Genomic DNA, 56873 nt, shown 5'->3' with positions numbered 1-56873 from the left:
CCTGCGCGGACGAGGAATCGGCGTGGGCAGGTTCGGTCGAGCGGGCGCGATGGGTCTACGTGCGGGCGCTGGTCGAGGTCGCAACGGTCAAGACGGCGTCCTACGACCGCCGGCTCGCGAGCGCAGATCCCGCCGCCGACCCCGAGGTGACCCTGGCGACTGCCGACGAGACGATGCAGGTGGTTCCCCGGTACGTGATGATCCACCGCAGCGGAAAGCTGCGTCTCGGTGGGCCGTACGCCGATACCGCGGACTGGGACAGCCACGTCGACCCCTGGACGGACTACGGGTACGTCGACTGCCTGCGGCTCGACGACGTCCTGGGCACCAGCGGCGACCTCGACATCGACGTAATGCGGTCACTCACCTCACGTGCCGCCGCCGCGGAACTCCTCGAGTCCTTGGGCTGGGACAAGGTCATCCGCCGATTCGTCGACGCCCACACCCCTGCGACGTAGTTCACCGGATGCTCAATTTTCGCCAGAAACATCCGTTGACCTGCCGTGCTGACACGTCCCTCCGTACATCTGGGGTCCAGACGACGCAGCTGACGCGATCCTCGCCCACCACACGACGAAACCCCAGCCCTGGGAGGGCTGGGGTTTCGTTATTCCAGGTCAGGCCTTGCGCAGTTCCCTGTACGCAACCGTCCGGGTGGTGATCGTCTCGCTGAGGTCGGTGACCGCCGTGGCCGGCGTCGTCGAGGAGGCGGCCTGTGCGGTGACTAGACGCTCAATTCGCCCTGCGGACTGTTCTGCTCGCTCGGCACGCTCGGCGCCCTGCTGTGCGACGGCATCTGCGGCGGCGAGTTCGGCCGACAGCTGCATTACTGCGGCGGCCGCGTCCCGCAACGCCTGAACTGCATCGGCGATTCGGGCGCACGACAGCACGTAGGTCTGGTCGTCCTCGGGCGCAAGCGCGCCGCTACCGGATTCGCCCGCCGCGGTGATGGCGTCATGCAGCTCTGTGGCCGCGAGAACCCGGGAGCCTATGTCCCAGATAGCCCCCCGCAGGTCCACATCGGTGAACAGCCCTTCTCGCCACGCGCGGGAATCCTTAATCGTTTCGACGGTAAGGACAGCGTCACTCACGAGGGCGCGCACCTCGTGAGGAGCCGCGGCCAATTGGTTGCCGGTGATCTCGTTGGGCTTTCGCTTGTTCCTCACCGCACCGAGTGCTGTCACGCCGCCCACTGCAGCAACCCCAACGAGGAATGTCGCCGTGGTTGCGCCGGCCAGTGTCCAGAGAGCGTCAGAGTGCTCGCTAAGGAAGCTCACCTCGACGCCCGCGAAGGCTGCCAGCGCAACCGTTGCCCCCGCAAACAGCAGCGGGATCGCCGTCAGAATGGTTCCGCCGATCGAGAGCAGGACGACCCCGAGCAAGACGCTCAGTAACCCGTCTTCCGCTGGGCGGGCCGGCGGCGGCTCGGATTCCTTCAGAACCACCGTGGACCAGTCCAGGGAGGTCGCCGCGATGCTGTCGTCTTCATTCATCCTCTTCCGCCTCCGTGTCCTCGCTGCGACATCACGCGGTCAGATACCTGCAGTCGGCTCTCTTCTCGGTCCAGCCGCCATTTCTGGGTGCCCGCAGCACCAGCCGCTATCACCATGACAGCAGCCATGAACACAATCGCAACGGTCACGCCGAGGTCGTCCGTCGTGGTCTCAGCCGAGCGTTCCCCAACACTCAGGCTGGCCACCAGTAGCAGAACGCCGAACTGGGCAATGAATCCGCCCATGAGCCACACGAGTCCAACCAACAGAGGCGGCATCCAATGACGGCGGCCGGGGCGGCCGGACGCGGCCCGCAGCTCGTTGTCCAACGACCATGCGCGACGTTTCGAGTACAAGCTCGCCACCGCGAAGACCGTACCGACCAACACAGTTACCGCAAAGAAGGAGAGGATGGTTATGGCGGACAGCCGCGCGCCGAAAAGCCCTGCCACCCCCGAATAGAGGAACAGCAGGCCGTAAAGGGCCACGAGCGACATGGCTGCGACCATCGCCTGATTCTTGGATCGATCCCCATCACTCCAGCTCCGCACGACCCCCAGCAGCGGATACAGCGCCCCGCCCAGAAACGCCACCCCTAGAGCGAGCATTGCAACGATCAGCATTCTTGTCTCCTCCCTACCAAGACCGGGCATGAGTTGCCCGGTGGGCAATGTAGCGCGGCATACCCACATTTCTCGGTCATGCCGACTTCTGATGCAGGCCAATGTGGTCGAGACCTCCACCGGCGGCGATTCCTGCGAGGCGCTGCAGCTGCTCGCCCATGCTGCGGCTGCCGGCCAGCGGAGTGCGGGCGTGCGGCCATACGGCGGTGACGATCCGGCTGTAGTCCCGCCCCGCCAGCACGACGACGTCCGGGGCGCCGAGGAGTCCTCGGTCAGCGGCCTGGGCGTGGACGGTGTCGGCGGTGACGGAACCCGGGCTGCCGAGGCGCATCTCGTACGGGGCGACGACTGTGTCGAGGTCGAGTAAGCCGTGCAGTCCGGAAAGGATGCGGATGTCCTCGAGAGGTGCCAGTCGGCAGGCAGCCTCTTGGCAAAGTCGGTGGTAGGAGCCGGTATAGAGGGCTCCAGCGGGGGCTGGCTCGCCGCGTTTGCGTCCACCGCACGGCACGATCACCAGAGGCGAGGCCGCCGCCTCCTCGGTGACGGGGACGACGCCATGCGCGGGGACCGCTGCGACGGCCATATCGTAGGCGACGTGGTCGGCGAGGGTCCATGTCAGCCATTCCCACCCAGGTCGTCGGTTCAGGCCTGTGACGCCGCGGTAATGGGCTTGTGTGAGGAACGGCGTGTGCCACAGCAGCAAATCGGTATTCGGCAGGCGCATCTCGATACCGTCGTGACGACGGAACAGGGTCGTGGTTGGGCCGACAGACAGCGGGATGCCGCCGTACTGGCCACCACCTTTGGGGCCGATGCCGGGACGGGAGAAGATCAGGCCTACTTCGAGAACCAGGTCCTTGCCCGGTTCCGGCGGGGCGAGAGTGGGGTCGTTGTAACTGAAGTGCGGGCGAATCACTGGAGGCACGGCGGAGTCCTTCCGGGGGCGGCGACGGCGGGAGGCCCGGGATGTTCCGGTTTTCCGCGACGTGCCTGGGGTCTGCTCTGGAGTGCGCACTACACGGCGGGTTCGAGGTCCTCGAGCTTGGCGCGGGTGACCACTGTCTGGTCCTGGCCGCGGAACATTTCGTGGTCCTTGACCGTGGCGCGCAGGATCCGCACCCGCTGGCCGGGCTCGAAGTCGCGCAAGCCTGTGGCGAACCACTTGACCAGCTGGTTTCCCTCGGTCCGGAGAACCAGCAGGGTCTTCGCGCCGTAGTGGCCGGGAATGATGCGGGAGACGGTGACGGTGGCGTCGAGGTCGGTGACCTTGGCACCCTTCGGGGCGACGAAACCCGGGGCGATGGTGGCGCGTTCAGCCTCGTGCTGCTGCTGCCGGGCGTAGACCGCCACCAGTGAGGCGGCGATACCCACCGACTTCGCCGAAACGTAGTGTCCGGCGAGGAGGGTCCGCAGGTTCATCCCGTAATCGCTGGCCGCATCGATGGTCGAGGCGGAGGCCAGGACGGCGTCGATCAGCTCGGGCTGCTCGGTCCGGATCCGGCGGGCCTCCGTCACCCTTTCTGCGAGTTCGCGGCGCAGCTCCTGGTTGCGGATGAACTGCAGTCCCACACCGCGGTCGCGATGGTGTCTGCGGCCGCGGGGATCTCGCGGTCGCGGGCCCGGGCGCGGGAGATGTAGCCGCGCCCGCCCTCGGAGAAGGCCAGTGCGAGGGCGGTGGTGTCGAGCTTGTGCAGCGACCGATCTCCACGGGTTACCGGTTCGCCCCACTCCTCGCCGCCCGGGGTGGGCAGGTGCTCGTCCAAGTCGTATTCGAGGGTCCACAGCCCGGCGACCTTCTCGCCGAGGAACAGGGTGATGCAGCTGGCGCCGACCTGCTTGATCTCGCCGGTGCCGGTGTGGCGCAGCACGTACAGCTTGGCGCGGCGCCGGAACTTGCCGCAGTAGTCGCAGTGCGGGGTGTCCAGTCGGGCCCAGCCGTCGAGGTTCTGCCCTGGTGCGCAGAAGGTCACGTAACCGGCTTCCTCCTCGACCAGGCGGGCGACGAATACCCAGCCGTCGAATCCGATCCGCGGGGCGGACAGGGTCAGACGCACGCGTTCCTGTGCGGTGGTGATGCCGAGGGCGTTGGTCTCCTCGCGGGTGTAGGGGTCGAGGACGTAGGTGAACCGCTCGGCGATGTTGGTTGCGTGCCAGGCGTGCATTCGCTTTGTCGATCTGCGCCAAGGCCTCGTGCAGGTTGGCCATCGGCAGGTCATACATGGCGGCTCCCCCGTTGTCTTCGTCGTTCATTCAAGAACCACCTTACAGCGTCACGATGTTATGTCAAACGTGAGGAAGTGTCTCCGGGCGGCGCGAGAGGTTCAACAGGTCAAACCGGCAGGGCGGCCGGGGTGGCGCCTTAGATACTTCGACCTGAAAAACGAGGCGCCCCGGTGCGCATGATTTGGCTGTTCTCGGCCGGTCGGGATTGGGTTGGCCGCAAGTCCCCCCCGATCCGCGTCCTTCACGCTGCCAGGGTGCTGATCTTGACCAGGTTGTGCGCCAGGACCCCGTGGCCGACCCAGATCTTGGCGCCTTCGGTGCTGTCGATGCGGGTGCGGTCCCAGCCGTATCCACGTTTGAGGGCGCTGATTCTGCCTTCGACTCCGGTGCGCCACTTGATTGTTCGTCGGAACGCCGGGCGGTGTTCCTCGGCTCGCCGGTCAGCCGAGGGTTTGCCCTTGCGGGGGATGACGACGTTGCGCACGCCGAGGTCACGGAGGTCGTCCTCGACGGCTTTCTCGCCGTATCCGCGGTCGGCGGTGACCGTGCGTGGTGGCCGGCCGGCGCGTGTGCGGACCCGATCCACGGCTGGTGCCAGCTGGGGTGCGTCGGCCGGGTTGCCGCGTTCGACGTTGTGGTCCACGATCACGCCGTCGTCGCCTTCGACGAGCTGGGTCTTGTGGCCGAACTCGACCGGTTTGCCGAGCCGTCCCTTGGCGATGGGCCGGGCGTCGGGGTCGTGCAGGCTGGTTGAGGCCATTCTCCCGTTCCAGGACTGGCTGATCACTCACCGCCACACCCCGACTTTTTCAGGTCGAAGTAGATAGCGAAATACCCGCCGGCACTGGTCGTGCCGACGGGCAAAGCGCTGGAGCGAATCCCGATCAACGAGCTGGTGGCGGCTCGTCGATGTCGTGGTTACCAGTGCAGACGACACGTCCCCTGACGCGCCGCGGCGGCGAGCTCTTCGGCGTAGCGGGGCTCGAAAGTCGGATTGAGTCCGTTCGCTGCCCAGTAGTCGGGCTCAGGGTGCGCAGAGCCGATGATTCCGCCGGCGATGCAGGCGATGGAGTCGGAGTCGCCGTTGCTGGTCGAGGCCCAGGCGAGGGCCTGGGGGCCGGTCAGCGCGGGAGCGTCGCCGCCCGAGGCGGTTGCCATGTCGGCGACCAGGAGAGCGAGGGCTGCGGCGCTGGCCGATTCCCAGCCTTCACCGATGCCGGCGCACGGGTCGCCGTAGCTTGCCGGCTCGACATTCTGCAGTCGGTCCCGGCTGTCCGCGGCGCGCATCAGCGCGTCGGCCACGTCGTCATTCAAGCCATCTACCAGGAAAGATGACACGTCCCCTGTGATCGGGGCGAGGACATCTTGCAGGTAGCGGTCCTCGGTCCAGGTGCTGGTGCCGTTGTAGATCTGTGCAGCGGTCGTGAGGGCATGTTCGAGGTACCGGCCGCGCTGGGCCGGGGCGTGGCGGGTGGCATCGGCGAGTAGCAGCGCCGGGACGACGGCCCGGGGGTGCTTGTGGGTGATCACGGCCTGCAGAGCGGTCAAGCCCAGCCAGTAGAGCTCGGGGGCGAATGCGGTGGGGACCAGGCGCATCACGGCCCCGCAGCCGGCGGACTCGACGGCGCCGTCGGTGTCGTACCAGCGGGCGCCGGCGCGGAGGTTGTGCAGCGACGTCATGCAGGTGCGGCCGGGGGCGCGGGTGTTGTCGGGGTCGACCTGCCACAGGAAGAACTGCCGGGTGATGGCGTCGGTGACCGTTTCGATGTCGTCGAAGTCGGTGATCTCGGCCAGAGCCCGGTGAAGGGCAATAGTCATCTGGGTGTCGTCGGACACGGTCCAGGTGCCGACCGGTGGGGCTACTGGGTGGGCCGGCATCCGTGTGTAGCTGGTGAATTCGACCTGGTATCCCCAGGCGTCGCCGGCGGCCAGGCCGGTCAGGGCGTTGGCGTAGCGGGCGAGCAGTGCGGTGTCGCTGCCGGTGGTGGGTGCGGTCACGGGGTCTCCCCACGCGAGAGGGCGACGGCCGCGGAGCGGATGGTGACGATGTCCATCAGGTCGAGGTCGGCGACGCGGCCGAGGTAGTCGGCGATTGCGTCGGGGGTCATGCCTTCGTCGAGGTGCCGGCGGATCTCGTCGAGCTGCTCGTCGTTGAGTGCGGCCATGGTGATGGTCCCTTCCCTCGTCGCCCCTTCAGGAGGGGACGTGTCATATTACCTGGTAGGTGTGGGTTTACGCGGCCTTGGTCGCGCTACCGCCGGTGCCGCCGTCGGCTTCGGCGACCAGGTCTTCGGCGACCATGTACACCGTCGGCCGGCCGCTGATGCCGTGATGATCGACCTTCACGCAGCGCAGGTGGGTGCCCATCGGGAGAACCACCTCGTCCTCGGAGGAGTAGCTCGAGATCGACTTGACCGGAAGCCCGTCCCGAGTGCGGACGACCATCATGTACGGCGGGTGGCCGGCGAAGTTGTGCGCCGTGCCGTGGTTCGTGGAGAAGCTGGTGACCTTGCCGATCTCCATCCGCGACCCGACGGTGAAGGCCGAGTCGATGTACTCCTCGGTGGTGCCCTTCCACCCGCTCGGGACCTGGGTGCCGCGAACCAGTGTCATCGGTTGTTTGTTCGGGTTGTGCCCGCGGAACTTGTCGAATGCCGAGTCCAGCTGGGACACCACGGTCTTGATGTGCCCGGACGGGTTCGCGTCGCGGCCGGTGATGGCGGCGTTGATCGAGCGGTAGCTGCCGCCGGTGTAGGTGGTCAGTGCGCTGCGCTCCTTGTAACTGAGCACCTTCTGCACGAATTCCGCGTTCGAGGTGGTCAGCGCGCCGATGTTCGAGGTCTGCACGTGCCCGCCGGGTCCGGTCGTAAAGCCCCAGGCCTTCAGGTCGCCGGCCCGCTGCGCGATCACGGCGTAGTCGTCAGCGGTTTCCTTGCCGTAGGCGCGTATTCCGCTGCGCCACAGGCTGGCGTGCTTGTCGGCGCCGAGACTCTGCGGTGGGATGTCGTGGTCGAAGTGCGGGATGGTGCCTCCGCCGACCGTCTGGGTTCCCAGTGCGCGTCGGTGTGCCTTGGCGTATGCCGCGTCCGCCTCGGCCTTGGTTGCGCCGACGGCCAGTGCCTTCGCCCGGGCCTGCTCGCCGGCCTCGACCGCGGCCTTCTCCTGCATCGCACGACGGTGCCGCTTGATGCCGTCGTGGATGTCCGCGCGGACGGGGCCGCCGCCGACCGAGTCGGTCAGCTTGTCCCGCGCCTCGGCCATCTCCTCGTCGATCGTCGCCTGTTGAGCGGACGGTGTGGAGGCGTAGCCGTCGACTGCTCGGCGAGCCACGACGAGGGCGACGTCCCCCTTCATGGCGTGGGCTTGCTTCTGCATCTCGGTGGCGTTCGCAGGCAACGGATCGGGCCCGGTCATGACGGGGATGCGGTTGGCCTTGGCCAGGGCGTCGTTCTTGCCGTGCGCCTGGGCAACCGGGTGGTAGGCGTCGCCCTTGCGTTGCAAGATGACGAAGTCCGAGGCTCCGCGCCGGTAGATGGCGGTACCGCCGTCGAGGAGACGCCCCTCGACTTCGGTGACACCGGATCCGGTTTCCATCGCGATGGTGCCGGCGTTGTAGATGCTCGTGTCCCGGGGAGCCGGCGCCAGGGCGGGCTGGCCACCCTCGGAGAGCGCCTGCGCCGCTTCAGCTGCGGCGCGGCGGTTGAGCGATCGGGCGATCGCATCGACCTCGTCATCCGAGAGCGACGCATAGTACGCATCACGCTCGGCGCCACTGGCCATGTCGTCGCGCATCCCGAACTTCGCCGCTTCCAGATCTTCCCGGGCCTCGACCTGCCGGCGCTTGGCGTCGATATGCGCTTGCTTGGCGTCGTCGAGCTCCTTCTGCTTCGCTGCGACGTCGAACGATGAACCGGTGCCGTCCTCGACAGCCTTCTTTGCCTTCCTCAGTCGGGCCCGAATCCGGTTGACCGCCTTGCGGGCTTCCTCGGCCTCCGCGTCGGCGTCGGCGACGCGTTGCTCGGCTTCATCGAGAGCGGCCTGCGCCGAAGTGATCTGCGAGCCGGCCAGCTTCGCGCGCTCGGCCTCAGCATGGGCGATCAGCAGTTTCGCCGACGGCGGGTTCGCGTGCACACTCGGCATCGGGGTGTCCCCCAGCACCGACTGGTCGATGCCCAACGCGGCCATCAACTCCGGCAGGATGCTCGGTGGCGCCGACTGCACCGCGGCCGCGGTCTCGACCATCCCTTGCTCTTTCAGGTGGTCGACGACCTTCTTGCGGGCGTTGCGGCCGTGCCGGCGGTTCGCGTTCGCTTTCGCTGCGGCACTGTAACTACCGCACCCCGGGCACCGGCGGGCTCCGTGTGATTTCGAGCGACACATGAGCGCAGAGTACTGCGGAGATGACATGTCCCCTCCCCCCTGGGTCGATGTGTCGGAACCTGATCGCTAGTCGTGCGAGAACCGGGCGGCAGAACTACGTGGTGATGTCTATCGGTTCATTGCTGTTGATCCGACTTCTTCGGGTCGAACTTCAGATCGATTCGCCCGTCCGGGTATACGGTCAGGTCCATTCGTCCATCGCCGCGGAGCACGGTCGGCCCATGTTCGTCGAAGTTCGCTTCGGCGTTGGTGGTGTTGTCGAACCACTGAAGGAAGTCGGCGATCGAGCCGATCTTGGCGACGCGCTGATGCAGGGCCGCCTGGTCGTGACCCGGCACGAAGAGCGCTCCGTGGACTTCCGTGTCGCAGCCGCACAGGCATGGTCGCCCGAATCCGGGGGTGCTGTCGTCGATGTAGGTGATCGGATTGCGGGCACCGATCGACTTTTCGGGCGAAGGGCGGCCGACATAGGCGTCGTAGACGGGGTGGCCTTTCGTCAGGAGGTTGCCTTCGATGATTCGCCGGTTCGGTTTTCCCGCCGCATCGATAATTTCGTCGATCTCTGCCGCCATCACGACCTTCTGTTTTTCGTTGAAGGACAACAGGACGTATCGCTCGCGGTCCGCGGCCGCGCCGAGAGCGTAATAGCCGCGGTTGGCATCCCAGTTGGCCTGCGGGGATTTGTTCTTGTCCCATCCGTAAAAGTCGCGGGGCAATGGGTCGTTCGGATCGGTGGCCGGCACTGCCTTGGTCATCTTGATGTGCAACATTTCATATCTCCAAGGCTAGGGGGCTCGGTTATACGCCGTTCCCTGTGAGCTGCCACTTTGCCAGGTTCCGCCGATCCCCGCAAGACCAAGCACCCTAGGGGATCAAAGTATGTTGGAGCCGCGCCTGGCGGGCTTCAGGGAACAAGCGGGGGCGCTGGCAACCGTCTTGACCTGGGGAGACGACATGTCCCCGCCAGGAATATCTCCGCTTTCTTGGTCGTTGAAGTCGAACCAGAGATTCAATGTGTGGCACCGAAGGTTGAAAAGGCACCAGACAGTCGCGAGAACGGTCACCCGCTGACCGGCGGGACTTGTTGGTGGGTTGGGTCGTCTGCTCATGCCCGAAGGCGACGTACGGCGGGCATCGCAGCTTCTACTGCCGCAGGTGTGACATCACCTTGTACGTTCCACCGTGCGCCGGCCAGGACTTCAAACCCGGGGAACGCTGGGTTGCACCCGACCAGATGCCGTAGCCGATCAACGATCGAAACGCCCCCACCATCACTCAGGACGGCGGAGGCGTAGTCGGCATGAAATGCCCGAAGTGCGTTATGCAGAAAGCGGCAGCGTCTCGATGAACGTCACTAAGTCGCGAGGAAGGTACGTCTGCCGCACGCCAGTAGGCGAAGTCAGATACTTTGTCCCGACCCCGAGAAGCCCGATCTGCTGGAGTCGCGGCACCAACTGCTCAGGCACGGGACCTGATGGATTAGCCCGCAAGGCCTGCTGTTGCTCCGGGGTGAGCCAGGACCAGGCAATGGTGTAGTCATCGTTCATGATGCGCACCCTAACGGGCATGACCGACAGAAAACCCTGAGTGGTCACGCCAGGGGATGCGGTGCGGGCTCCGACCAGTCATTTTTCGGCAACCAGTACTCACGGGGATTCGTGGAAGCCCTGTACCGCCCAATCGGCGCGTAGGAGTCTTCACCGAACTGAGGCGGCTCGCCCCACCTTCCGTCCCACCACGGAATGGATGACGCATCAATCTGCGCGTCATCGCTCCAATCCTTCATCCCAGATATCCACAAGATGACGTTGATGAACTTGCGGCAGTCACGCAGGTCATCGGTCCACGCACGGAGTTGGCGTTCGGTGATCTCGATTGTCTTCTTGTTCTGGCTCGCCCACTCCCCCGTAGTTGTGTAGTCGTCGTAGCGAACAAACCGCATCACTCGATTGGGTCTCTCGCCCTCAATCGACTCGATCTTGAGCATGTGCGCCAGGTCGTTCCGGTACGGGCCGGCTCCCTTGTACGTGGCAGCGATCATCTCGGGCATCGCGACATTCAACGTGTGTCGGCACAGTTTCTTGAACGCATCAAGGATCTTGCTGTCCGGGTTCCGCTTGGTGAATTCCTGCCGCTCCTCGTCCGAAAGGTGCCCATAGACGTAGAACTGCATCGAATCCTGCAACTCGGTGTAGGCGCCCATGAATTGGAGTACGCGCCGCTCCATTGACATCTCGCTCATCGGCAGATTCTGACAGGCGAGACCGACACAGGCGGCCCGTCGCGACACGTCCCTCCGAACCCCTGGAACCCGTACACAATGCGAGCGCTCATGACCCCACCGTCCAACCCAGCGCAACCATAGCCTTCGGAGTCAGCCCCAACGCATCCGACGCATGCCGAGCCTCCTGCGCCGTCCACGCCGAACCCTCCCCCGCCAACAGCATCGACTCATACGCGACCAACAGTAGATGAGAAGTTGCAGCGCTATGTCGAACACTTCACGGGCGAGGCGGAGCGATACGCATCCCTGGGCGATGTCGAGGCGTCCAAGGCGTTTACGGATGAGGGCGCACCGTTTGTCGAAGAAGCGAAGCGGCGTGGGCTCTTGTAATTGGGCGTCGTGCGCTTGGACGGCGTGTCGGATGAACAGTTGATGGCCCACATCAGTTCTGCTGGCGGACAGGCTCGGTCTCAGCCATCCTTGCGGTATGCACTACACATTCCTTTACAAGAACTCCTTCCAGCGCGAAGAGGAGTACGACTCCCTCGCAGAGGCGATCCGGAGCGTGGAGGATTCGGTGATGGAGACTCGTCTGTGGAGTATCAAGTACGTCAATGGCGCCGGAGATACTGACTACTACGACTTCGAGTTGTCTCGTGAGTTCCGCGAGGGAAAGAGCCCTAACCAGAAGGGCCGACCGTTCTTTCGTTGACAGAGCGGAAGCGATTCGCCCGGCTGCCTCGCATTTCCCAGGTACAGTCTCTCGCCATGACTCCCTCGATGCTGTTCGTGACATTGAAGAATGCCGGCGTCACCAAGGAAGCTGCCGAGCACTACCGCGACAAGGGTGCAGACGGCTTGCCCACAGCGATCGCTGACGTTCTCTCGCAGAAGGACCCCAACCGGGCCACTCTCGATCAGTACATCAGCGAGTACGACCAGATCTAGTCATCGCTTGTCAGTTCAATGACCGATACCGCGCAGTCGGTTTGCCTGCTTTGATGCGATGGTGACGACTCCGACTCCGCAGGCAGGCTGGCGCACTGACCCTGAGAATCCGTCTCTTCAGCGGTTCTGGGATGGGTCTAAGTGGACTGATGGTGTGCGTGCCCCTGTGGTGCAGGCGGAGTTGCGTGCGTCGCAGGTGATCCCGTTGATCGTGTTCAGCAACCTGATTACCGCGGTGATCGTCGCCATCTTGTTCGCGTTGATCTCGGCTAACGGTGGCTTCTAGTGGACAGTGCCTACAGCAAGTTGTCGAGAGCGAAGCAGCACCTGGACTTCTTTAAGTCTGAGATCCACGCCTACCGGGCTCGAGACCCTATCTGCTTCACATACCGCCAGCGGAAGGACCCGCTGGACAGTTCACAGATCATCGTCGAATACATCGCTCTGGTGAACGAGGAGCCACCGAATGAGTGGGGTTTGATCCTTGGCGACATCCTGACGAACCTGCGGGCTGCACTCGATCACACTTTGTTCAGCCATATCAGCGCTAGGCAGACATTGACAGATCAAGAGGCTAAGTCGATCCAGTTCCCGATCCTCGACGATGTGTCGAAGTGGGAGAAGTGGGAGAAGCGTAACGCGGACTGGGTTGAGCCGGCGGTTGCTCAGGCCATTCTTGCGGCACAACCGTTCAAGTCCGATGATCTGAGCGACCATCCCGTCTGGGTTCTCAATCAACTGGTGAACTACGACAAGCATCGAACATTGCACGTCGTTGCGCACCGTGGTGAGGCAACGTTCGACAAACGTTCAGCCAGTGTGCGGCAGCTTTCCGACAAGGCTACGAAACTGGCGGATAACGCCGTCATTGCGACAATGAAACTCCTTCGGCCCGTTGGCGCTCCAGGTCAAGAGCCGTCTTCTTCCTTGGTGAAGTTCGAGGGTGAGGCAGGGTTCATTGAGCACATCGACATTCCGGGCCGCTCTGCCACGCACCTCGGTGCTCTCCGTCTTATGGAGGTCTTGACCGAGCTTGTCGAGGAAATGCTTGATGATCTGCGAACTGCTGGATGCTGAGCAACCCGCGAACCTTGTCAGCGACTCGGAACGTTGATTTCCTCGGTGTGCAACTGTGACCCCCGTTCACCGTTCACTTCTGAATACCAAGTACAGGTTCCGACGTCGCTTTGAGCGTCATCCGACACGGCATTTGCCGTGTCGGCGTAGAGCTCGTCATGGCGACCATCAGAGTCCCCAGGTGCACCGGGAATGTCCAGGGTGATAGTGATCTGTCGTTGCGCCATCCGCCGATTCTCCCCATTCGCCATCCAGCTTGTGGTGCCTACTGCAAAGAGCTGCGCCTGACGTCGCGAGGCGGGACGTCTGCCCTAATCCCTTTGAACGAGGGGTGCCGGAGGCCCCCACCGGTGAACTCCCGAAAGTCCACATCGACAACGACTTTCGCCTCGGTCCAGCGAATCCACGGATCTGCCGCGTACGGCAACGATGTGGCCAGTGGGCTCGTCGGCCTCTCGAGCGGGACGAGCTGGTCCCGCAGCCGGCGGCGCATGGCCGCGGAAAATCCGGTACCGACCTGCCCGATAGGCACGAGATCGCCGGCGTCGTCGTAGGCGCCCAGGATGAGACCCCACGACGTTGTGTTGCGCCCCGGATGCCAGCCAGCCCACGATCAACGCCGACGCTCGCTGCCGGAGGACGGTCTTGATCCACGACTTCGATCGAGTCCCAGGCAGGTAGATCGAGGCGGCCTTCTTGAACACCACGCCTTCGAGCGAGTGCTGTCGGGCCACGTCGAGTATGGTTTCGCTGTCTATGCCCACCCAGTGCGGGGGCACCTTCAGGCGCGGGCCCGCGAGGTCGAGGTCTGCCAGCGCCGCGCGGCGGTCGAGATAGGGCGTCGCCGTCAGATCCGACCAGTCGAGGGATATGAGATCGAACGCGTAGAAAGTGACCGCGACGCGTCGCCGCAGGGCGGTGGTCGGTCTGGTTACGTTCATGCGGTTCTGCAGGAGTCCGAACGAGGGTCTGCCCCCGGCGTCGAGCACAACGTAGTTCGCCATCGAGGATCGCTTGCCGATTACCGACTGCGCTCTCGAGTGCCTCCAGGACCTCGGGGTAGGACTGCCCGACGCTGCTTCCGCTTCGAGACCACATAACCGGGACATCACCACAGGTAGAAGCCACGATGCGGCAGCCGTCCCACTTGAACTCCGCAGCCCAACGCTCATCTGCTCCCGGAGGAGGGGCGCCGAGGGTCGCGAGCATCGGCGCGACCGGCCTGTTGGCTGCTCCGCCCATCTGCCGATTGTGCTCCGCGGTAGGCCACCTGCGAGGCGTTTTACGTCCCTGAACTGGAGTTATGCCCCGGCCGGCTTCCCTCCGGACCGGGGCATTGCCAGCTTAGCAGCAATCTCGAACGTATGTGCGAAGATCAGGGGGTGAGATCCACCGAAACCGCCCCTGACCAGTGCCCCAACGGTCACGATTTGATCGGCGGAACGTGCCTGGTCGGGTGGGAGGTCTGCGGCTGCGCCAGCGCCGGGCACGGTGGGCACCGCACATTCTTCTGTCGCACTTGCGGCACCACAGTTCGGATACCACCGTGCGTCGGCGCCGAACCTCAATCGGATCGGTGGGCAACTCCAGACAAGTTCGATCGCTGACAGATCAGGGTATGCCGCGGCCCGCCAGCCTCCGGTGTGTTTCAAACTGACGGGCCCGGCATCCGCGCGCAGAGCGCGGTAGTTCGTCATCGTAACTGCCACCGCGGCAGCAACTCCTGCGCCTTCCAGCCGATCGAGAAGCCCCCATAGGAAGCGCCCCAGCTGATTAACCAGACTGGGGCGCTTCCGGCGCGCTCAGATGCCAAGGGGAGGCAGAGCGGCCATTCCGGGCTCGGGGGGAGGATCCCGCAACACCTACGAGATCACGAAGCCGCCACCGATTTCAACACAAGTTGTTACCACAGGGGCGTGTCTGAATGGATCACGTTGAGGTCATTGCCAATACCCGTGACCGCGCCTCCATGTAGCGAGCGAGGAGGGTGAGCATCTCGGCATCGGGGTGGGCCAGCTCGGGTAGGTCCTTAGCGCTGACGATTTGGGTATCGAGAGCTGCAACCTGCCGGCGGCATTCCTCGATCGACTCGGGAGTAACCCGGTCCGCGTCCAGACGGTCGGTGAGGTACCGAATCGAACCGCCGAGACTAAGACCAGGATTCTGTGTCGTGTTGTCGTTTCGGCGGGCCGCGACCATTTGCCACCATTCGTCCAGCTCAGCAACAAGGGCCGGCTCGTCACCGACGGCACGCAGGGCGCGATCGACGGCCGCGGCGTCGGTGATCTCGCCGTTCAAACATCCTGCTCGGGTCAGGATCTGCCCGAGTTGGTGGTTGGCGAGTTCGTCTCCGCGACTCCACCAGAACGACACCATCACAAGTATCTGCCCCGATCGGTTGGGCTCCCCATCGTCTCTCCCCTTTCGCTGACCACTGGTCTACGTCATCACAGCTCCGCATGCGGCCCGTCCGCAGGGTTCATGCTGGTCGGTCCGCCGCCGACTGCGTTGCCGCGCACATCGGGCAACGTGTGGTGTCATCAATGATCCACCCGTTGGTCTGCGCGAAGCTGCACGCGTCGGATCGGCCGGTCACGGCGGCGGTGAACCGGTGCTCGCACAGATCACACCGGATCGTCCAGCCATGTCTTCCGGCAGGTTGCATCAGTGTTTGAACAGCCATGTCTCCCCCACGCTTTCACGAACTGTGTCCTCAGCATGGCACACATCAACTTCGCGGGGGGAGGTCAGGATCGGCCCGCCGTGGGTGGCTTACACAAGCCGAGAAGAGGCTTTCCCGCACACCGCCCCTGCCGGGCGTGGAAGCTGTGCCCGGCGGGGCGGTGAATGTGAGGATCTGTGCGCGCGGTGGTGGCCTAGAAAGGGCTGCCGCCCGGGAATGTGCCGATTCCAAGCAAATAGAAGATCCACATGAAGAGAGGCATGGTGGGTGTGTTCCTTTCACGAAAAGCGTTGGCACCGTTCCGGGTATGGCCGGTGAGCGTCATTGCATTCGTGGTGTTCTCCAGTGGTTTCTGCTCAAGTGCGTTTCGGCCGGTTATCGGTTGCACTCTCGTCGTGCTACGTCGACGTCGCCGGCGGTGACGACCAGGTGGTATTTGGCGGCGACTACCAGGTATTTCTGCGCGTATTCGCACCTGAATGCGGTGTTCGGGGGTAGCCAGGTGTCCGGCCCCTGGTCCGATTTGGCTTGGTTCGCTTTGCCCTCGGATGCGATCAAGTTCGAGGCGGTGTCGTTAGCGAACGCGACGCGTTGTTCCGGAGTCCAGGTGGCGGCCCCGGCTCGCCATCCTCTCGAGAGGGGATAGACGTGATCGACCTGCACAGCGGAGGGCTTCTCGGTCGAGAACGCGATCGTGGTACCGGTGTAGGGGTCGTTGAGTGTGCCCGAGATGACCTTGCAGTCATGGGTGTTCGGCTTGTATCGCACGTCGATCAACTGGGTTCTGAGGATGTCGTTGCGGGTGTCGCAGCCGTTGTGTGAGTCCGGGCCGGTGTAGTTGTCAGTCCAGGATGGGCCGAAGACGCAGCCGTTCCCTTTGCCGCAATCTCGGTCGTATCCGGGCACTGTGGGAAGTTCGTCGACAACGGTCAGCGCGGCAATCAGCTGGTCGAGGCCTGGTGCGGCATCTGCTGTGGCAGGTGCAGGTTCTTCGGTGTCGGCCACCGTGAAGACGTCAGCCAGGGTGGTGTTCATGTCTGTGACGACGGCAAACACGCTCTGCTGGCCGACGAGCGCGAGCGCCGCAGCGGCCAGAATGGAGCCGCCGGCCAGCGCCCGGAACTTGTTCGCCATCAGTTCTCCTCAGTTGGTCGCGGCCGCGCCGTCGGTGAACAGGCCCAGCTGGTTCTGGCGCAGCTGCGTGCGCGTGAGCGTGCCGTTGCCGAGCGCGGCTGGGCGGAGGCCGACATGAAACTGGCCAGGGTTGTGCGGACAGGCGAATACCGCGAGCCCTTTGGCGCCGTGGTGGCGCTGCTTACGGACCTTCTTGGCGTCGCCGCGAGCGAGGTAGCCGCGTTGTCGGCACTGTGCGCACCAAATCCACCGTGCGGCGGGATTGTGTGATCGGTGGGTAGTCATGACAGTTCGCCTCTCTACGTGCAGATTCGGTTGTAGGGACTCACGCCTGGCTTCACCTGATCAACCCGTGACCAGCGGGAACCGACGTTGTCTCATGGCGATTGCACCGCCATCAGTCTCAGCTTCGCGGCACTTCTTCGCCGGGGTGGTTCGCGTGCGTGAAAAACAAAGCATCCTGACCTGCGGAGTCTCAATCGCAGCGCGCCGAGTGCAGTCGAAGTGCAGCTCGCACTGAGACAGGTGCAGCCGAGACTGAGAACCTACATCGGTGTCGGAGGCGGGTCACGCGGCCCGGCCGATTTGTAGGTTGAGCCAGTCGGAGAGCCACTTGATGGCGCTGCGGCCGGCGTTGTCGACGACGAGATTTCCGTAGTCGGTGTGCGCACCGGAGGTGAAGAAGCTCGCGGCGTTTAGTCCTTCTCCGACCAGGGCGGCGAGGTCGTCTGCGCCCTGGGAGCTGGCCATCGTGGTCAACGATCCGGTCAGGCCGGGTAGGTCGACGTTCTGTGCCTGGGCGGTGATCGCGTTGGAGGCGGTGTTCGTCTGTTTGCCCAGGAGCGCCACGTCGGTCTTGGTGGCTTTCCCGCTGAGCATGTTCACCGCCACGGAGGCAAGATCGAGGCCGACCGGCAGCAGCCCGGTCATTGCCGCTCCGGCGCCGAGCGGGTCAGGTACCTGTCCAGGGGGCGGAAGCAGCTTTTCGACGGCCGCCCAGGCTATTTCCTGAATCTGACCGACCAGATTGGCGAGTCTGACGATGTCAACGTTCCCCAGGATCGAGGTCACCAGGGCGGCGATCTGTGTGTACCCGGTGGGATCCGGAATGACAGAGAGGATCTGGGATACCCACCGCAGGTCGACACCCGCGGCCAGCCGGACCAGCGGCGAGAACTGGTTGTTCAGCTCCCCCGCGATCTGGTGTGCTCCGCGCGCGTCGAGGGCGGCGACCTTCTGCGGGAGCAGGGTCAGGTTGCGGAGGATGCCCGGGAGGTCGAGGGCGGTCGCGTTCGTCACCACGTTGAGCGCCTGGCCGACGACGACGCTCGGTTTGAGCACCGACAGCACACTCGACGCGGACGAGAGCGCGTCGGCGGGCGTGGCGGCCAGCGGTGCGACCTGGGTGCTCAGCGTTCCTGCCGCGGTGGACAATGCGGCCGCGTCCGGCGAGGCGGACGGCAGGGTGATGGTCCCCGATTGCACCAGTGACGACGCGGTGTCCGCCAGTTTCGCTGCGGTGGTCAGTGCGCTCGACAGATCGGCTTGCGAGGCGACGCCGAGGACCTGTCCGGCGGCGTGCTCTGCCGTACCGGGCGCTGCGGTGGTCAGTTGGGTGGTGGCTGCAGAGTTCGCGGCGCCGCTCGCAATCAGATCGGCCACTGGTGTGAGCGTGTTCATCAGCGAGGTGGCGGACTTCGCAACCTGGGCGACGTCGATCGTGTTCGCGCTGCTCTGCTGCGCCAACGACGTGGTGTTCGCGCTGATCCCGGGCAGGTCGGCCTTGGAGAAATCCGAGGTCAATGCGGTAGCAACGGTCGAATTCCCACCTGCCGCAGTGGCGTCGGCACCGATGCTCGGTGACTTGCTCAGGATGGAGCCGAGCGATCCGAGCAGGGGGTTCGAGCCCTTCTGGATCGAGCAATACAGGTCCTTGCCGGAGTAGCAGATGGAGGCGACGCGCCCCGAGAGCTTGCCCATCCCCTGCGGGCGCGGGTCGGCAATGCCGGTCCCGGTCGAACGCGGACCGACGACAGCGGCACCTTTGGTGCCGGCACCGGGGTCGGCCAACAGCCCAACTGCGAGTATTCGCTCGGGTGGGATGGGGCCGTTGCCGTTGCCGATGGCGGAGGCCAGGTCCCCGGCAGCGTCCGCGCCCTGGGAATAGCCGGTGATCGTGAACTTTGTTCGCGCGCACCTGCTTGCCTCTTCGGACAGCACGTTGTCCGCCTTCGCGCGTGCGTCGGACTTGCTGTCGGCGTAGGTGTGGCCGTTGTCGAACGCGCGGGCCATGTACGGGAGGGTGTAGACCTCGGCCCGGTCACCCTGGGTGGTCTTGATGGCGTCGGCGATCGGTTTCAGCATGCCGACCGGCACCGAAGGATCCGCGTTCTCGTTGGTTTCCCAGGTTCCTGGGATGAACAGGTTGTATGTGGCGGCGCACCCCGCCGGGTCGGCGTGTGCGACGGCAGGGGCGGTCAGCGCGGCCGTTCCGGTGGCGACCGTCGCGGTCACCAGTGCGGCGAGTACGCGGCGAGCGGTCGGACGTGTGGCAGGCATCGACACCTCATCTACCCGGCGGACAAGTGGTGGTTCACCCGTCGGTAGGCAGTACCGCTTGTCCCAGCCGGCCATGCCCACGTCGAGGTGAGGGGCACAGTGTCGTGAGTTGGCGCGGAAATCTCTAGCAGCCCTGTGGATAACTCAGTTTGCCCAGCCTGGAGGCAGAGGCTGGACATTAGATCCAGTCGATGTGGACGGAGTCGATGTGGTCGAAGTGGAATCCGAACTGGTCGCTGTATTTGTCGAAGCCCTTGTTCTCGGGGTAGTCGAGGGTGGCGTGTCGTTCGAGGAGCGCGACCACTCGCGCGTGGTCGTCGTTGGCTAGTGCGGCGGCGAGTTCGCGTGACTCGTCGCTGGTGAAGGGTGTGTCGGAGTTCGCGAAATCCAGGGTGCGGACGCGGTAGTCGTAGCCCTCGTCGGCGCCGTTGCGGACCATGACGCCGCCCTTGACGCGGATGACGGCCTTCTTCGGTGTTCCGTCCGGGCGCAGCACGCCAGCGCGCTTCATGATGTCTTGGGCCTTGACGTTCTTGAGTTTCTTGCTGGCGTCGGCGCGCAGCTCGTTGGTTTCCCCGGATCGGTATCGGGAGACTGCGGAGCGGGATCGGCCGATCTTTGCGGCCAACGCATCGACGCCGCCGAGGCGTTCGATCGCGGCACGGCGTTGCGCACGCTCGAGGACGTCGGCGTGCGGGATCCGGCCTTGCTGCGCCCATCGGCGCAACGTGCGGTCCGACGGGGGTGTGCGGCCGGCATCGATCGCGGCCTGCCGCAGGCCCTCGTTGCCGAGCTCCGTGCGCAGCTGCTTGACGGAGACCTTGCTGGTCAGGCCGGCCAGTCCCCCGCTCTTGACCTGCTTGGATTTTTCGACACCGCTGGTCGCGGCGTTGGCAACGGAAACCTTGAGGCCGTCGAGACCGACCGCCTCCTGTGCCGGCTTCGTGGTGCGGGGTTTGGGAAGATGCAGGGCCATCAGAGTGCCCCCTCCCGTTCGTCGGCGGCGAACTCGTCGTCGGCGAATGCCGCCCTGATCGCCAGATTCACCTCATGCACATCCTGAGCCGACACCAAAGCGGATAGCAGCGGGTCTGTGAGCAGTGTGTCCTTCTCGACCGACATCTTCCCCAACGCCTCACTCGGGTCGGCAATGTCCTCGCTATCGGCGAGGAGGTACACCCAGGAGTCGGTGACGGTGCGGACCGGCCAGCGGCCGTGCTCGCGGGCGATCCGCATCGCCACCCGGCGGCCGCGCCACCGGCAGTGCGCAATGATCGCCGCCCGCCAGAGCGGTTGGTGATGATGTTGCATCTGCTTCGCAGTCCACATGTCCGGGTTCACCATTCGCCCGATGTAGCCCTTGTAGCAGGACCCGATGAACCGTTTCGTCGCCGTGTCCTCGGTGTCCACAGAGACCTTGCGGGCCTCGCGGAGGATCTTCGCCCACTTGTCCAGAACGCGTCCCTGCTGCGGGTACACCCAGGCCTCGGTGATGTCCAAGTCGTCGAGGTCGGCGCCGATCCCCCCATCCGCGACCGGGGAGCACAACCCGTCGAGGCTGACCGAGGTGACCCAGGTCTGCACCGGCTGGTCCGCAAGCATGTGTGGGTGCGGCAGGGGCAGTTTCTCGGGCAGCGACAGAGTTTGTCCTGCAGGCAGGGTGATCCGCCACAGCCCGAACGGTGCACCCTTCTCCCCCACCGCCGCCGCGGCCGCCGCCCCGCCGGTCAGATGCTGGGGCTGCCCATAGCCGAATTCCAGCATCCCGGCCGAGGCCAGGTAGGCGGCCCGTTGATCGATGGACACCAACCGGCTCGTATCGTTCAGGTCCTCCGCGTCCGGCACTCGGGTCCAACCCACAGCGGGTTCGAGGTCCCCGCGCGGGGCGCCGTCGAGCGGCGGGACCGGTCCGGCGGTCGTCACCACGATGCCCTTGCCCGATCGGGCGCGTTCGCGCTTGATCTTGTCGAGGATCGCGGCGCCGGTGCGGGCCGGCGTCGGGCCGGGGAGCACGCCGAGGTTCTTCGCGGACCACACCAGCCGGCGACCGAGTTCACGCGCGGCCGGCAGGTCATCGTCTGGGAGATACGTTCCGGCGGTGGGTGAGCCGAGGATGCCCATCTCGCCGACTCGGTTGTTCCAGCCGAAGTCCTTGTTCCAATAGGTCCATACGTACGGCTCGATCACCACATCGACCATGGAGGTGAACTTGCCGATGCTGCGGGACAGGTGCACCACGTGCCCTGGATCGCCGCGCAACTCCCAGCCCGCGCTCAACATCGGCGTCAGCGTGGCCTGCAGGACTGCGGTCAGCTCGGTGGCGGCGCGGGTGCGCAGGGCTTCCATGTCGTCGAAGTCGTCTTCACTGCCCGGATCGATCACCCACCCCAGCAGCTCGCACGCGCCTTGGCCGACGATCCACACCTGCGGCGGGGCGCCCAACGGCGTCAGGGCGGCCCAGCGAATCAGTTTGTCCAGCTTCTCCACCGAATCGACCGGACCGGTCAGCTCACGCCCGGACGGCGTGTACGTGCCCGCGGCGGTCAAGATCAGGGCGTGCCCGTCGGCGTCCTCCCCCACCGGCAACGACTCCCACACCGGCGTCGGCATTGCGACCGACTCTGCTGCATCGTCGGCAACACCGGCGTCCGTTGCGTCCGCCTCCGATGTTGCTTCGTCACCTACCTCTTGGAGCGCAACGTCGGCTCCTGTTGCGTCCGCAACGAGCGAGTGTTGCACCGCAACGTCGGTTTCGGTGCTCGTTGTTGCTGCACCGACGTCCGTCGGCACCTCCTCCTCGCCCACCTCGCAGGCGGTCAGGTCAAAGAGCGCGAACTGATCGTCGCCGCCTTTGCCCGGGCGGGACATCAGCGTGCCCCCACCAACGTGAACTGCTGCTCGGGCGTTGCCGCATTGCGGTTATCGGTTGCGTCGTCGACTTCGGGCAGCGGCGGGGTTCGGAATCCGGCGTCCACAGCGCGTTGCTCGACCTTGACGAAGCGGCGCATTGCGGTGGACGCCGCCTTGGCCCGGGTAATCGTCGCGATTTCCGCGTAGCTGAGGTTCTCGGTGATCCGGAGACGCGCTGTCTCCTTGACGACGGGCTCGAAGTCATCGCACGAGTTGATGAAGTCGAGGAGGTTCTCGATGGTCTGCTCCTCGTCCGGCAACACGAAGATTTCCTGGGAGCCCTCGTCCAGCGCATTGCGTGCAACCCCCCACTCCCCCAGGTCCGCAACGTCCGCAACGTCCGCAACGATCGGTTCGGGGGCCGGCGCAACAGGCTGCGTGTCGGTCGCAATGGTGGTCTGGTCCTCGACCGACAGTTCGGCATCGGCCGATGTCGCTGGCGCCGCCGGGTCGGCAGCCTCAGCAATCGGCGAGTACGCAACGTCCGGCGTCTGCGCCACGTCGTGGTCGCGCGCAATGGATTCTGCTCGGTAGCGCATCGAGGCAGGATTGTGGACGGTCTCCACGTTGCGCTCCGGGGTGTTGTCGGCGATTGCGGGCACCTGCCGGGCGGCGTTGACGACCTCTGCGTATTCGCTGTGGGCGGTGCCGATTGCTTTGATGAGGATGCCCACACCGTGGGTGAAGGCCAGAACCAACAGGGGCGGGATGATCGCGATGAGAGCGGCCCCGGTAGGTGCCAGCGGTACGTAACCCAGGTCGATACCGGCCGCAACGTTGCGTGCGGAGATCTCGGCCGCCTTGTACGCGTGTACGGCATTGCCGATCACACTGATCAGGACGACGGCGATCGCAAGTCCCAGAAAGAACCTTTTGCCGGCCGAGCTGCCGCTGATCTTGCTGAGTGCAACGACGGCAATCGTTGCGCCGAAGATTGCGCCGTCGACGATCGCGGGGAAGATCCAGGTGAGCCAATACGGCAGGGTGGCCTGCAATGCGAGGTCGCGAAGCACGGCGAAGGACAGTACGAAGGCACCTGCCGTGATGCCCACCGCAATAAGGATCGCAACGACCAGGGCCGCGATCAGGGCGCGGAGCTGGATTCGTGCAGCCTTGAGATTAAGGTCATTCATAGATCGGGGTTTCCTTCCACGGGGTCCCGGTCGATGAGGCCCCGCCGGCTAGGCCCCGGCGGGGTCTCTCTCGTTGCGGCCGTTGCGGCCGTTGCTACGCAATGCTGTTTGTGCTGGCAGACGTCATATTCGCTTCGGCGCAACGTTGCGCGCCATATATCCCATATGGTGACTGCCTGCCCATAGGGGTTATATGGCGATTTCGTCGGCGGGCGCAGGGAAGGGCTCGCCGTTGTTGTACTGGGTTTCGAGCTTGGTGCACAGCTGGTCGATTGCGGTGCGGATGAACACCTGCTGGCTCTTGATCCCGGTGCGGGGGCGGGTGTGTTCGAGTGCAGCGACCATCCGGTCCTTCAGTTCTTCTTCCAGCGACAGCAGGATGTCGGTGGTCTGGGCCTTGCGCTTCTTCTCTGTTGCGGGCTTCGCTGGCGCCGATGCGGCCTTGCGTTGCCGCGGCGTTGCAGACGATGTTGCGGAGCGACTGACTGTTGCAGGCGGGGCGGGCGACGTTGCGGTCAACTCTGATGCAACGGCGTCTGGCGTTGCGGTCGTCGTTGCCGCGGCCTGAGCGAACGTGTTGCGCGTACTGCGAGGCACGGGTCGGGCGGGTTGGGGGATTTTGCTCATCAGAGGGCCACCTTCTCCAGGATCTCGACGAAGTTGTTATGGAGGTTGCGGGACCAAACCGGATTAGCGGGGTGTTCATCGAAACCCATACCTACGTTGGTCAGCTTGGAGATATCCCCCCTGTGCATGATCGGGTCGCCAAGCAGGGCGATACCGTCCGCGGCCCCGTACTCCTTCAGGTAGTCGATGACCTCCGCGTGATCTTTGCGACGGCCGTCAAGCTTGTTGATAACAATCCCCGCGACCGGGAGGACCTTGTCCATGTACTCGGCCAGGTCTTCGAGAGCTGCCTGGATCGAATTGAGACCGTCGACTGCATCGTCTTCCGGATTGACGACGATCAGGAGATTGTCGGCGGCGTACAGGGCGCTGCGGGAAACAAGGTCAATCGCCGGGCGGCAGTCGATCAGGATGTGCTCGTAATCGCCAGACACCGGCTTGAGGGCACGGGCAAAGGACATCTCTCCGCCGGGCTTGGTGCCGAGCTGGTCGGAGACCGCCTGAAGTTCAGCAAAGCCCGACGGCACGACGTGAATTCCATCGCGTCGCGCGGCAACGATCGCGTCCCGCATCGGTAGGTCCGTCTGGCGGTCGAGAACATCCGCGAGCGAATGAGGCGACGGCTCAGATGTTGTGTAGCCGGTGAGATGCTTCGTGGAATTGCCCTGCATGTCCGCATCAACCAGCAGGACTGTCCGGCCGGTGGCGGCAGCGGCGTGCGCGAGCCCGCCGGCGACCACCGTCTTCCCGACTCCGCCCTTGAGGTTCGCGATCGCAGTGATCGTCATGTTCCTCCCCTCTCCTATTCCCATATGGGAGCTTATATAAGCTTATATTAGCTTATATTAGCTTATAACTAGTGCCCATATCTTTGGTTTGCTCCGGTTAGCTAGTCAGATCGTATGTAGCGCAAGCGCATATAACCTGCAGTGACATGCGGTTACCTAAGGAAATCTCAGATCATCTCTGCTACCGGAATCTCACAAAACAGCAGCTGACTACGGCTGCTCTTTGCTCATCGGAGATCTTCTGATGTTGCGGAGCAGCAGGTCAGATACCGCTCCAGAAGCCAACCGCAGCCTTGTAGGGGTCATCCTTCGCGCAGTAAATTCTCACCAAGCCTGGCCGTTCCAGGGCGCAGGTTCCGCAAGCGGAGCACTAGCCACCCTCAGTAGGGGAGCAGAGCGAGAAGACGTGTAGCCCGTGTTCAGCAACCTTCACGACTTCGCGGTATCCACGTACCCCGCATGTCCATTCGATTGCTTCCCATGGAGACAGATCGGTCTACGAACGGGATCTCAGCGTCGGACGCGGACATTCTTGCGGGAAGGCCCATGAACCGTGACACCGCGCTCAGTGGTCGCCCGAGCACCGTCCCTGAGAACGAGGTGCGCGTTGCCACTGGCATGGACCACCGCATCGCCCTCCGCGTAGACCACCGCGTTGTCATAGGCATTGACGAAGGCGCTGTCCGTGGCGTTGACCTGGGCGCTGTCGCAGGCGTTGATGCCGGCATGGTTGCGCGCAATCACGATGCAATCGTCAAACGCGTCGACGACTGTGTTGGTGTAGGCGTAGAGCCGCACCCGGCCCGTGATCTGGAGTCGGGCGGCGTCCGTGGCGACGATCTGCGCGGTCTCCGGGAGCGGGGTGTCGAGGTGGATGCGGACTAGAGAAGTACCGATGATGCGGATGGTCCACTCGTTCGTCTTGGCTTTGGCGAACGTGCGGTCGTCGAGTTCGATCTCGCTGCCGGCGGTGTCGACGACGACGGTGGTGGCCCCGGTGCGTAGCCGTTCGCGGACCGAGTCGGAGTTCCTGCTGACCTGCTCCGTTCGTTGCTGGCGAGCGGGGGAGCGGCGCCGTTTGGCTGGCGTCTTCGTCTGGCTCGTCGACACGTGGGGCTCCGTCCTCGAAGTAGGTGCGGGGTGAACGCGGCCGTTTCCGGCACCTTATGCCGAATCTTCCGTGTCAGCGGGAACCCGCGCAGTAACGCGCTTCGTGCCGCTTCCGGTAGCCGCGATCGAGGCTACGTCGACCAGGCGGCACCCGAGGCCTGGCCTTCACCGAGGACCCTTGGTGCCAGTTGCACCGAACACATGAGGCTTGGATCACGGGGCCGCGGACGGGTGATCACATTGAGGCTGACGGTCCGGAAAGAGATGAACCGAGCCCCGTGAACATGCGTGCCTCTCAACTTTCTGAGCTGAATACGCTGCACAATCGGGTTGTGACGCTGACGCTTAAGCCGTGGTTGCGGCGAGTAATGTTCTGGATCTTCCTGGTCGTCGTCGTCGGGTGTCTCGTGCGGGCTGCCCTGATCCGCGCTTCCCAGAAATGGGGTTTTGACGCGGTACTGGGAGGACTCGGGGAGTTTGCCACTAGCGCTGGGTTTGGCGGCACTATGGCCTTGCTCGCCGCTGGTGTGGCGTACATGGGCGTCCGGCGCAACAGCAGGGATTCTCACGCGATCGCCAACGACGACCGAGACCAACGGGACCGCGCGGCCAAGGACGATCGGGATCAGCGGGACCGCGCGGCCAAGGACGATCGAGACCAACGGGACCGCGCGGCCAAGGACGATCGGGATCAGCGAGATGCGATTGGTTATCGAGCCATGTGGTGGGAACAGGCGAGCTGGGCTATCAAATTGGTTACCGAAGGGGACGACTCCTATAAGCGGACTTTAGGTCTCAAAGCCCTCGACGTGCTCCTCGACAGCCAGTTTTTACCACCAGACGCGGTCGATCTGATCGTGAGGATTACGGAAGCATCAACTGAACTGGCGGTATCCGAAGGTGACAGCTAGAGCACATTCGGGGAGCATCGGTAACTGAGAGCTTAGTGAGGCGGGTGACATGGACAAATCCAAGGCGGCAGCCGGATCCAATGACATGGATGCAGTCAAGCAGCCAGAGGTCAAGACCTCGCTGTACGCGGCCGTAGGCGCCGGAGACGTCGTGGTGCAGGCCGTGGCCGACGTCGTCGCCCAGGTCCGCTCGCGCGCCGAGTCCACCCAGGGTGACGTCGAGGAGCGTGTCGGCGGCGCCAAGGAGCGCATCGCCGGACTCCAGGAAGAGGTCATCACCGACGGCGTCGAGAACCTTCGCGACCGCCTCGCCGGACTGCCGTCCGAGCTGCCCGAGGAGCTTGCCGAGCTGCGGGAGAAGTTCACCGCCGACGAGCTGCGCAAGGTCGCCGAGGCCTACCTGAAGGTCACCTCCGACCTGTACACATCTCTCGCCGAGCACGGCGATGCCCTCGTCGAGCGCATCCGCAAGCAGCCGGTCGAGGAGGGCATCGGCCGCGCCGAGACCGCCTTCGGCGACGCCTTCGAGCTGACCGAGGAAGCTCTCGGCACCGTTGCACGCCAAACGCGCGCCGTCGACGAGCAGGCCGCGAAGCTCGCGGGCCACGCTTCAGGTCGCATCTCCGACACCGCCGGCGGCGTCGGCCGCACCGAGACCGCCTTCGGTGACGTAGCAGTGGGAGACCGGTTGCACGTTCAGGGCAGGGTGGTCGGAGTGCACGAGAAGACCGCCGAGGTGGTGGCGGTACACGGAGAGAACGGCGAGCCGCCCTATCTCGTCCGGTACGACGACGGTCATGAGGCGCTCGTGTTTCCCGGATCCGATGCTTGGGTGGAACATCCGAAGTCGGGAGACTGGCTCGCCTTCGAGCAGACCGAGGAAGGGCGCACCGTCGAGCTGAAAGACGGCTGGACGGTCGTCGGGCGGTCTGCCATCACCGGCCATGAAGTAACCCAGGGGGAAAGAGCAGCAGCTGCACGGCTCCGTGTTAAGGCTGACCGTCTCAAGGGAGTGAAAACTCCGCAAGAAATAGTCAGCATTGCGGAGCAATAGGCTCCACCCAGCTAGCTGCATCTGAAAGATCAATCTCAGGGGATCCCCGGCTTCGAGGTCGGGGATCCCCTCTCGGTTCGAGGGTTCCTACCCCGTGATTCGCCACCAGCTCGGAGAGGCGAGGAGTTTGTAACCGATGGAGGCTGGTGGTGGCGATCATTCGTGGTTCCCTCCGTGGTGTGTGGCGCTCGCAGCGGCAGCGAGTGTGCGCCAATTCGCTCGCATCGCCGCGCGGTGTTCGGCACTTGCCGCCCGAGATCGAGCCTCCGCAGCCTCGGTAGCGCGTGCTGCCTGCTCAGCGCGTCGCTGGGCGTCGATTCTGGCTCGTTGCTGGCTCGGGGAGGGGCCAGTGAAATCGATGCGTGAGAGCCGCATGTGGGCGTATCGGACCGGGTTTTGGACCGAGTAGCCGCCGGTGCGCCAGCTCTTCGCGTCCGGCCAGGTCCACCCCCGGTTCTGAGTGTCGCAGGTGAGGGCGTCGGCGATGTCGCGGCCGGTCCAGCGGGTGGTGTCGATGCCGGTGCGTACGAGCACGTCGACGAGCTGGCCGATATGTCCATCCGGTGTCAGTGCAGGTGCGAGATGGGCGAGCTGTGCGGCCGCGCGTTGTGTGTGCAGGGGCCGATTGCTGTTGGTGGTTATTGCTCCTGCGTGCGTTCGCGCGCGCTTGGTGAGTTCTCTCTTACGAGAGAACTTCTCAAGAACGTTAGAACCAAGAGATAGGGTGTCCCGCCCGCTGAGCTGGGGATTACTCGCCGCGGCTTTGGTGGCTGCTGCCTGCTGGCGTTGGCGGCGCTGCTGATGCGTCTGTACCCGGTGTGCTGAGCGTGCGGGAGAGCGTCGCTGAGCGGCGGCTGGTCGAGGAGTGGCCTCGATGACCCATCGGGGGCTCGACAGGGCCCACACGCTCGCAGCTCCGCGCTGGTGGCCGCCATGGTGCAGCTCGGCGGCCATGAATTCATGGCTCTGCAGTAGGCGACCACGGACTACCTCGTGGCCCACACCCAGGTCACGGAGCACGCGTCGTGCACGTTGGACTACCGATTCGGATACCCCTGCCACGCGGCCGATCTTGGCTACCGAAGCAGTGATGTCCCGTCCGGTGGTGGAGTCGGCGAATCGTGCGTGGGCGGCCGCGACCGCGATCATCGTTTCAACGCCGATGCGGCGCTGTTTGACAGCGGCCCTGCCGGTGTCGGTGTTGGTTACCGCGTGGCGAACCTGCCGTAGCCACAGACGCTTACCCGACCACACCGGGATATCCCGGTACGCGCCGTCAGCGACGGGTAGCGCCCACGAGCTGCCACGCTGACCACTCGCATGGTTGAAGTGTTCGAGTTCGCTGACGTTGCGGTGCGCGGCGTCAACGAGTGCTGCCCACTCCGCATCGGGAGCAGGATCGACTACTTGCACCGGCGTGTCGGACGACACGCCGAGCGTCGATGATCGAGTTAGCAATGCTGATTCAGGGTATGGGTTACCCTGGGCGGTACCTGTCACAGGTAAAAGCCCTTCGGGGTGTTGCAGTACGAGTTCGAAAGTTCGAGCTTTCGAAACTCACCTCAGAGAACGTGACGGCCCTGCCAAGGCCTTCACCCTCTTGGTGAGGAGGACCTGCCAAGTCCTCCTCGACGAAATCCGCGGTTGCGGTTCCTGACTTGAAACCACCCCCACCAGGGGGTTTTTTCGTTTTCTGAGGGTCTGCGCTGATGAAATTAGGTATCGAGGACGTTCATTTCGTCACTCAGCCACAGCCATCACTTCCTTCCCTCTGGACACAGGTCATCGACCATCTCACCACGCCCGATGGCGCCGATCGGTTAGGCACGCGTGATGCATCTGTGACGAATCTGTTCACGTTGTGACCTTCTGCGTCCGGGGCTTGAGAGCCTGCCCAGGCTGCGATTGCAGCCCGAACCGCCGACACCAGAAGGCTGACCGCCAAACGCCCAGAACACAGTCGTGACGGTCTCGTCGCCGCCGAACTCGACGTCGTGAGGGGTGCCGCGTGCGACTGAGGTGGTCACCACGGGCGGCCTAGTCCATTGCGGCTCTGCGGCGACTGACGCCGGGGAGAGGCTGAGAACGCCGAGTCTGCTCTCGGCGTGCCGACTTCGGCGCGTGTCAGGGTGGTGAGCATGCGCTGAGCGATGGCCGCGACTTCGCGGACCTGGTCGACCGAGGCAGTTTCCGGGTCCGATGCGACGAGGTCAATCACGTCGAGAAGCGAGTCGCGTGTTCCAACCCCGAATCCGGAGTGACCCGCGGAGAGCAGGAGCGGACCGCAATCGTGGATGAGGTCCTCGGCGTCGAGCGCGGTGACGTCATCCACGTCGGCGACTCGTCGCGCGCAGACCATCTCCTGCATCGGGATGAGTTCCCACTCCTGCCCATGGCGGTCGGTGGCGGTGAAGGTGGTCATGCGGCTGCCCCTCTCGTTGAGCTGTGGAAACGGGTGTTCCACGCCTCGATTGCCGTTGAGATCCGGTTCTCGGCGACCGCCGTCGGATGAACGGCGAGATGCGCCCAGAAGGCGCTGGTGACCGTCTCGACGCCACTGAAGTCGCCGCCGGCCAGGTAGTCCCGGGCATCGATCGAGGAGTTGGCTACCGCGGCCCATGCGTAATTGGACGGCGCGCGATCGAGCTTGATCGTCGCGAGCTGCTCGAAGACGTTCCAGCGTGCGGAGATCGAGTCGACTGAGCCGATCGGTGTGGCGCGGCAGAGGGAGGCGACAGTCTGCGCCTCGGCCTGCGAGAACCCGGGGACCGTGACGAGACCCCACTGCGGGTGGGCATAGAGGTCGGCGATCCACCCCCACCGAACGGCTGGGGGGCCTTCAGTGGCAGGGGACTCCAGCTGACCGGTGGCCATGAAGTAGACGCGATCAACGAGTGATGTCATGCCGCCACCCCCCGGTTGGCCTCACGCTGGCCTTCGCTCCGGTTGTAATAGGCGCGCAGGTCATGGCGGGTCAGGATGGCTTCGCCGTCGTGGCGGTACGCAACTGCCGCCCAGATCATCGACTGCGGGGGAGTGCCCGCGCTGGTCAACTCCGCGACCTCTCTCCGGCAGGCGGTAAGTCGCGGGCACCGCAGGCATTCGGCCTGGGCGTCGAGGCCGGCGCGGTAGGAACCTGCATCCAGGTCCCAGGATTCAGGGTCGATCGAGCAGGGCGTGGGGGCGGTCATGCTGCGACTCCAGCCCGCGTCGTATCCCATCGACTTCGAGAGCCCGAGGCCACTGCTTCGTATCGCGCCAGGTGGCGGTGTTCGATCCGGTTTCCACGCAGGTCGTAGGCGTCGCCGGCGACGATCATCCCTCGCGGCGGCTCACCTTGTTCGATTGCCCGGAGGGTCTCGGTGCGGCATTGGGCGAGGAGCGGGCACTGTTTGCACGCGTCAATTACGCGCCGCAACTGGGCTGCGCTCTGCCCCTCGATCTCCCATGCCTTCGCTCGGCCGGAGCAGAGTGCCGAATCTTGGGCCTCTGGTCGGATCGGTGTGACGCCGCGGCTCTCGAGCTCCCTCCGAATAGCGCGGAGTGCTGGGCAGTCCTCGCACCCGGCGGTGTAGGTGAATCCGCAGCGCAGGCACCGGCCGGTAGAGGTGGGGCGGTGTTGAAGTGATGAGGCCAGCAGATCGCTGGTCGAGGAGTTCGAAAACTGAGTTCCGCGGGTGCCCGTCTTCGCATCGCGCTGTGTCAGCTCACGTAGTGCTGCCGCGGCCTCTGGGCACAGAGGTTTGATGATGGTCGGCTCATAGCCGCATTCGGTGCAGCGTCCGTCCATTGTCGAGTGCAGGGACGTGATGCGTACCAGGTCAGCGGCACTTGCGGTTGCCAACGATCGGGTTGCGGATAGGTGCTTCTTGGGACGCTCTATTAGAGCGCCAGCTAACGTGTTCATTGCAGAGGTTCCAATCTGCTATGACCGGCTAGGGGTTGGCGCCCCGCTCCGGTCGAGGCCCCCTGATCGTTGGTAGCGATCGGGGGGTTTCTTGTTGTGTGGGGGAAGTCAGGTGCTCATCCCCCTTGGGATTCTAATATAGTCTTACACTTTACCGCTCTTGTCTATCGTACTTTTTTGTGACAACAGTCCTGGAGGTCGGGCAGCATGGCTCGTTATGCGAGGTTGCCCAGGATGAGCCGGCGAACACTGGATGGGTTCGTGCCTTCCCGGCTCTCCCAGGCGCGTATCGACAAGCACTTGGCGCAGGGCGAACTCGCCCTGCGTGCCGATGTGAGCACGGCCACGATCTCGGCATGGGAAGTGGGTCGATCGACCCCTCAGGTCGATCGATTGATGAGGGTTGTGGAAATCCTCGGACTGCGAATGGACGAGGTGATAGATGTCCCCGTCGAGGAACGCAAACTTGGCACGCTGCGCGAGCTGACTGGCCGAACCCAAGCGCAGCTCGCCGGGGTCATCGGCGTGTCGACTTCCCTCCTCGCCGCGCTCGAACGCGGACACGCCAAGCTCGGCGATGCTGTCGCTGAACGGCTTGCAGGCGAACTTGGAGTGTCCGTTACCGAGATTCGAGCGGCGTACGAGCGTGGGCGCGCCCGGCCGCCACTCGACTGAGGATTGTGCAGTCGGGCGCAGGGCTGCTGGGGAAGTGTTGCTGAGGCGTAACGATCGGCCGGTGAATGACGATTTCTGCGTCGACCCCCCGAGGTCCCACTTCTTCGCAACGCTGAGCGCTGAGAGAAGTAGCTCGGTTGCTCGAATCGACATAACCCACCCCCGGGAACGGTGTGGCGCAAGAAGATACACGTGTGCCACACGTTGTTTTGCCTCTTCTGAAGCCGACTACGACAAGCCTCAGGAAACTCCCGGGTGGGGAGCGCGGACATCAGATTAGCAGTCCTCAGGAACTCTGCAACCGAACGATCGGTGCGGTGTGTCGATCTCGCCCACCGCGATGGGGCGGGCGAGATCGATTGCCGCTGTTATTGAATGGTGCACTACCAGCACATCGGGCCGGTGCCGGGGCGTACCAGCACCATCGCTTGCACCACCGTTACACCGTGCTCGGCGCTGGCTGTAGCCACTCCGGTGATGGTCAGCTCGGCGGGTGTCCACTCCTCCGACTCGGAGAACCGGACGAACAGCACCACGTCGAGGCTGAGGGCGTCGCCGTTCCGAAGTGATTCCCGGGCATGCAGAAATGCATCTCGGCTCTTCTCGTGGATCTCAGCGACTTCGGTGCGCCAGCGAGCGAGCGGTCCGGGAGGTGTGACATCCCATTCCAGGAACAGGCCCGTGATCAGCTCCAGGTATCCGATGCCCATCGGCTCGGCAAGCGACTTCTCGATCGTCATGGCCTGGGTCTTGCTGTACTCGCGGTGGAAATCCCGCTTGGGGTGTGTCTCGTCGGTGAGGTCGTGGATGAGGCCGGCGATAGTCTTCCGGCCGCCGATCTCGCGGCCCCGGGTTGTCATGTGCACGCACCGTAGAACCTTGTCGTCGCCCTCCAGGCTGATCTCGGCCGCAAAAGGCTGGCTTGGTTCTATTTGGCCGTGGCCGATCTGGCCGACATACACGGTGTAGGCGTCGCGCTTGTCGAAGGCGGTGAAGAAACGCCAGATCTCGGGAAGGCTGCGGTTGGGCTGGGTGGTGTCGATGCCGAGGATCTTCTCCTCAACGATAAGGGTGTGCTCGGACCGCATCGTGGCGAAATCCCACTCGAAGGTCCCGACCGTACGTGGAGGGGGCGGCGCCTCTCCGGCTGCTGCGATATATACCTGCACGCCAAAGATTTCCCCATTCGAAGACAGGATGGGGGCCGCATAAGATACCGCGGTTCGGTTCTGCGACAACCAAACCCGATCATGAAGTGGTTTACGGGCTTTGAGGACGGCGCTGATGGCTTTCTGTGCTGCCTCGCGGAGTTTGGCGGCGTCGCCACGGTTCGTCGCGACGCTCCAGCTCCTTTTCATCCGGCTCGCGAAGTCGCGCGCGAGACCGCCTTCGGAGACGACGCAAGGCTCTTGACCTGCATCGACACCGAGAGTTTCGAAAATTACCCAGCCCTGGTTGCCGGTTTCTGGGGCGCCATTCTGTTGGCGGCCTTCGAGTACGTCTGTCACGTAAAACTCCCCTCCATCAACCTCAACCCTATGTAAGCGTTGGGTCAGGGGAAAATCGGGCTCTGTTCTGCGCGAAGCCGATCGAACAGAACCGCATCGTGCGCACAGAAGATGGTCACTTGTTGTGAGGGGTCGTGTGCGAGTTTGCGGAGTTGCTGGTGATTTGCACGGACTTTCGCGGGAATTGAGGCCAGGGTCAGCTCGATTGCACGCAGCGTCGTGGCGCGGCTTATTGGTGCGGATCGACTGGGGGAGAGTACTGCTCGATGGTAGAAGGCATCTCCCGCATGAAATAGCCAACCGCGGTTGCTGGTTCGGACCGCGACACCGGCATGGCCGATGGAATGTCCGGGCATCGGGACGAGCCACACGTCTTCGACTCCGATGATCGGGTGTGCGGTGGGAAGGCCGAGTAGCTCTTCTCCGGTCCCGTCGTACGTCTGGAACGAGGTGATCGCCTCGACGTGCGGGCGGCGATACCGGAGACGCTCGGGTAGCCGGCGCCGCGCTTGCGCGGTGCGGAGTTCGGCGGCTGTCGTGTGCACTGTTGCGTGAGGAAAGTCGAGTGCGCCACCGATGTGGTCGTAGTCCAGGTGCGTCGCCACGATGTGGCGCACGTCCGAGAGTTGGTAGCCGAGGGCTTCGATTTGATGTGCGGCCGTCTCCTCCACGCGCAACGCCGGCCCGAGGGCCAGGGCGACGCGGCCGAGCCGATTTTTCGGCGCGGCAATATCCGACCGGCCGATTCCACTGTCGACTAGGACCAGGCCGTCGTTCGTCTCGCACAGCAGGACATGCGAGACCAGTGGGCCGCTTGCGAGCGAATCGAAGGATCCGCAATTCAGATGATGGATACGTCGAACACCAGACATAGCTAGCACCACCGGGGGATAGGCAGGTGTGACCAGGCACTGATCCATGCCGGCCGCCACATCCGGAACCGAAGTCGTCAAGAACCGGGAAACCTTCACACCTGAAGGCGCGGCACTATCTTACGCATCAGTAAGGAGGGCGTCTGATCGGATGCTTGTCCTGGTGCTGGCGGTGAAGCCCCGGGGTGCCTAGATCGCGGTCTGTCGCCGCTCAATTGGTGCTTTGAACTGTGTAGACGACACGTCCCCTAGGAAGGAGCGTCGCGTCGGCTCTTACTTCAGGCCGCAGCTGATGTGCATGTACATGTCGAAGTCCTCGTACGGGGAATTCACCATCCAGTGCGGCGGGGTGTCGGCGTCGACCTGGATCTCCACATCGCCAACGGCCGGCTGATCCCAGGTGACTCCGATCGGAAACTCGGACTTTCGGCTTACGTTATTGACCGCATCGATTGCCCTCTGGGATTCGGCGAAGTCGTGAGCGGGATAGTTGAGGGTCTCGTTCTCGACCGTGATCGTCTGGGATCCGTGCGTGAGGGTGGCGTGCCACCCGTTCGGTGCGATGACATCGACGGTGAGATCGTCACCCTCGCCGTGGCACTGGACATCGACCTGGTCCGGGGCCGGAAGGGTCACGAGGTCGACGCCTTTGCGGTTGCCGACGCCGATGGCGATGTTGCCGTCCCATCCGTCAACGCCGCCCGCCGACGCTGCCGGCGTCACGGTGCCGGGCCGGCCGTCATCGCTCGACGAGCCGGAGCATGCGGTCAGGGTGGCGGCGATCATGCTGGTGAGAGCGAGGCCGACGAGCGTGCGGCTGCGGTTGGACATCTAGTTTCCCCTCCTTTTGCCGCAGGGCGGCGTTGTCGAACTCGGTGCGGGCTACTGCTTTCAGTACCGGATGGTGTCGATGAGCCAGCTGTCCCCGGCATTGGTGAGGGTGACCCAGACAGTGGTGTCGGGGGAGACGGGGACGGCGTTGTCACCGGTGATCGCGGTCTGATGGATGGTGGCGACTCGGTGAATGAGGGTATCGGTATCGGGCGGGCACCCGGAGCAGCCGATCATCACGTCGGCGACGACCTTCGCATTCGCGGTGGCCCATTGTCCCCATTGCACGCCGGGTCCGCGTTCGGTCGTGACCGGTACGGCCACTTGCGATGCCAGGCTGTCGGTCAGCCACTGTCGAGCCCGGATGAAGCCGTCATTGGGGGACTGGTCGGTGGCCGGGTACCAGGTGAACGCGACAGCCAGGGCCTGGCGGGCTACCTCCTCCGCCGCCGCGGCGCCTGGCGCCGGTGTCGCAGCGGTCGGCGGAGGTACTGGAGCAATGGTGATCGACGGCGCAGGGGCGGACGTCGTCGACGTCTCTGCAGGCAAGGTTTGCGGATCTTCTCCGTTCGGCCGGCACGCATAGACGAGGACGGCGGCCAGGGCGCCGAGGAGCAGCACCACGGCCAGGAATCGACGCACGCTCATCTCGGTCCTCCTGCGGCAGTTGCGGGCAGTCCACTCATCACATCACCCTCCGTGCCTTCATCCCGCTCATTAATGACGCTTCCTTCACGACGTCACCCGTGGTCGGGGCGTGGATCATGCGCCCACCTCCCAGCGCGACGCCGACGTGACCCGGTCCGGAAGCGGCCCAGGATCCGAAGACGAGGTCGCCTGGTTGGGCCTGATCGATCGGGATCTCGATGCCGACGGTCCACTGCTGCTCCGAGGTCCGTGGCAGTGTGACCTTGCCACCGCTGCCGGTGAAGATCGCGTAGCTGGTCAGTCCGGAGCAGTCGAAGCCACCACCGGACGGTCCGCCGGTGCTACCTCCACCCCAGACATACGGGGTGCCGAGGTACTGCCGCGCGGCCGCAACGACCTGGCCGCCGTCCTTCGACCCGTTCGGGACCAGGCGGCCGGTGGAACTCAGGGACGTGTACTTGGCCTGACCGAGGACGATCTTCGCGACGTAGTTCTGAGTCTCGGCATACGGGGGAATGCCGCGGTGAGCCTGCACCGCACCGAAACCGGCGTTGTACGCGGCCAGCGACAGCTCGACCGGATCTCCGGTCACGGTGCCGGCCGCGAGCGCGGCGTTGACCTGGTCGTTGAGGGCGCACATGAAATGCCCTTGAGCCATGACGGCGTCGCCGATCGAATTGGGGTCGACCTTGCCGTCGCCGTCGTAGTCCTTGCCCCAGGTCGCCCAGGTTCCGGGCATGAACTGCGCGGGCCCGAGCGCACCCGACGGTGAGACTGGGGCGTTGGCGCCGTGCCGAAACTGATTCTCGGCGTAGAGCTGCGAGGACAGGATCGGGGGCCGAATGCCGGGGCAGATGCTGCCGGCTTTACGGATCCACGGGTCGAATTCTGGTGGCACCGATCCGGCGGCCAGCTCGCCGCCACCGACGGTGCCGAAGCCCGCGCAGTCGATCGGCGATGTCGCGGCCGCGAGCTCAATGTTGTCCGAATCCGCGGCGGTATTGGTGGTCGTTGCGGCGCCGCCGAGCTTGGTCATCGGGTCGACGGCGGTGCCGCCTTGGAAGCGGCCGCCTTCCCAGTACTCGAAATGCAGGTGGGCGCCGGTGGACTCACCGTCGTTGCCGATATTGGCGATGTGGTCACCGGCCTTGACCTGCTGGCCTTCACGGGCGATCAGCCCGTCGGCGAACATGTGCCCGTACACGGTAGAGACCGGTGTGTCGCCGACGAGGGAATCGACGACGATCCAGTGCCCGAATCCCGTGGCCGTACCGGAGCGGACCACGACGCCGTCGAGGGCGGCGTAGATCGGTGTGCCGACGGAGCCGGCGAAGTCGACGCCCTTGTGCTCGGTACCCCATCGCGGCCCGAAACCGGAGGTGAACGTGGTGGTCCCCGCCTTCGTGGGCGCAGTGATCGGCCCGGACGCCCGCATCTGGCCACCAGTGCTCGGGTCGTTGCCGGCGGAGGTGGTCTTGCACCGATCGTGAGGAATGACCGGCTGGGGCGCGCACGCCGTTGTCCCGAGGACTGTGGTGGCCGCTGCCGCGAGGAGCAGCGCGGTCCCGCGTCGGCGCAGGGTCACAGGGCCCCCGGGATCGGCGTGTCGAGTTCGGGGATCGGGATCGGTCCGGGCACCGGCACAGGTGTCGGCTCGGAGTCGGACGAAGCCGGCGGTGACGGCTCGGAATCGGACGTAGCCGTCGGTGTGGGCTCCGTCGCCGAAGTCGTCGCCGAGGTTGTCGTCGATGGTGCGGTGGTCGTGCGCGAGGTGAGCGCGGGGTCGCTCACCAGGGACGGGGAGGTACTGAGCTTGCCGACCTCGTCGCGGTCGAGGGTGGGAAAGGGGTTCTGGACCTGCCATTTCGTCCCGTTCGGGGACTCGGCCACCTGCACGGTCACGCGCAGGTCGCCGGCCTGGGTGGGGATGGTGACCTCGGCCCGCCGATCGCCACCGGTGCCGGTGCCGGTGACGATCTCGCTGGTCGTGGGCCCGGTGATCGCCACCGGTACCTGGGGACGTGCGGCGACGATCGTGTCACCGGGGGTGTCGGTGGTGTATCGGCCGAGCTTGGTCCTCCACTCGGTATTCGACTGGGAGATGTCGACGTAGCTGTGCGCGTAGGCCATCGCGGTGGCCGGGGCACTCTTCGCGATCGCGGCCGCGGTCTTGCCCGCGATGGCCGACTCGGTCACCTCGACGAGGTCGTAGGTGATCTCGTCTGACGGCGCCGCGGTGGTGGTCGTTGAGCCGGTCGTTGCCGCTCTGGTTGACGTATTTGTGGGCGTGAGGGGTTCCCCGAACATGGAGCCGGCGAGGAACAGGACTCCGAGGACGGCGGCCACGCTGATCGTGAGGTTGGTGCGCGAGTACAGCACCCACCGACGGATCGGCGCGAGGACCGGGTTCCCGGCGGGGCGGGCCATCAGCTGTACCTCTCGCTCGGGTGCTTGCGCACTTCGGGAGCCAGGGACGGCTCGTACAGGCGGGCGTTCGACCGAGGCGGAGTCGAATTGCCGGAGGCTGCCGACATGGCGGGCACCCTCTCGGGTGAGACGTCCTTGCGGGTCGGGGTGAAGACTTTCGTCGGGGCGATGGCAGAACCCGCTCCGCCGTCCCAGGTCTCACTGACTCGCGGCGCGCTACCGTGGCTCGCTCCGCCCCCTGAACGGTTGGCTCTACCGCCACCGGAGCCGAGCGCACTCAGGACTGCGCTGCGGCCGCGGCCGCCGCGGGTGTGGCTGTGGCTGTTGTTCTGCTCGTGGTCGTCGCCCTTGCTGCCCGCCCCGGTGCGGCTCTGGGAATCCTTGCGTGCGTCCGTCAGCCGCTGCAGGAGATCCATCTTCTTGCGGGCCGTGATGCGGGACTGATCAGTTTCGTGCCGGCGCCGTTGGTTGAGCTCGCGCCCCTCCGGACGGGCCGGGGCTGCCGAGTTGCTGCCCGAGTCGTTCTCGTCGGTGCCGCCGTCCTTGGTCTTCTTGCGCAGCGCCCCGACGCCCTCCTCGACCATCGCGCCGGCCGGGCCGCCGACGACCGCGCTGGCGCCCTTGAAGAACTTCTGCTTCACCGAGGACTGAGCATGACGGGCCTTGCGGTTGAGAGCGCCGGCGCGGTTCTGGGTGAAGGTCTGAGAAACTCGCTTGAACGGCCGCATGATGAACCAGCACACCAGGGTCAAGATGACCATGAACCACAGCCGCCACGACCCGTCAACCTGCCCGTTGTCGGTGACATACAATTTCACCAGGGCCATCAGGTACAGCGAGACGATTACCGCACCGGCCACCCCCCAGATGTAGGCGCTGGCCAGCATGCGGCACACCCGCATCAACGTTCCCGCGTGCACGGCCGCGAGCGGTACCCAGATCGGTGCGAACAAGATGGCCAGGCGAATCGCGAGCAGCGCAATCAGCTTCAGCACGGATGCACCGATCCACAGGATGGACGGCATACCGACCTTGACCATCGCCATGAAGCCGATGGCGAGGCGACCGGAGTCCTTGCCCTGGAACGTGTAGTAGGACAGCCCGTACTTCTCGCTGAGTGGCTGGACGATGTTCTCGCGAAAAGCCTGCTCCTTCTTGGCCTTCAGGTCGCTCTCGACACTGGAGTCCGGTGCGTTCTGGATCTGCTGTTGTTCCTCGTAGGAGAACGCGAGCGTGTCGCGCAGCTTGGGACCGAGCTTGTTGTCGTCGTCGTGATAGTTCGGGCCGAACCAGCCCTTGCGCCAGTCGTCGAGGAAGATGTCGTCGAGCAGCACGTCCCGGGGTCCTTTGCCGCCGCCGCCGGAGACCGAGAGCATCTCGTTCTGTGTATCGGTGATCACGGCCCCGAAGGTGTCGTCGGCGAGTCGGATGGCCTGCTGAGGTGCGCCGACGAGCAGTGCGCCGAGGGCGAGAGCTGCCCCGCCGACGGCCAGGGATTTCGTGACGCCGGCCGCGTTCGATTTGAGTGCGTGCCAGAGCACGATCACGGCGGCCGCGATCAATCCGATACCGAGCCAGTCACCGTAGATGCCGAGCATGCCATTCGAGATCGAGGAGACGACCCCGTCGAACTGCTCCATTGCGGGTGCGATCCCGGCGTCCTCGGCAGCCTGACCGGTCTTGGTTTGATCGTCGAGCCAGAATGCGGCCGCGGCCAGGGACTTCCCGACCCCGAGGAAGATGTTGCCCCAATTGGTGTCGGTCACCGCTCCCGGGGCGCGCACCAGATCCGCGCCGCAACCGAGATCGTAGGTGTACCACTGCAGGCCGGCCCACCCGTAGTCCGTGTATCCGGTGCCCCCGTTGCCGGGGCGGTCCGTGCTGGTCGCGTCGAAAACAGCGGGGAACGCCCCCTTCGGGTACTCCGGGGCGGGAACCTCGTCGCACGCGAAACCGCTGGCCGCCGCGACGGGGGAGTTCGGGCCGACCAACAACGGGGCCAGCACCAGCGCCAAGACGGCCAGAAGCCGCCCCAGCCGCCCCGCCAGCCGCCGATTCGAGGTCATCTGATGGCTGGGGGACCGCTGCGCGTTCATGCGGCACCTCCGAGGACGTTCTTCGCGGTACTCGAGTTCAACGCGGCGAACACGTGAGACAGGTGCACGAAGTGGACCCAGCTCGACCGGACCAGTTCGACGTCGTCGGCCATCCGGACCATCCACCGGCGGGCCTGATCCTGGTAGGAGGTGTCGGTGTCCTCGTCGAGGGTGTCCTCACCGCCGCTGCCGAGTTCGGCGAGGAAAGCCTCGAAACCCTGCCCGGCAGGGAGTTTGAGGAGCTTGAGAGCCCCGTCGATGGCGTGCGGGTCGCCGCCGACATCGCCCACGAAAACCTCATAGGTCAGGGCCGTCTTGTCGTCGGTGCCGTCCAGGCCGAGGAAGTCGTCGGGCAGCTGCGAGCACACCAGGGCGCGGACCTTGAACTTGCGTGAGTCGCGGGCGATCCGCAGGTTCAGGGTGCGGCCGGCACCGGTGGATTCGAGGTACTTGTTCTCGTCGAGGAACAGCACCTTGCGGACATGCCTCGGCTTTTCGTAGACCAGCCGATTCGCCAGCCACGCGGCCATGTGCATCAGCGGAGCGGTCATCCGCTGCTGCGGTGTCCACTGCGAGGAGGGAACACCCTCCGGGGGAAGCTGCAGACCGGGCATCGTTAGGATGGTCAGCCGGATATCGATATCGAAGTCGTCGACGCCGCTGCCAACCGTGCCGGCCTCGGGAAACAGCACCCGGGCCTCGGCGAGCCGCGACATCAACTCCAGCTGCTGATACACACCACTGGCGCAGGTGCGCACGGCCTGATCGGGATCGGTCTCACCGATCGCCTTGATGGCGTCGAGGGCTTCGCCCAGATTGTGGTCGCGATCCCCACCGACCCGATTGGCGGCCAGGTGCAGCACCGATTCGGTGTGCTCGAGATGCAGATGCCGTTCGGTGAGCATCATCTTCAGCACCGACACCGCGACCTCGACCCGCTCGGCGGCCGCGGCGCGCATGTCCGCGTCGTACTTCGCCTGCGCCGCAGCGAACGGGTCCGCGGCCCGCGCGAAGTCCGGATGGCCGGTGTCGTACTCGGGGTCATCGCGCCGCGGGTCGATGATCACCCGGTACGGGTTGAGCGCCCCGGGGCGGGAGTCACGGCCGGTGAGCGCGTAGACCCGGGCGATGTCCCGGAACTCGGGCAGATTCGCCAGTTCCTTCAGCGGCCCCGAGGGGTCGAGGACGACACCGTAGGCGCCCGCGCGCACCGCCTGGTAGACGATCATCCCGGCCAGGAACGTCTTACCGGAGCCGGGCACCGCGACGATAGGGGTCAGCCCGGACTTGTGCTTGATCTCGTGCGCGGCGAAGCAATCCCAAATCACCGGGCGCGGCGCGATCGACGACGTCTCCCCGAGCACCACTCCGCGGCGGTCACCGATCCGGTCACCGGCGGTGGCCATGCCCGCGGCCACTGCTTCGACATCCATGTGCCGTGTGTGGGCGATGTTCGCGAGCGGCTCGCCGGGGATGAATTCGCGCAGCAGCTGGAACTGACCGTGCTCCTGCTCGAGGGCGATGTGCGGCTTGTACATCTCCCGCAGACCCGCCACCTTCTTGCGGGCCTCGTCCGGGGTCGCTCCGACGACGGCGACCCGGTACCAACCCGAGGTGCGAGTGGAGAGCCCGGAATGGTCTTCCTCGACGTCGGAGATGACGTCCTGGACGCGGGCGTGCTGCTCAGCCAACTCCTGAGGCGGTGACTGATCGTGTTCGACGGTGTAGTGGTCGAACTGATGCTCGATCCTTCCCGTCAGCGCGCGCATGGTCCGGATGGTTTTCGCCTTGTCGTGCAGCTCGATCCGATCCGACCATTCGAGCGGCTCCCCGGACGGGTCGCCGATGACCTGCCAGGGCAGCATCCGCTCCGGGATCGGTAGCGGTGCCATCCGGCCGACGGTGAGCACGATGACCGCACCGGTGTAGCGGCGGCCCTCGACGAGGCCGGAGACGGTGGTGTAGCCGTCACCGGGGGTCAGGGACAGGTCGGTGAGGTCCTCGAGGGCGGCGACATCACCCTCTTCCCAGTCACCGCCTCCCGCGGTCGCGCCACCCGCAGTCAGGGGCAGACCGATCGTCGCCGAACGCCGCAGCAGGTAGTCGACTGCAGCCGGCGCGGCAGGGGCGGCGTTGACGCCCCGGCCGGCCATGATCCGTTCCAGCTCGGCGAGATGATCGGCAAGCGCCTTCTCCTCACGGGCGAACGCGTCGTCGGCCCAGCCGGTCATCAGAGACGAGAGCGCACCCAGCAGAGGCCAGCTCGCGACGTAACCGAGGGTGTTGGCGAGGTAGTCGAGACCGACCCCGAGCACCGACCGCTGCGGCAGTTCGATGCCCCAGTAGCGGCCCTTGATCGTCGCGTTCGACCACAGCATCGCGTGCTGCTGGCCGCGCAGATACTCCGCCCACGACAGCGCGCCCGGAACGTCGTCGATCGGCGCAGCCCACTGGTCGTGGTCTTTGGCCCACTGCTCGACAGGAAACGGGGTGCGGACCAGACGCCGGTGCAAGCGCTGAACACCGGCCTGCTGCAGGTTGGTCAGCACCATCGCCTCGTCCCGGATGAAGCGCCGCTGCTTGCCGACGGTGCGGAAGTTCCACGGCCCCTGCTTCTGCACGAACCACGCCGTCGACGTGCGTGAGGTGCGGGTGATGTGACCGGATGTCCCGGTCAGCTGCAGCCGCACCGACTTCCGGGCACGATCGGCACGCTTCTTCGCCGCCGCCTTCTCCCGGTCGGCTGGGGTCTTCCGTCGACGCTTGGAGCCCTTGCGGGGACGCTCCCGCGTACGGGTGTCCTCGGCCAGAGTGGCCGGGCCTCTTTCCCGGGCCTCGACCTCCTCGGACACCTCGGCCACCGGGTGCGGAGGGAACTCCACTTCCGACCACGCCCGGGGGCCCGGTTGCGGGGACGCGCTCTGCCGCCCCGCAGCCCACGACGGCGGCAACGCTCCCGGCGGGATCACCGGCACCGGGTCCTCGAGCTGAGGGTCGAACAATGATGCGATGTCGTTGTCGTACGTGGTCATCGGTGTGCGTCCTCACCGTCGATGCGGGCCGTGTCAGGTCGGGAGAAAGCGGTCAGCCGGTCGGGGAGGGTGACGAACACCGTCTCCCCTGCCTTCGGAGGCCGTGGGGCGTTGAGATCGTTGAAGGCCGCCTTGAGCACCGACCTCAGTGGGCGGTCCGGGGTGACGTACTTGGCGATGTGATGGGTGATGAACACGGTCACCAGGAGCATCATCATCAGCGGCCGGAACCCGAGCGGAACGTGGACGATCGCGCGGGCGATCAGGAACACCGCCACGAAGACCAAGACGCCGACCGCCAGCGAGGTATAGCGGATCCGCACCGGGAAGGTGTAGCCGGTCGGACCGAGGTAGTGGCGGTCCACCCGATACAGCAGGTCGTCATTGTTGATCACCGATCGCTCCTTTCGCCGCGCAGGCACATCACGTGATCAGGCGTTGATTCCGACGAGGCCGAGGAGGAAATTGCCGATTCCGGTGGCCGCGGTTTGCGAGGAGGCGATCCCCACATAGGCCAGCCCCACCAAGCCCAGACCGCCGACTGTGAAGACCTTCGACAAGTTCCCGCGTAGACCGCCGGTCAGGACGACGCAGGCGAGCACGATCAGGATCGTGAAGACCACGTTGTTCTTGATCCATGCCTGGAGGTTGTCGGTCTTCACCTCGGCTTCCTGGGCGAGGGTTGTGACGTCGGGCCCGTGCAGGGGGTGGGCCGCCGCGTTCGACAAGTCGACGACGGTGGAAGCGATAGCGAACATGATGCCTCTCCAACAGGTTGCGAACCGATGCCACGAATGTGGTTGCGCGAGACCGTAGGAGAAGTGACCGAAAGTTCTCAACCAGCCTTGTGGATAACTTTGTCCCGGGCATCGACACCAGGGCCCGATCCGGGTGGAAGCGCCCGTCGGAGACCGGTTCGCAACGGACCCCGCTCAGGCCGTCGGCAAGGCCGGCCGGGCAACAGCCTTCGCTGAGTGGGCGACGACACCCGAACCGGGGCGGAAGATCGTCACGGCTTGGCCTCCTCCGCGAGGCCCGTGTGTTGGCCCGCGGCGTGCACGGTGACACACCCCGATGACGGCGATGCTCGAGGGGGTGCCTTCGCGGGGGTCTTCCGTGGTGCATCGGCACACGCTGCGCAGGGGTCTTGTCCGCTGTTCGTTTCGGACTCCGGAAAAGGGCCTGCGCCACAAGCGCTGACGAGGTGAGGGAGACCGTGCCGGCAGCGCGGCGTGAGCTAGGCCCGGACGGGGTTCCGAGACAGGGGGTCAGCGAGCGATGAGAAGGCCTGGCTCAGAGGAGTGCAATCAGGCGGCGCCACAGGGGGTGCTTCGGACCGCTTCGAAAGAGGGGCGAAAACGCCCTCCCCTTCGGGGTCACTCCCCCCGGCCCTTCGGGCCTAGGGGGGAGTGTACCTTTGGAAATCCCGCCGCGCCAACCCATTTCGGAGAGTGCAGCTCAGAGGCTGTGCGAGACGGTCGGAAGGGGCACAGGCAGCGGGGTCGATCAGCGGCTCGATGACGACGCCCAGCGGCCAGCCCGGCAGCCCCAGAGGACACCGTTTCGGGCCACCGCGCACCACCCGTGAGAGTGGTTTCCGCACCCTCGTTCGGACGCTTCGCTGACGGTCCGCGCGAGCCGTCTCGGAGGGTCCGCCACGGCCCTCGAAAAAGGGGGTCGTGGACACCGTCCCCAGAGGCTCTCCGAGACCACCTCCGCATGGTCGCTTCGAGGTCCCGGACACGGGCTCCGGCGTGGATGCCTCAGAGACCCCGACACATCCAGCGCACGCACCGCAACGACCCTCCACAACGGTGCCGCAACCAGGCCCTCCGAACGGGCACAAAAAGTTATCCACAGGGCTGGTTGAGCCAAACCGTGCAGTCCTGCCAAGGTGCACATCCACAACGCCCGACCACACAGGCACCGGGCTCGACACGACGAGAGGAGCGAGGCGATGGCGCAGCGAGATCCGCTGAAGGACTTCCTCGTCGAGCTGTTCGGTCCGGGACCGGGCAGTCGCAACGCTCGCGCCGAGCAGGCGGCCGCGGCGAAGCCCGCCGTCGCCCCCTACCGGACCTTCGCCCCCATTCCGGTAGCCGCTGCCGGCCTCGCCTTCTACGCACCCGAATTGGCGGAGACCCCCGTCGTCGAGACGGTCAACGTTATGGGCGAGATCCTCGCCGCACTCCACGAGCACACGCTGCCGCTCGCACTCCTCGGCGCAGCCTGGTCCGCAGTCGACATCGCCCGGTTCCGTGGCCACCGCCAGCGGGTGATGCTCGAGGCTCAGATCCGCCAGACCACCCGGCACCTGCCGGTCAAAGTAAGCGTGCCGTTCCCGCCCGGCATCGGCACGTTGCGGACCGCGAAGATCAAGCTGCCGCGCGGTGCGATCATCCGCCCGAAGGAGATGGACGAATTCACCGCCGCAGTCCGCGGATCGGCTGGGTCGCGCACCGGGAAGTACACCTACACCGTCCGCCATGACGCGCACCGCGACCGGATTCTGATTACCCGCAAACTGACCGAGGCGGACACCCGCTCGGCGCGTCACAAGGCGCTCGAGCTGGCACTCAAAGATGGCCCGCTCAAGGACCCGGTCGTCACCGTCGACACCCGCGACGAGAACGGTCTCGAGACCGGCTACATGATCACCTTCACTCCCTCGCTCAACAGTGGGGCACGCGGCTTCCAGACCAAGGTCGAGGAAGCGCTCGCCTCCCTTGCCGGTGACCACGAGTCGGGCCGTACCTGGGCCACCCAGTGGACCCCGTCCGAAGGGTTCTTGGTGATGCGGCTGCGGGCGCCGCTGCCCACCCGTGTCGATCACCCGCTCGAGTTGGTCGACGAGAACCTGCGCCACCTGCCGTACGCGACCGGGGCCGGCGACCTGAGTCTGTTCTGGGATGTCTCGACGAAGTCGAACAAGCCGCACGCGTTGATCGTCGGCCCGACCGGGGGCGGCAAGACCTCGGTGATCCGCACTCTGCTCACCGAGGCGGCTCGCCGCGGTATCCCGTTCCTCGGGGTCGATCCGAAGATGATCGAACTCGACGGTCTCGAGGGCTACCCCGGGTGTGCTGCGATCGTCTACGACTTTGTCCGCGCGGCGATGCTGGTGCGCGCCCTGCACGCGGAGATGATGGCCCGTAACCGGTACGTGCACGTGAAGAAGATCGAACCGTCCCAGCTGCCGTTGATGATCGCGGTGCTCGACGAGTTCTTCATCCTCTCCGGGAAGTGGCAGGCGCTAGCCAAGACGGGTGACGACGAAACCCGTGCACTGCTCAAAGAACTCGATCCGCTCGGCGCGTGGGCGGACCTCGCTGTCCTCGCCCGTTCGGCCGGCATCCGCCTGCTGCTCGGGGTGCAACGCCCGGACGCCTCGCTGTTTGGTGGTGCCTCCGGTAATGCCCGTGACAACTTCGGCACCCGCATGAGCCTCGGTCACCTCTCCCAGGATGGTGCGCTGATGATGTGGGGCGACTCCACGGTTGGCCGCGAGGTCGACACCTCCGTCCCCGGCCGCGGCGTGGTCACCTCACTCGACGGATCCCCGGTGGATGCGCAGATGTGGTGGACCCCGAACGTCGACCCGCACCCGAACAAATGGAACCAGCTCTCGGAGGCAGAAAAGGCGATCGTGCGAGGACTGACCCCAGTCGAGCCGCCGACGTTGCAGTTCTACTCGAAGGAACTGCGCGATTTCGTCGAATCCGAACGAGTTCTGGCACAGCTGGCGCGCGAGCGCGGGGATGTTCTCGAGCCGGTCGTGCTCGGTGACAGCCCTGCTGACGCGATCCCGGCCTCGGCCGTCACCGAGGGGATGGTCATCCTCCTCGACGACGACCAGGGCAACGAGGTTCCGGTGACCGTCGACGCGGTCACCGTCATCCGCGACAAGGACACCGGTGACGTCCTCGAAACGACGCTGTCGATCGGCACCGGCGGGCGACTGAAAACCAACGTCCACTACGGCCCCACCGACGTGGTGTTCCTTCCCGAACCCGACCAGGTCCTCACGACCGTCTGACACGCCCACAGAGCCTCAAACGAAAGGAATCGCAATGACCGACAAGACCGACGCCCACGACATCTGCACAGTCCTCGACACAGTCCTCGGCCTCCCACGCCACGACGAAGCATCCGACACCCACCGGTATGCCCCCGGCGGTGCCTTCACCGCAGCAGTGCCAGGGATTTCCGTGGCCGGCGCAGCGGCCCTCGCCGGGGGCACGATCGGCGGCCTTCTCGGGCCGATCACCGCCCCGCGCCTCTGAACCTCACCCACCCGCTATTCATCGCACAGCCCACACCAGGAGGACCCAGTCATGAGCCGCCGCATCTCCCAGTCCATCACCCCCACCACCGAGGACGTCACGATCCTGCGGGAGCCGTTCGCGACGAAGGGCGGAAACGACCCTGTGATCACCGAACTGCGCAGGGTTCTCAAGGACGCGGTGCCGACCTGGCTGCCCAAGCTCTCCGACGACCAGGAACTCACCCGCTCCCGGCTCGACGAGTTCAAGGCCGCAGTCACGTTGCGCCGCCAGATCATCGAGGTGCTCCCGGACGGTCAGGCCCGCACCGACGCACTCGCCGCGCTCGACAACGCCGACAAAACCGTGGCCGAGATGGACTCCGAGCTGTCCGTCGGCGCATTCGGAGGGTGACCCCCGTGAACGCATTCACTGTCGAGATCCTCTCGGATACCACCGCGCGTATCGCGGGGACCGACGAGGAGATCGTCGCCACCGACGGGAAGCCGATCCAAAACCGCATCTACGAGTACAGCCAGGCGCGTGCGATGGAAGCGGGCGGCCCGGTGGAGGTCGCGGTGCAGCGTTCGGGACGTTCAACCCAGATCACGGTCTCACCCGACGGCACCGCGTCGCGGTCCGCCCCGACCGGCCCCATCGAACCCGTGGTGCCCACTGCGCCAGCCATCCTGGAACCGTATGAAGACGCCGTTCCCGAGCCGGTCAGTGTCACGGTCGAGCCCATCGGCCACTCGGCTCGCCGGGCCCCCGACGAGGGCCGCCCGCGCGGCCCCGCAGCCAGCACGCCCCGCCTGGCGGTTTCGGCGCTGGTGGCGCCCGAGGTCACCCCGGGCGCCGGGGAACCCGCGCGTCTGGGGATGCGCGGCCGGCTCAACGCGGTCCTCGGTCTCAGCCTTTCTCCGAAGGCAAACTCGGCCGAGATGCGGCTGCGCGCATCCGAAGCGACGATCATCAGCCCGATTCCCGACTTCTCGGTCGTGACCGTGGCCAACTGCAAGGGCGGGGTCGGCAAGACTCCGTTTGCGGTGGCCCTGGCCCAGATGCTGGCGACCGTGCGCGGCGGCAGCACGGTCGCGTGCGCGGATCTCGCCGAGATCGGCGGCAGCCTCGCCGATCGGGTCGGTGTTCCTCCCACCGAGGGGCGCGATGTGGTCGGACTGCTGGCCGCCCACACCGATGCCGCGGCCGCGATCCGGCCATCGGCACTGTCGCGATACATGACCCGCCAGCCGTCCGGTGAAGACATCGTCGCCGGCCGCCGAGGCGCGGAGTCGGGACTGAGCTACGACGACGCCGCAAAACTGGCCGACATCCTCGCCCAGCACCGCGACATCCTCGTTGCCGACACCGGCAACAACCCCCTCGCCGGCAGCTGGCAGTGGGCGATCTCGGCCGCCGACGTGCTCGTTATCCCGGCCCCGCTGCGCTTCGACGCCGCCTCGTCCGCCGAACGGTTGCTGCAGCACCTGTCCGCCACGGGCAGCGACGTTCTCAACCGCACGATCGTCGTCATCACCGACGGTCCGGGCGATGCGCCGATCGTCGAACACGACGCCGTCGAGGCGTTCTGCAAATACGCAGTGCCGGTGTTGCGGATGCCCTTCGAGCCGTTGTTCGCCTCCGGTGAACGCATCGTCCCCGCCAGACTCCGTCCCGCCACCACGACGTCGCTGACCGTGATCGCCGCGACCGTCGTCGAACTGATGACCGCCGCGCGCTGATCCGGCCACCCTCGCACCCGCCCCGCCCAGGTCTCTCTCCGCCCCCGAATCTCCCGTCATTCACGAAAGGCAGCAACCGAGATGAGCACTTCCGATAACCGCGCCGCACGCCGACAGATCGGCCGGCACCGTAAGCACAGCGCCCCGATCGGAGCCACCGCGGCGGTCGTGGCCGCCTGCATCGCCGCGGGTCTGTCCCTCGCCCCCTCGGCGAACGCCGCACCCGGTCAGGCCGGAATCACCGACAACGGCGGCCAGGCCGGCGTGACCAACGAGGGCGGCCAGGCCGGCGTCAACACCCCCACCCCCGAGCCCGCCGCGCCCGCACAGGAAGCCGACAACGGCGGTGGCACGACCGAGGATTGGGACACCTACATCCCGATCCCGGTGGAGTACCAGAACGCTCCGACCCGTTCGGTGCCCACCTACAACGAGCCCACCTACTACTACGCCCCGGAGCCGTCGGCAGAGTCCGACGAGCAAGTGGTCCCGGAGGCGTACCGGGCACCGGAACCTGCCCCCGAGCCGGGCAAGCCCGTCGCCCCGATCCAGGCGGCCCCCGACACCTACCGCTTCGGCGCACTCAGCGGCCCGCGGCCCGACTGGCTCCCCCGGGAGGAGGCGGACAAGCTCAACAACACCTCGTCCATTCTCGAAGCTCAGGGTGCGACGTTCTTCAACTCGCTCGGCATCGAGACGACCCGCTCGGACCGGATCGCGGCAGGCGCCACTGCCGGTGTCGTCCTCGGTGCGGCAACCGGTGCGGTCGTCGCCGGTGTGCCCGCCGCAACTCTCGGTGCCGCCGGTGGCGCGGTCATCGGCACGGTCGCAGGAGTATCGATCATGGGACCGGTCGGCGCGATTACGGTGCCCATCGTCGGCGCGGTTCCCGGCGCGGTCGCCGGCGGCGCCGCCGGTGCGGGTATCGGTGCTGCAAGTGGCGCCGCAGCCGTCGGGCTCCCGGCTGCTGTTGCCGGTGCCGCAGTCGGTGGCGCTATCGGTGGTGCCATCGGCGCCGCATACGGCGCAGGCGAGAACATGGGCGAGGCACCCGAACCCGCCCCGGCACCGGCCCCCGAGGCCCCGGCAGTCGAGTCCGCCCCGGCGCCCGCTCCCGAGCCCGCCCCGGTGATCGACCTGGAGCCGGCGGCCGCATTCGTCGAGCAGAACACCCAGGCCGCAGCACAGTTCGCCGACACCGCCACCGCCAGCTCCACCGGCAGCGCAGTCCTCGAGCAGGCCACCGACTGGGCGGAACAGGCCGCACCGGCCGCCACCCCGGCCGTCGACCAGGTCCAGGACGCCGGGGCACAGGCCGCCTCCTGGGTGGCCGAACAGCCCGGCGGCAACCAGCTCCTCGAGGCCAGTGCCGACCTGCGCACCGCCATGCCGAACGAGGTCAACACGCTCCTGTCGACCTTCGAGAACGCCGCAGCCTAACCAGGAAAGAGGTGGTGGCCGTGAACCGGCCGAGCATCACACCGCGCAACTCGACCCGGCATCCGGCAGTGATCGACACTCTCGGGGCCGCACCCACCACCACGGCGACGCCGGGCCGACGCAGCACGACCGCGTCGCCCGGCGGCCGCGCCGACCTGACCGCACCAGCGCAGCACCCGACCCCACCGAAACGAGCACGCAAGGTGGCCCTTCCAGGCGGCAAGAAAATCGCCGTCGCCGCCGCGGTGGCCATCGCCGCGGCCAGTGCCGTCGGCTGGAGTGTCCTGCAGCCCGACGAGTCCGCAACAACCACGCCAGCAGCCCCGTCGGCGGCCGCACTCGACGAGCTGGTCACTCCCGCCCCCACACAGGCGCCCGAGGCCGCACAAAGCCCCACAGCCGCCAGTGACGTCGGCGACGAGTGCCGCACCGACCGCGGAGACCAGAAGAGCGGGGAAGGGGTGATCGCCGCGTTCGAACACGCCTACTACGTGACCCGATCCGGACAGGCCGCCCGCGCCCTCGCCGCACCGGACTCGCCGCTCCCGGCACCGGAGAAGATCCAGGCCGGCATCGACACCGTCCCGATCGGAACCAACTACTGCCTGCGCACCATCACCATCTCCGGCGGCCACTACTCGGTGGTCCTCTCCGAGATGCGCCCCGGTCAACCAGCGACCCAGTTCACCCAGACCATCACCACCAAACAGATCGACGGCCGCTGGTTCGTCGACGTCATCACCTAAACACCGTCACACGCATCGAGGCGGCCGGCCACGTGCCGGCCGCCTTCGCGATCCCGGAGAGGACCAACAGATGAGCGTGCACCACATCCGCAGATCCGCAGCCGCCACCGCCGTGGCCGTGGGCGCGTTGGCTGCGCTGACCGCGTGCGGCGGCGACGACGGCCGCGCCGCGGCCAGTGTGTCCGCATCTCAAAGCGGCACCGTCGTCACCGATTCCAGCGACGACCTCGGCAGCATCATCATCGGCTGGGGAGAACAGCACTCCGACAACGAGATCACCACACCCAAACCCGAAGACGTCACCGCCCGATGCTTCGGCAACGGAGACGACCTGGCCGTCGAGATCAGCGCCCCCCACGGCTGGATCATCAAGACCTCACACCCGTCGCAGGTGCTGACCGTCGAGAACACCGACCAGGGCCTCTCCGGCGACATCGACACCACGAACAAGTACCTCGACAGCCTGAGATCGGTGGACTGGTCGCAGCCCGACCAACTCGACATCGCCGCCACCGCCGCGGCCCCGCAGGACTGGAACTCCCCCTACGGCACCGGCCGGGTCTACCTGTCCGTGCACATCGACTGCACCCAGTAGCGACCCCCGCCAGAACCCAGAATGACGAGGAAACAAGTGGATGACCAGCAAGAACGACACGTCCCCACCCTGGCTCCGCCGGTAAATCTTCGCGATCACGCGGAAGAGCTGCTGCGCGACATTGCAGGACCGCACGCGGCATTGCATCAAGACCAATGGACAGCTATCGAAGCGCTCGTCGTGCACCGCAAACGTGCCCTGGTGGTGCAGCGGACAGGGTGGGGAAAGTCTGCGGTGTATTTCGTGGCCGCGAGGCTACTGCGATCGCGAAAGATGGGCCCCACGGTGATCGTGTCACCGTTGCTGGCTTTGATGCGAAACCAAGTCGGAGCAGCGCAGCGTGGGGGAGTGCTCGCGGCCACGATCAATTCCGACAACTTCAGCGAGTGGGAGAGCATCCGCACCGATATAGCCGCCGATCGGGTCGATGTGCTGTTGATCAGCCCCGAGCGCCTGATCAATCCACGCTTCCGTGAGGAGGTGTTGCCAGTCCTCGCCGCGACCGCGGGCCTGGTCGTCATCGATGAGGCGCACTGTGTCTCGGACTGGGGGCACGACTTCCGGCCCTCGTACAGGGCCATCGCCGGCCTCCTCGCTCAGCTGCCGGACGGCATTCCAGTCCTAGCGACCACCGCCACGGCCAACGACCGCGTGATTGCCGACGTTGCCGCCCAGCTCGGCGTCGGAGCCAGCGACAGCAACGACGGCGCGATCGTCCTGCGGGGCGGTTTGGACCGGCCCTCGCTGCACCTGTCCGTAACTCACCTCGACGATCACGTCGACCGCGGCATCTGGCTGGCAGATCGGCTCGGTGACCTGCCGGGCTCGGGCATCATCTACGCCCTGACTATCGCCGCGGCCGGAGAACTGGAGACCGCACTCTCGGAGCGCGGACACAGTGTTTGCGTCTACACCGGGAGAACCGACGCCGACAAGCGCGTAGCGCTCGAAGCGGATCTTCTGGCCAACAGAGTGAAAGCACTTGTCGCGACATCCGCATTGGGCATGGGCTTCGACAAGCCCGACCTCGGGTTTGTCATCCATGTGGGCGCACCAGCGTCCCCGATCTCGTACTACCAGCAGATCGGCCGCGCCGGCCGCGCCACGGACCGAGCGGAAGTGATCCTGCTTCCGGGCCGAGAGGACCAGGAAATCTGGGACTACTTCGGGTCCCTCGCATTCCCCCGCGAAGAGGTTGTCCGGCGACTACTCGACACACTCGACAAGAAGAAGCCCCACACGATCAAGGCGCTAGCGGAGAAAACCGAACTTCATCGCCGGAGGACGGAGATGGTCCTGCGCGTCCTCGAGGTAGACGGCGTAGTGCGGCGAGTACGCGCCGGGTGGATCGACACTGGAGCACGGTGGACGTACGACCGTGAACGCTACGAGGGACTCGAGGACGCTCGGAACGCCGAGCAACAGGCCATGATCGACTACCAGCACACCGATAGCTGCCGCATGGCTTTCCTTCGTCGACAACTCGACGACCCAGACCTCGACGACAACACAGAATGCGGACGGTGCGACACCTGCGCGGGGAGAAGAGCGAGTAATCAGCCAATCCTGCCTGTAGCGGAACTCCAGGACCTTTGATGACTGGGCGGCTCACTCACTAGCGGCGGGGGCGGGACCGAAACTCGCGGATCCCGATCCGGCCGATCTGTTCTCGGAATCATCGTCATCTACCTCCTGGAGGCTGTATCGCCAGGTAGAGACGGATCGGAACAAACACGCCGTGAAAACCTATAGCCCATATGGCAGCTATACGCCATATGGGCTTTCAGGCGCGCCCAGGCGCCGCCCGAGGTCGGATTTCACCCCAGCCGATCCGCCGCGTCGCCGATCGACGGTCTCCCGGCCGGTCAGGAACGCCGCCGCCGGCGATGCGGGTTCAGCACGGATAACCGCGGGCTGTGAAGGACGCCTTGGAGGCCGTCGATCGAGTGCTGGGATGCTGCAGACGCCAGGCGGAGTTCATGAGCGAAGATGATCCCCACCCGTGCTGTGGCGGCGCAGTGTCCTACGGGTGCCAGGGACCCGAAGGAAGTGACGTGACGGCCGCCAAGCCCTCCCGGGCGGCTGACTGCAATGCTGTAGATGTGGACGATGCATACAGACGATTCGACATTGAGCGTCCGGAACACCTGCCGGAAGATCATTGGGCGTGCATCGCCCGTGAGGCTGATCGCCTGGGTCGGTCACTCGATGCCGGCGACGTATCGCAGGCCCTCTCTGATATCAAATGCCTTGTCGAGAGCATTTCCCGCGTTGTGCTCGACATAGACGGCACCCCAGCCGATCCCAGGGCTGACTTTGACACTCTTGTCAATCGGGCGCACACATTGTTGGCGGGACAGCCTGGCCATCAGCTCGCCAATACGTCTCTGTTCGGTGACTTAGCCACGCAGGCGAGCAAGATCGCGAGAAATCTGGCGAAGATCAGAAATGCGTACGGCGGCGGACACGGAAGATCGCGTACGCCGGAGGTAAATGCCGAGATGTTGATCTTGGCGCTGGATGGTGGACTGCTGTGGGCGCGCTGGGCGTTGCGACGAATTGGCTACTTCGCTATCGGACGCCCGACGGTGCTAATCGACGACCTGGTGGTGCAGTCGAAAGTCTTTCGTGCAGGAGACCTGCAGAAGCGGCTTCTCGCGGCCAACCTGTCCTCGCTCGAACCGCACCACCAACGCAGCATTGGAGTTGCCGTCGGTCAGCGCGTGATGCGAGGAACGTTCGTCGTACGAGGCGATGGGCTTGACCCCTGTCTCGCTTCGGATGATCTCAATACCTGGCCCCGTGACTACCGAATTGGTCTCGCCTATGGGTTGTGGTTTGACCCGGACAATCGACTCACCCTCACATCGCAATCGTTGAAGGACGCGCTGCAGGTGCTTGAACCGGTGCCAGACTGCATGACGGAAATTGAGGAATGGGTTGCACGTATCAAAAGCGAACCTGTGCCGAGTTCGTTAGCCGCTCCGTGGTCGGTAAGTCATGCTGCAGCTGAAGATATTCGGAGCCGAATACCACGACGATCGGCGGAGGAAGGTGCAGCGCTGGCCGCACTCGCCGATCACCTTAATCCCGACCCGTTCTAGCGCACGCTTTTGCAACTGCGTTGGTTACAGGTCTTGGGTGGGTTCGGCGAGCATGGCGATGGTTAGGGTCGGGTGCCGGTGAATCGGACCTGGTTGCGGGTGAGCTCGGACAGGTGGTCGAGCAGGCCCTGGTAGGAGCGGGCTTCCCGAGGGTGCCGTCGGCGGTGGTCTTGCGGGCCGCCTTGCTGCTGGCGGCGGCTGATCCCGTCGCCGGGGTGACGGGATCCTCGCGGGCGGGCGGGGTTTCGTCGGTGTAGGTCAGCGGGGCCCAGATGCCAGGTCAGGTAGGCGGCGAGCCTGCCGATCAACACGTGCGAGCGATCAACACGTGCGAGCCGATCCGGCCGTGGATGGGCGCAGGTTCAGGTCGTCGGCCTTGACTCTGCGGAAGCGTTCGACGGGGCGAGGTTCATGGAGGCGGTGATGACCCCTGCGAGGTCGAGTTCGCCGGCGGGTACGGAGGTGCGCAGCACGTAGATGCCGTCGAGGGCAGCCGCGGCGTCGATCCAGACTTGTCTGCGAGTGACGCTCTTACCGGTGTCGGTGATATCTGAACGTGCAGGTGTTTGGCCCTCTTGTATCTGCCGAGGACGGCGCCGATCTCGATCGATCTTGTTGGCCCTGATCACTCGGCGCACGTGCTGCTGCGCGTTGGCTGTAATGGTGTTGTGACCTGGTGTGATGCCATGTCCCCGGTTTGTGATGTGGGGGTGCCGGCGACGTGCCGGGGGAGTGCCCGGCGCTGGGGTGTCGGCGGGCGCGCGGGTGTCTGTTTCGTCCGGTTTCGAGCCGTTTTGAAAGTTGTTGATTGGCAATATGTTTCGGTAATTAGTTGTTGAGTAAGTATTTACGTGTGTTGTGCACAAATGTCAAGTTGTAAGGTTCTAAATCAATTGTGGATCAACAGATATGGGAGTTTTGAGTTTTCGCTTATTTTGGGTTGCGTGGGGGGTGGGGTGGTATGCTGTGGGTATGACATGGAGCGGTGAGGGAAGGCGAGTGGGCGGCGGGTCGGGCACACCCCCACCTCCCCAGCCTCGTTGGGGTGCGGGGGACCGGATCGAACGGGATGAATAAAAGCGCAGGTGAGACCCTAATCTCGGAAACTCAG

General features: G+C 65.3%; 54 protein-coding genes and 3 pseudogenes (1 of these 57 running past the window's edge). 17 read left to right on the top strand and 40 right to left on the bottom strand.

Annotated features, from left to right (window positions below; all coding sequences use genetic code 11):
- On the top strand, nucleotides 1-458 hold the 3' portion of the coding sequence (locus tag ACNJ7E_RS15065; protein ID WP_418340272.1) for a hypothetical protein. 322 nt of this gene lie to the left of the window's left edge; only the last 458 of its 780 coding nucleotides appear in the window; its start codon lies off the left edge, out of view; its stop codon occupies nucleotides 456-458.
- 159 nt (nucleotides 459-617) lie between these two features.
- On the opposite strand, the gene ACNJ7E_RS15060 is transcribed toward ACNJ7E_RS15065, so the two are convergent.
- The 12 genes and pseudogenes from ACNJ7E_RS15060 to ACNJ7E_RS15005 all read right to left on the bottom strand — a co-directional run bounded on the left by ACNJ7E_RS15060 (nucleotide 618) and on the right by ACNJ7E_RS15005 (nucleotide 10961).
- Complete coding sequence (locus ACNJ7E_RS15060) at nucleotides 618-1493, bottom strand: hypothetical protein (RefSeq protein ID WP_418340271.1); 876 nt, start codon at nucleotides 1491-1493, stop codon at nucleotides 618-620.
- Nucleotides 1490-2116, bottom strand: a complete 627-nt coding sequence (locus ACNJ7E_RS15055) for a hypothetical protein (RefSeq protein WP_418340270.1) — start codon at nucleotides 2114-2116, stop codon at nucleotides 1490-1492. Before ACNJ7E_RS15055 ends, ACNJ7E_RS15060 begins: the two co-directional genes overlap by 4 nt.
- 76 nt (nucleotides 2117-2192) lie before the next feature.
- Complete coding sequence (locus ACNJ7E_RS15050; protein WP_418340269.1) at nucleotides 2193-3041, bottom strand: DUF6884 domain-containing protein; 849 nt, start codon at nucleotides 3039-3041, stop codon at nucleotides 2193-2195.
- Between the two features lie 89 nt (nucleotides 3042-3130).
- The gene (locus tag ACNJ7E_RS15045; RefSeq protein WP_418340268.1) at nucleotides 3131-3685 is read right to left on the bottom strand and encodes a hypothetical protein; all 555 of its coding nucleotides are present in this window, start codon (nucleotides 3683-3685) and stop codon (nucleotides 3131-3133) included.
- On the bottom strand, nucleotides 3628-4278 hold the full coding sequence (locus tag ACNJ7E_RS15040) for a hypothetical protein (RefSeq protein WP_418340267.1): 651 nt from the start codon (nucleotides 4276-4278) through the stop codon (nucleotides 3628-3630). Before ACNJ7E_RS15040 ends, ACNJ7E_RS15045 begins: the two co-directional genes overlap by 58 nt.
- A 302-nt stretch (nucleotides 4279-4580) precedes the next feature.
- A pseudogene (locus ACNJ7E_RS15035) lies at nucleotides 4581-5090 on the bottom strand (transposase); the annotation flags it as partial.
- 167 nt (nucleotides 5091-5257) lie between these two features.
- Nucleotides 5258-6337, bottom strand: coding sequence for an ADP-ribosylglycohydrolase family protein (locus ACNJ7E_RS15030; RefSeq protein WP_418340266.1), 1080 nt, complete (start codon nucleotides 6335-6337; stop codon nucleotides 5258-5260).
- Nucleotides 6334-6504, bottom strand: a complete 171-nt coding sequence (locus ACNJ7E_RS15025; RefSeq protein ID WP_005574598.1) for a helix-turn-helix domain-containing protein — start codon at nucleotides 6502-6504, stop codon at nucleotides 6334-6336. The genes ACNJ7E_RS15030 and ACNJ7E_RS15025 overlap by 4 nt, the downstream gene beginning before the upstream one ends.
- Nucleotides 6505-6571: 67 nt before the next feature.
- A complete protein-coding gene (locus tag ACNJ7E_RS15020) occupies nucleotides 6572-8581 on the bottom strand; it encodes an ADP-ribosyltransferase (protein WP_418340265.1) in 2010 nt (669 codons plus the stop codon).
- 254 nt (nucleotides 8582-8835) lie between these two features.
- A complete protein-coding gene (locus ACNJ7E_RS15015; RefSeq protein ID WP_418340264.1) occupies nucleotides 8836-9489 on the bottom strand; it encodes a hypothetical protein in 654 nt (217 codons plus the stop codon).
- A 549-nt stretch (nucleotides 9490-10038) separates the two neighbouring features.
- Nucleotides 10039-10266 carry a hypothetical protein gene (locus ACNJ7E_RS15010; protein ID WP_418340263.1) on the bottom strand — a complete coding sequence of 76 codons (228 nt, stop codon included), beginning with the start codon at nucleotides 10264-10266 and terminating at the stop codon, nucleotides 10039-10041.
- A gap of 44 nt (nucleotides 10267-10310) precedes the next feature.
- A complete protein-coding gene (locus ACNJ7E_RS15005; protein WP_418340262.1) occupies nucleotides 10311-10961 on the bottom strand; it encodes a hypothetical protein in 651 nt (216 codons plus the stop codon).
- A gap of 469 nt (nucleotides 10962-11430) precedes the next feature.
- Between ACNJ7E_RS15005 and ACNJ7E_RS15000 the strand changes: the two genes are divergently transcribed.
- The 4 genes from ACNJ7E_RS15000 to ACNJ7E_RS14985 are packed head-to-tail and all read left to right on the top strand — an operon-like array spanning nucleotide 11431 to nucleotide 12968.
- The gene (locus ACNJ7E_RS15000) at nucleotides 11431-11655 is read left to right on the top strand and encodes a hypothetical protein (RefSeq protein WP_418340261.1); all 225 of its coding nucleotides are present in this window, start codon (nucleotides 11431-11433) and stop codon (nucleotides 11653-11655) included.
- Nucleotides 11656-11711: 56 nt separating this feature from the next.
- Complete coding sequence (locus tag ACNJ7E_RS14995; RefSeq protein ID WP_418340260.1) at nucleotides 11712-11891, top strand: hypothetical protein; 180 nt, start codon at nucleotides 11712-11714, stop codon at nucleotides 11889-11891.
- 58 nt (nucleotides 11892-11949) lie between these two features.
- Nucleotides 11950-12177 (top strand): DUF2510 domain-containing protein, encoded by a 228-nt coding sequence (locus ACNJ7E_RS14990; RefSeq protein ID WP_418340259.1) that lies wholly within the window; start codon nucleotides 11950-11952, stop codon nucleotides 12175-12177.
- Nucleotides 12177-12968, top strand: coding sequence for a hypothetical protein (locus ACNJ7E_RS14985; protein WP_418340258.1), 792 nt, complete (start codon nucleotides 12177-12179; stop codon nucleotides 12966-12968). Before ACNJ7E_RS14990 ends, ACNJ7E_RS14985 begins: the two co-directional genes overlap by 1 nt.
- A 265-nt stretch (nucleotides 12969-13233) precedes the next feature.
- Here ACNJ7E_RS14985 and ACNJ7E_RS14980 read toward each other — a convergent pair whose 3' ends face one another.
- From ACNJ7E_RS14980 to ACNJ7E_RS14925, 12 genes and pseudogenes are all read right to left on the bottom strand, one after another.
- Nucleotides 13234-13500, bottom strand: coding sequence for an ATP dependent DNA ligase (locus ACNJ7E_RS14980; RefSeq protein WP_418340257.1), 267 nt, complete (start codon nucleotides 13498-13500; stop codon nucleotides 13234-13236).
- Between the two features lie 172 nt (nucleotides 13501-13672).
- Nucleotides 13673-14177: pseudogene (locus ACNJ7E_RS14975) on the bottom strand (ATP-dependent DNA ligase); the annotation flags it as partial.
- 720 nt (nucleotides 14178-14897) lie between these two features.
- Nucleotides 14898-15344, bottom strand: coding sequence for a hypothetical protein (locus tag ACNJ7E_RS14970; RefSeq protein ID WP_418340256.1), 447 nt, complete (start codon nucleotides 15342-15344; stop codon nucleotides 14898-14900).
- Between the two features lie 682 nt (nucleotides 15345-16026).
- On the bottom strand, nucleotides 16027-16785 hold the full coding sequence (locus ACNJ7E_RS14965) for an HNH endonuclease family protein (protein WP_418340255.1): 759 nt from the start codon (nucleotides 16783-16785) through the stop codon (nucleotides 16027-16029).
- Between the two features lie 9 nt (nucleotides 16786-16794).
- Nucleotides 16795-17070 carry a hypothetical protein gene (locus tag ACNJ7E_RS14960; RefSeq protein ID WP_418340254.1) on the bottom strand — a complete coding sequence of 92 codons (276 nt, stop codon included), beginning with the start codon at nucleotides 17068-17070 and terminating at the stop codon, nucleotides 16795-16797.
- A 282-nt stretch (nucleotides 17071-17352) separates the two neighbouring features.
- On the bottom strand, nucleotides 17353-19344 hold the full coding sequence (locus ACNJ7E_RS14955; protein WP_418340253.1) for a cutinase family protein: 1992 nt from the start codon (nucleotides 19342-19344) through the stop codon (nucleotides 17353-17355).
- Nucleotides 19345-19522: 178 nt separating this feature from the next.
- Entirely contained in the window at nucleotides 19523-20320 is a 798-nt protein-coding gene (locus ACNJ7E_RS14950) for a hypothetical protein (RefSeq protein WP_418340252.1), read from the bottom strand.
- Nucleotides 20320-22212: a hypothetical protein gene (locus ACNJ7E_RS14945; protein ID WP_418340251.1), complete on the bottom strand. Its 1893-nt coding sequence runs from the start codon at nucleotides 22210-22212 to the stop codon at nucleotides 20320-20322. The genes ACNJ7E_RS14950 and ACNJ7E_RS14945 overlap by 1 nt, the downstream gene beginning before the upstream one ends.
- Entirely contained in the window at nucleotides 22212-23387 is a 1176-nt protein-coding gene (locus ACNJ7E_RS14940; RefSeq protein WP_418340250.1) for a DUF2637 domain-containing protein, read from the bottom strand. The genes ACNJ7E_RS14945 and ACNJ7E_RS14940 overlap by 1 nt, the downstream gene beginning before the upstream one ends.
- 189 nt (nucleotides 23388-23576) lie before the next feature.
- Nucleotides 23577-24014: a ParB family protein gene (locus ACNJ7E_RS14935; protein WP_418340249.1), complete on the bottom strand. Its 438-nt coding sequence runs from the start codon at nucleotides 24012-24014 to the stop codon at nucleotides 23577-23579.
- Nucleotides 24014-24802, bottom strand: coding sequence for a ParA family protein (locus ACNJ7E_RS14930; RefSeq protein WP_418340248.1), 789 nt, complete (start codon nucleotides 24800-24802; stop codon nucleotides 24014-24016). Before ACNJ7E_RS14930 ends, ACNJ7E_RS14935 begins: the two co-directional genes overlap by 1 nt.
- A gap of 510 nt (nucleotides 24803-25312) precedes the next feature.
- On the bottom strand, nucleotides 25313-25912 hold the full coding sequence (locus ACNJ7E_RS14925) for a hypothetical protein (RefSeq protein WP_418340247.1): 600 nt from the start codon (nucleotides 25910-25912) through the stop codon (nucleotides 25313-25315).
- A 332-nt stretch (nucleotides 25913-26244) separates the two neighbouring features.
- Here ACNJ7E_RS14925 and ACNJ7E_RS14920 point away from each other — a divergent pair, with 332 nt between their 5' ends.
- Together ACNJ7E_RS14920 and ACNJ7E_RS14915 are read left to right on the top strand one after the other, a co-directional pair.
- On the top strand, nucleotides 26245-26823 hold the full coding sequence (locus ACNJ7E_RS14920) for a hypothetical protein (RefSeq protein ID WP_418340246.1): 579 nt from the start codon (nucleotides 26245-26247) through the stop codon (nucleotides 26821-26823).
- A gap of 85 nt (nucleotides 26824-26908) precedes the next feature.
- A complete protein-coding gene (locus tag ACNJ7E_RS14915) occupies nucleotides 26909-27877 on the top strand; it encodes a DUF1918 domain-containing protein (protein ID WP_418340278.1) in 969 nt (322 codons plus the stop codon).
- 156 nt (nucleotides 27878-28033) lie between these two features.
- On the opposite strand, the gene ACNJ7E_RS14910 is transcribed toward ACNJ7E_RS14915, so the two are convergent.
- The 4 genes from ACNJ7E_RS14910 to ACNJ7E_RS14895 all read right to left on the bottom strand — a co-directional run bounded on the left by ACNJ7E_RS14910 (nucleotide 28034) and on the right by ACNJ7E_RS14895 (nucleotide 31068).
- Nucleotides 28034-29377, bottom strand: a complete 1344-nt coding sequence (locus tag ACNJ7E_RS14910; RefSeq protein ID WP_418340245.1) for a hypothetical protein — start codon at nucleotides 29375-29377, stop codon at nucleotides 28034-28036.
- A 523-nt stretch (nucleotides 29378-29900) separates the two neighbouring features.
- Nucleotides 29901-30299 (bottom strand): hypothetical protein, encoded by a 399-nt coding sequence (locus ACNJ7E_RS14905; RefSeq protein ID WP_418340244.1) that lies wholly within the window; start codon nucleotides 30297-30299, stop codon nucleotides 29901-29903.
- Nucleotides 30296-30781 carry a hypothetical protein gene (locus ACNJ7E_RS14900; protein WP_418340243.1) on the bottom strand — a complete coding sequence of 162 codons (486 nt, stop codon included), beginning with the start codon at nucleotides 30779-30781 and terminating at the stop codon, nucleotides 30296-30298. The genes ACNJ7E_RS14905 and ACNJ7E_RS14900 overlap by 4 nt, the downstream gene beginning before the upstream one ends.
- On the bottom strand, nucleotides 30778-31068 hold the full coding sequence (locus ACNJ7E_RS14895) for a hypothetical protein (RefSeq protein ID WP_418340242.1): 291 nt from the start codon (nucleotides 31066-31068) through the stop codon (nucleotides 30778-30780). The genes ACNJ7E_RS14900 and ACNJ7E_RS14895 overlap by 4 nt, the downstream gene beginning before the upstream one ends.
- 923 nt (nucleotides 31069-31991) lie before the next feature.
- Between ACNJ7E_RS14895 and ACNJ7E_RS14890 the strand changes: the two genes are divergently transcribed.
- The gene (locus ACNJ7E_RS14890; protein WP_418340241.1) at nucleotides 31992-32459 is read left to right on the top strand and encodes a helix-turn-helix domain-containing protein; all 468 of its coding nucleotides are present in this window, start codon (nucleotides 31992-31994) and stop codon (nucleotides 32457-32459) included.
- Between the two features lie 383 nt (nucleotides 32460-32842).
- On the opposite strand, the gene ACNJ7E_RS14885 is transcribed toward ACNJ7E_RS14890, so the two are convergent.
- The 10 genes from ACNJ7E_RS14885 to ACNJ7E_RS14840 all read right to left on the bottom strand — a co-directional run bounded on the left by ACNJ7E_RS14885 (nucleotide 32843) and on the right by ACNJ7E_RS14840 (nucleotide 44631).
- Entirely contained in the window at nucleotides 32843-33967 is a 1125-nt protein-coding gene (locus tag ACNJ7E_RS14885) for a GAF domain-containing protein (RefSeq protein WP_418340240.1), read from the bottom strand.
- A 44-nt stretch (nucleotides 33968-34011) separates the two neighbouring features.
- A complete protein-coding gene (locus tag ACNJ7E_RS14880; RefSeq protein ID WP_418340239.1) occupies nucleotides 34012-34899 on the bottom strand; it encodes an MBL fold metallo-hydrolase in 888 nt (295 codons plus the stop codon).
- Between the two features lie 213 nt (nucleotides 34900-35112).
- A complete protein-coding gene (locus ACNJ7E_RS14875; RefSeq protein WP_418340238.1) occupies nucleotides 35113-35670 on the bottom strand; it encodes a hypothetical protein in 558 nt (185 codons plus the stop codon).
- A 60-nt stretch (nucleotides 35671-35730) separates the two neighbouring features.
- On the bottom strand, nucleotides 35731-36318 hold the full coding sequence (locus ACNJ7E_RS14870) for a hypothetical protein (protein ID WP_418340237.1): 588 nt from the start codon (nucleotides 36316-36318) through the stop codon (nucleotides 35731-35733).
- 37 nt (nucleotides 36319-36355) lie between these two features.
- A complete protein-coding gene (locus tag ACNJ7E_RS14865; protein ID WP_418340236.1) occupies nucleotides 36356-37903 on the bottom strand; it encodes a peptidoglycan DD-metalloendopeptidase family protein in 1548 nt (515 codons plus the stop codon).
- Complete coding sequence (locus ACNJ7E_RS14860; RefSeq protein ID WP_418340235.1) at nucleotides 37900-38745, bottom strand: hypothetical protein; 846 nt, start codon at nucleotides 38743-38745, stop codon at nucleotides 37900-37902. The genes ACNJ7E_RS14865 and ACNJ7E_RS14860 overlap by 4 nt, the downstream gene beginning before the upstream one ends.
- The gene (locus tag ACNJ7E_RS14855) at nucleotides 38745-40841 is read right to left on the bottom strand and encodes a hypothetical protein (RefSeq protein ID WP_418340234.1); all 2097 of its coding nucleotides are present in this window, start codon (nucleotides 40839-40841) and stop codon (nucleotides 38745-38747) included. Before ACNJ7E_RS14855 ends, ACNJ7E_RS14860 begins: the two co-directional genes overlap by 1 nt.
- Entirely contained in the window at nucleotides 40838-43873 is a 3036-nt protein-coding gene (locus tag ACNJ7E_RS14850) for an ATP-binding protein (protein ID WP_418340233.1), read from the bottom strand. The genes ACNJ7E_RS14855 and ACNJ7E_RS14850 overlap by 4 nt, the downstream gene beginning before the upstream one ends.
- Entirely contained in the window at nucleotides 43870-44268 is a 399-nt protein-coding gene (locus ACNJ7E_RS14845) for a hypothetical protein (RefSeq protein ID WP_418340232.1), read from the bottom strand. The genes ACNJ7E_RS14850 and ACNJ7E_RS14845 overlap by 4 nt, the downstream gene beginning before the upstream one ends.
- Nucleotides 44269-44304: 36 nt before the next feature.
- The gene (locus ACNJ7E_RS14840) at nucleotides 44305-44631 is read right to left on the bottom strand and encodes a hypothetical protein (protein ID WP_418340231.1); all 327 of its coding nucleotides are present in this window, start codon (nucleotides 44629-44631) and stop codon (nucleotides 44305-44307) included.
- Between the two features lie 1199 nt (nucleotides 44632-45830).
- On the opposite strand from ACNJ7E_RS14840, the gene ACNJ7E_RS14835 reads away from it, so the two are divergent.
- The 9 genes and pseudogenes from ACNJ7E_RS14835 to ACNJ7E_RS14795 all read left to right on the top strand — a co-directional run bounded on the left by ACNJ7E_RS14835 (nucleotide 45831) and on the right by ACNJ7E_RS14795 (nucleotide 55762).
- Entirely contained in the window at nucleotides 45831-47909 is a 2079-nt protein-coding gene (locus tag ACNJ7E_RS14835) for an FtsK/SpoIIIE domain-containing protein (RefSeq protein ID WP_418340230.1), read from the top strand.
- A gap of 34 nt (nucleotides 47910-47943) precedes the next feature.
- Nucleotides 47944-48156, top strand: coding sequence for a hypothetical protein (locus tag ACNJ7E_RS14830; protein WP_418340229.1), 213 nt, complete (start codon nucleotides 47944-47946; stop codon nucleotides 48154-48156).
- 51 nt (nucleotides 48157-48207) lie between these two features.
- Nucleotides 48208-48549 carry a hypothetical protein gene (locus ACNJ7E_RS14825; RefSeq protein ID WP_095866426.1) on the top strand — a complete coding sequence of 114 codons (342 nt, stop codon included), beginning with the start codon at nucleotides 48208-48210 and terminating at the stop codon, nucleotides 48547-48549.
- A gap of 5 nt (nucleotides 48550-48554) precedes the next feature.
- Nucleotides 48555-49877: a nucleotide-binding protein gene (locus ACNJ7E_RS14820; protein ID WP_418340228.1), complete on the top strand. Its 1323-nt coding sequence runs from the start codon at nucleotides 48555-48557 to the stop codon at nucleotides 49875-49877.
- 81 nt (nucleotides 49878-49958) lie between these two features.
- Nucleotides 49959-51317 (top strand): hypothetical protein, encoded by a 1359-nt coding sequence (locus ACNJ7E_RS14815; protein WP_418340227.1) that lies wholly within the window; start codon nucleotides 49959-49961, stop codon nucleotides 51315-51317.
- Nucleotides 51318-51337: 20 nt separating this feature from the next.
- Nucleotides 51338-52063 carry a DUF8176 domain-containing protein gene (locus tag ACNJ7E_RS14810; protein WP_418340226.1) on the top strand — a complete coding sequence of 242 codons (726 nt, stop codon included), beginning with the start codon at nucleotides 51338-51340 and terminating at the stop codon, nucleotides 52061-52063.
- Nucleotides 52064-52133: 70 nt separating this feature from the next.
- Nucleotides 52134-52658 (top strand): hypothetical protein, encoded by a 525-nt coding sequence (locus ACNJ7E_RS14805; protein ID WP_418340225.1) that lies wholly within the window; start codon nucleotides 52134-52136, stop codon nucleotides 52656-52658.
- Nucleotides 52659-52679: 21 nt separating this feature from the next.
- A pseudogene (locus ACNJ7E_RS14800) lies at nucleotides 52680-54206 on the top strand (RecQ family ATP-dependent DNA helicase); the annotation flags it as partial.
- A 506-nt stretch (nucleotides 54207-54712) separates the two neighbouring features.
- Nucleotides 54713-55762, top strand: coding sequence for an abortive infection family protein (locus tag ACNJ7E_RS14795; protein ID WP_418340224.1), 1050 nt, complete (start codon nucleotides 54713-54715; stop codon nucleotides 55760-55762).
- A gap of 62 nt (nucleotides 55763-55824) precedes the next feature.
- On the opposite strand, the gene ACNJ7E_RS14790 is transcribed toward ACNJ7E_RS14795, so the two are convergent.
- Together ACNJ7E_RS14790 and ACNJ7E_RS14785 are read right to left on the bottom strand one after the other, a co-directional pair.
- A complete protein-coding gene (locus ACNJ7E_RS14790) occupies nucleotides 55825-56073 on the bottom strand; it encodes a hypothetical protein (protein ID WP_418340223.1) in 249 nt (82 codons plus the stop codon).
- A 51-nt stretch (nucleotides 56074-56124) separates the two neighbouring features.
- A complete protein-coding gene (locus tag ACNJ7E_RS14785; protein WP_418340222.1) occupies nucleotides 56125-56577 on the bottom strand; it encodes a hypothetical protein in 453 nt (150 codons plus the stop codon).
- Between the last annotated feature and the right edge of the window lie 296 nt (nucleotides 56578-56873).

This window comes from Rhodococcus mengyinensis, assembly GCF_048381435.1.
In the GTDB taxonomy this organism is placed as follows: Bacteria; Actinomycetota; Actinomycetes; order Mycobacteriales; family Mycobacteriaceae; genus Rhodococcus_F; species Rhodococcus_F opacus_D.
Note: the sequence above shows the minus strand (reverse complement) of the source record. Positions and strands in the feature narration are given on the sequence as shown.

Coding starts and splice junctions, on each gene's coding strand:
- ACNJ7E_RS15060 (WP_418340271.1), bottom strand. CDS start 1,493: ATGAATGAAGACGACAGCATCGCGGCGACCTCCCTGGACTGGTCCACG.
- ACNJ7E_RS15055 (WP_418340270.1), bottom strand. CDS start 2,116: ATGCTGATCGTTGCAATGCTCGCTCTAGGGGTGGCGTTTCTGGGCGGG.
- ACNJ7E_RS15040 (WP_418340267.1), bottom strand. CDS start 4,278: ATGCACGCCTGGCACGCAACCAACATCGCCGAGCGGTTCACCTACGTC.
- ACNJ7E_RS15025 (WP_005574598.1), bottom strand. CDS start 6,504: ATGGCCGCACTCAACGACGAGCAGCTCGACGAGATCCGCCGGCACCTC.
- ACNJ7E_RS15020 (WP_418340265.1), bottom strand. CDS start 8,581: ATGGTCGAGACCGCGGCCGCGGTGCAGTCGGCGCCACCGAGCATCCTG.
- ACNJ7E_RS15015 (WP_418340264.1), bottom strand. CDS start 9,489: ATGTTGCACATCAAGATGACCAAGGCAGTGCCGGCCACCGATCCGAAC.
- ACNJ7E_RS15010 (WP_418340263.1), bottom strand. CDS start 10,266: ATGAACGATGACTACACCATTGCCTGGTCCTGGCTCACCCCGGAGCAA.
- ACNJ7E_RS15005 (WP_418340262.1), bottom strand. CDS start 10,961: ATGAGCGAGATGTCAATGGAGCGGCGCGTACTCCAATTCATGGGCGCC.
- ACNJ7E_RS15000 (WP_418340261.1), top strand. CDS start 11,431: ATGCACTACACATTCCTTTACAAGAACTCCTTCCAGCGCGAAGAGGAG.
- ACNJ7E_RS14995 (WP_418340260.1), top strand. CDS start 11,712: ATGACTCCCTCGATGCTGTTCGTGACATTGAAGAATGCCGGCGTCACC.
- ACNJ7E_RS14990 (WP_418340259.1), top strand. CDS start 11,950: ATGGTGACGACTCCGACTCCGCAGGCAGGCTGGCGCACTGACCCTGAG.
- ACNJ7E_RS14970 (WP_418340256.1), bottom strand. CDS start 15,344: ATGGTGTCGTTCTGGTGGAGTCGCGGAGACGAACTCGCCAACCACCAA.
- ACNJ7E_RS14965 (WP_418340255.1), bottom strand. CDS start 16,785: ATGGCGAACAAGTTCCGGGCGCTGGCCGGCGGCTCCATTCTGGCCGCT.
- ACNJ7E_RS14960 (WP_418340254.1), bottom strand. CDS start 17,070: ATGACTACCCACCGATCACACAATCCCGCCGCACGGTGGATTTGGTGC.
- ACNJ7E_RS14955 (WP_418340253.1), bottom strand. CDS start 19,344: ATGCCTGCCACACGTCCGACCGCTCGCCGCGTACTCGCCGCACTGGTG.
- ACNJ7E_RS14950 (WP_418340252.1), bottom strand. CDS start 20,320: ATGGCCCTGCATCTTCCCAAACCCCGCACCACGAAGCCGGCACAGGAG.
- ACNJ7E_RS14945 (WP_418340251.1), bottom strand. CDS start 22,212: ATGTCCCGCCCGGGCAAAGGCGGCGACGATCAGTTCGCGCTCTTTGAC.
- ACNJ7E_RS14940 (WP_418340250.1), bottom strand. CDS start 23,387: ATGAATGACCTTAATCTCAAGGCTGCACGAATCCAGCTCCGCGCCCTG.
- ACNJ7E_RS14935 (WP_418340249.1), bottom strand. CDS start 24,014: ATGAGCAAAATCCCCCAACCCGCCCGACCCGTGCCTCGCAGTACGCGC.
- ACNJ7E_RS14930 (WP_418340248.1), bottom strand. CDS start 24,802: ATGACGATCACTGCGATCGCGAACCTCAAGGGCGGAGTCGGGAAGACG.
- ACNJ7E_RS14915 (WP_418340278.1), top strand. CDS start 26,909: ATGGATGCAGTCAAGCAGCCAGAGGTCAAGACCTCGCTGTACGCGGCC.
- ACNJ7E_RS14905 (WP_418340244.1), bottom strand. CDS start 30,299: ATGACCACCTTCACCGCCACCGACCGCCATGGGCAGGAGTGGGAACTC.
- ACNJ7E_RS14900 (WP_418340243.1), bottom strand. CDS start 30,781: ATGACATCACTCGTTGATCGCGTCTACTTCATGGCCACCGGTCAGCTG.
- ACNJ7E_RS14895 (WP_418340242.1), bottom strand. CDS start 31,068: ATGACCGCCCCCACGCCCTGCTCGATCGACCCTGAATCCTGGGACCTG.
- ACNJ7E_RS14890 (WP_418340241.1), top strand. CDS start 31,992: ATGGCTCGTTATGCGAGGTTGCCCAGGATGAGCCGGCGAACACTGGAT.
- ACNJ7E_RS14875 (WP_418340238.1), bottom strand. CDS start 35,670: ATGTCCAACCGCAGCCGCACGCTCGTCGGCCTCGCTCTCACCAGCATG.
- ACNJ7E_RS14870 (WP_418340237.1), bottom strand. CDS start 36,318: ATGAGCGTGCGTCGATTCCTGGCCGTGGTGCTGCTCCTCGGCGCCCTG.
- ACNJ7E_RS14860 (WP_418340235.1), bottom strand. CDS start 38,745: ATGGCCCGCCCCGCCGGGAACCCGGTCCTCGCGCCGATCCGTCGGTGG.
- ACNJ7E_RS14855 (WP_418340234.1), bottom strand. CDS start 40,841: ATGAACGCGCAGCGGTCCCCCAGCCATCAGATGACCTCGAATCGGCGG.
- ACNJ7E_RS14850 (WP_418340233.1), bottom strand. CDS start 43,873: ATGACCACGTACGACAACGACATCGCATCATTGTTCGACCCTCAGCTC.
- ACNJ7E_RS14840 (WP_418340231.1), bottom strand. CDS start 44,631: ATGTTCGCTATCGCTTCCACCGTCGTCGACTTGTCGAACGCGGCGGCC.
- ACNJ7E_RS14835 (WP_418340230.1), top strand. CDS start 45,831: ATGGCGCAGCGAGATCCGCTGAAGGACTTCCTCGTCGAGCTGTTCGGT.
- ACNJ7E_RS14830 (WP_418340229.1), top strand. CDS start 47,944: ATGACCGACAAGACCGACGCCCACGACATCTGCACAGTCCTCGACACA.
- ACNJ7E_RS14825 (WP_095866426.1), top strand. CDS start 48,208: ATGAGCCGCCGCATCTCCCAGTCCATCACCCCCACCACCGAGGACGTC.
- ACNJ7E_RS14815 (WP_418340227.1), top strand. CDS start 49,959: ATGAGCACTTCCGATAACCGCGCCGCACGCCGACAGATCGGCCGGCAC.
- ACNJ7E_RS14805 (WP_418340225.1), top strand. CDS start 52,134: ATGAGCGTGCACCACATCCGCAGATCCGCAGCCGCCACCGCCGTGGCC.